Raw genomic sequence first — 55,643 nt, forward strand, 5'->3', positions numbered from 1 at the left:
CGCTTTGCATGGGATGGGAGTAAGCGCTCAAGCGCTAACTCCCATCGACCGCTTTGCATGGGATGGGAGTAAGCGCTCAAGCGCTAACTCCCATCGACCGCTTTGCATGGGATGGGAGTAAGCGCTGAAGCGCTAACTCCCATCGACCGCTTTGCATGGGATGGGAGTAAGCGCTGAAGCGCTAACTCCCATCGACACAGGAGACTAATCGATGAGTTTGAAGCCGCTATTCCGTTCGCTTTCCGTTGCCGCCGTGCTGGGCGCGGGCATTATGGCCACCAGCCAGACGGCCCAGGCCGCCACCGAAATCCAGTTCTGGCACGCAATGGAAGCCGCTCTGGGCGAACGTCTGAACGATATCGCCAACGCGTTCAATGCGTCGCAATCCGACTACAAGATCGTGCCGGTGTTCAAGGGCACTTACGACCAGACGCTTGCCGCCGGCATCGCCGCTTACCGCAGCGGCAACGCGCCAGCCGTCCTGCAAGTCTACGAAGTCGGCACCGCGACCATGATGCAGGCGAAGAAGGCTGTCATTCCCGTATCGGAAGTGTTCAAGCAAGCCGGCGTGCCGCTCGACGAAAAAGCGTTCGTGCCGACAATCGCCAGCTATTACAGCGACGCCAGAAGCGGCCAGTTGATCTCGATGCCGTTCAACAGCTCGACGCCGGTTCTCTACTACAACAAGGACGCGTTCAAGAAAGCCGGCCTCGATCCGAACCAGCCGCCGAAGACATGGGCCGAATTGCAGGTCGACGCGCAGAAGCTCAAAGCCTCCGGCATGGCGTGCGGTTATTCATCGGGCTGGCAAAGCTGGATCCAGTTGGAGAACTACAGCGCGTGGCATGGTGCGCCGTTTGCGTCGAAGAACAACGGATTTGACGGCGCCGACGCGCAACTCGAATTCAACAAGCCGCTGCAGGTCGCGCACATCCAGTTCCTGCAGAACATGCAGAAGGAAGGCTCGTTCACCTACGTTGGCCGCAAGGACGAACCCGTCTCGAAGTTCTACAGCGGCGATTGCGGGATCATCACGAACTCGTCGGGCTCGCTTGCCACAATCAAGAAGTACGCGAAGTTCAACTTCGGCACCGGCATGATGCCTTACGACGCAAACGTGAAGGGCGCGCCGCAGAACGCGATAATCGGCGGTGCGAGCTTGTGGGTGTTGGCGGGCAAAGACCCGGCTGTCTACAAGGGCGTGGCGAAATTCCTGTCGTATCTGTCGTCGGCACCGGTTGCCGCCAAGTGGCATCAGGACACGGGCTACCTGCCGGTCACGACCGCCGCTTATCAGTTGACGCAACAACAGGGCTTCTACGAGAAGAACCCAGGCAGCGACACGGCCATCAAGCAGATGCTCAACAAGCCGCCCCTGCCGTACACGAAGGGTCTGCGTTTGGGCAACATGCCGCAGATCCGCACGATCATCGACGAAGAACTCGAACAGGTGTGGGGTGAGAAGAAAACGCCGCAACAGGCGCTCGACTCGGCGGTTTCGCGTGGCGACGAGTTGCTGCGGCGCTTCGAAAAAGCCGGCAGCTAATCGCGGTATCGGTCTGCGCAGCTCGTGCAGACCATGCGGTTCATGCAGCAATAGCGGTGAACAACCGCAACCCGGCGCAATAAAAGCATAAAGCCAGTCGGCAGGGTTTCGACGCAATCGCGTCGAAACCCGCTTGCAGCAACCCTTGGGAATCTTCGATGGAAAAGCGCTCCCGCTTCGGCACCAGTCTGCTGCCCTACCTGCTCGTCGCGCCGCAACTGGCGATCACCGCGCTGTTTTTTCTGTGGCCCGCGGGCGAAGCGCTGTGGCAATCCACACAAAGCCAGGACGCCTTCGGCACGTCGAGCGAATTTGTCGGGCTCGCCAACTTCCGCCAACTCTTCGCCGATCCGCTCTACCTGTCATCGTTCAACACGACGCTGATTTTCTGTGCGCTCGTCACCGTTTCCGGCCTCGTCATTTCGCTGCTGCTGGCCGTCTGCGCCGACCGCGTCACGCGCGGCGCGAAGGCTTACCAGACGCTGCTGATCTGGCCGTATGCGGTCGCGCCGGCAATCGCGGCCGTGTTGTGGTCGTTTCTGTTCAACCCGAGTATCGGCCTCGTCACATTCGCGCTCGCAAAGTACGGCATCGTGTGGAATCACGCGCTCAATGCGGGACAGGCGATGTTTCTCGTCGTGCTAGCCTCGGTGTGGAAGCAGGTCAGCTACAACTTCCTCTTCTTCTATGCGGGCTTGCAGGCGATTCCGCGCTCGCTGATCGAAGCCGCGGCCATCGACGGCGCCGGTCCCGTGCGACGCTTCTTCGGCATCGCACTGCCGCTGTTGTCGCCGACCAGCTTCTTCCTGCTGGTCATCAACATCACCTACGCATTCTTCGACACGTTCCCCGTGATCGACGCAGCGACCGGCGGCGGTCCCGCGCAATCGACGCGCACGCTGATCTACAAGATTTTCGCGGAAGGCTTCCAGGGACTCGACATCGGCAGTTCCGGCGCGCAGTCGGTGGTTCTGATGGTGATCGTCGTCGCGTTGACGGTCGTGCAATTCCGCTTTATCGAACGCAGGGTTCAATACTCATGATCGAAAACCGCCGCGGTTTCGACCTCTTCTGCCACGCGGTGCTGATACTCGGCGTCGCGTTGGTGGTGTTTCCGGTGTACGTCGCGTTCTGCGCGGCGACCATGAGCGAGCACGAGGTGTTCACCGTGCCGCTCTCACTGGTGCCCAGTTCACATCTCTTGGAAAACGTTGCGACGGTCTGGGCGCACGGCAGCGGGAACGCGGCGGCGCCCTTCGGCCGCATGCTGTTCAACAGCCTCGTCATGGCGCTTGCCATTGCTATCGGCAAGATCGCCGTGTCGATGATCTCCGCTTTCGCGATCGTATTTTTCCGCTTCCCGTTTCGCAATCTGTCGTTCTGGCTGATCTTCATCACGTTGATGCTGCCGGTCGAAGTCCGCATTTTTCCGACCGTGCAAGTCGTCTCGTCGATGCACCTCAGCAATACCTATAGCGGCTTGACGTTGCCGCTAATCGCCTCGGCCACTGCCACGTTTCTCTTCCGTCAGTTCTTCATGACCTTGCCCGATGAGTTGATGGAAGCCGCGCGCATCGACGGTGCGGGCGCCATGCGCTTCTTCTGGGACGTCGTGCTGCCGCTGTCCAAAACCAACATGGCGGCGCTGTTCGTGATCACGTTCATTTACGGCTGGAATCAATATTTGTGGCCGATTCTGATTACGAGCCAGCAATCGCTGACGACGGCCGTGGTCGGCATCAAGAGCATGATCGCGTCGGGCGACACCGCAACGGAATGGCATCTGGTCATGACGGCCACGCTGCTCGCCATGCTGCCGCCGCTCGCCGTCGTGCTGACCATGCAACGCTGGTTCGTGCGCGGACTCGTCGATGCGGAAAAATGAAAGCGCCCCGCCAGCGCATCAACGCATCAATGCACTGACGCCGCACAGGCACCAGATAAACGACACGAAACGAAGGGCTAAAACCGCATGGCTGCACTGACACTGCAAGGCGTTAAAAAAACCTACGACGGCAAACAGTTTGTGTTGCATGGCATCGACGTCGACGTGAACGACGGCGAGTTCGTCGTGATGGTCGGGCCGTCGGGTTGCGGCAAATCCACATTGCTGCGGATGGTCGCCGGGCTCGAGCGGATCTCCGAAGGCACCATCTCGATCGCCGGCAAAGTGGTCAACGAGCTGGAGCCGAAAGACCGCAACATCGCGATGGTGTTTCAGAACTACGCGCTTTATCCGCATATGAGCGTGGCGGAAAACATGGGCTACGCGCTGAAGATCGCGGGAGTCGACCGGGCGCAGATCGCGCAGCGCGTGAACGCCGCCGCGCAGATTCTCGAACTCGAACCGCTGCTGCAGCGCAAGCCGCGCGAGCTGTCGGGCGGACAGCGTCAGCGCGTGGCAATGGGCCGCGCGATCGTGCGCGAACCCGCCGTGTTTCTGTTCGACGAACCGCTGTCCAATCTCGATGCGCGTCTGCGCGTGCAAATGCGGCTCGAAATCCAGCGGCTGCATGCTCGGCTAGCGACCACGAGCCTCTACGTGACGCACGATCAGATCGAAGCAATGACGCTGGCGCAACGTGTGATCGTGATGAATAAGGGTCACGCCGAACAGATCGGCGCACCAACCGAAGTCTACGAGCGGCCCGCGACCGTGTTCGTCGCCGGCTTCATCGGTTCGCCTGGCATGAATCTGCTGGAAGGCCGCGTGTCCGACGACGGTTCGACTTTCGACGTGGCGGGCAACGGTCCGCAACTGCCGCTCGCCGGCGTCGCGTCGATTGGCCGCGAAGTCGCCAAAGGACGCGAGTGGACGCTCGGCATTCGTCCCGAGCACATGAGTCCGGGGCAGGCCGATGCGCCGCATACAACGCTCACCGTCGATTCATGCGAGTTGCTCGGCGCGGATAATCTCGCGCACGGACGTTGGGGTAAGCATGACGTGACAGTGCGATTGCCGCACGCGCACCGGCCGGCGGCCGGCGAAGCGCTGCAGGTCGCCCTGCCCGCCCGGCACTTGCATTTCTTCGATCCGGCAAGCGGGCGGCGGGTGAACTGACAGACGCGGCCACAACAACAATCCATAAAAATGATTCATTGCACTGGCTTGAAAGCCGCTCGCTGCGGCGTTGCAGTCGTGGCGGCGCTGCTGGTCGGCATGTCGCCGGCTTTCGCGTATGTCGCGCCGGGTACGACGCCCGGAGAAGCCGACCTCAGCAATCACAACACCTACACCAATCGCGACGGCAACACGGTCCATGCGCCGGCCAAGTCGCTGTCAGGCAAGGCGCCTGAAGGCGCGACGGCGCGCTGCCGCGACGGCAGCTACAGTTTCAGCCGGCATCACAGCGGCACATGCTCGCGACACGGCGGCGTGGCCAGCTGGTTATAGACCGCCTACAGCCTCGCAGCAACCCGCAACCGCGCGTGCCTCACCGCCGCCGCGCGCTCATGCCGAAGTACAATGCCATCTGCACACGGCCCGCGCGCGGCCGTCGGTGAGCAGAACACTGCGCGGGACACCGCGCTGGACACCGCGCCGGCCAACGCCGGGCGCTCCGCCCGGCCATGACGTCGCCGTAACACGCCGTGGCACCGGTTACCTTTCCACCCGCGACTGCCCGCCCCCTTGCGGCCGGCGTCGCCAACGTCTCGCAAGCAAATGGCCCAATACGTCTTCACCATGAATCGGGTCGGCAAGATCGTGCCGCCCAAGCGTCAAATCCTGAAAGACATCTCGCTGTCCTTTTTTCCCGGCGCGAAGATCGGCCTGCTCGGCCTGAACGGCTCGGGCAAGTCGACGCTGATCCGCATCATGGCCGGTGTGGACAAGGACATCGAAGGCGAAGCCACGCCAATGCCGAACCTGAACATCGGCTATCTGCCGCAGGAACCTCAGCTCGACCCGAACAAGACGGTGCGCGAAACCGTTGAGGAAGGTCTGGGCGATGTGTTCAACGCGCAGAAGAAGCTCGATGAAATCTACGCGGCCTACGCGGAGCCCGACGCCGACTTCGACGCGCTCGCTGCCGAGCAGGCCAAGTACGAAGCGATTCTCGCGACAACCGACGGCGGCAGCGCCGAACAGCAGATCGAAATCGCCGCCGACGCGCTGCGCCTGCCGGCGTGGGACGCGAAAATCGAGCACCTGTCGGGCGGCGAAAAGCGCCGCGTCGCACTGTGCAAGCTGCTGCTCGAAAAGCCCGACATGCTGTTGCTGGATGAGCCGACCAACCACCTCGACGCCGAATCGGTCGACTGGCTCGAACAGTTCCTCACGCGTTTTCCCGGCACCGTCGTCGCGGTCACGCACGATCGCTACTTCCTGGATAACGCGGCCGAGTGGATTCTCGAACTCGACCGCGGCCACGGTATTCCGTGGAAGGGCAACTACAGCAGTTGGCTCGATCAGAAAGAAGAACGCCTGAAGCAGGAAGAGTCGTCGGAATCGGCGCGTCAGAAGGCGATCAAGAAGGAACTGGAGTGGGTGCGGCAAAACCCGAAGGGCCGTCAGGCGAAGTCGAAAGCGCGTATCGCCCGTTTCGAGGAACTCAACAGCCAGGACTATCAGAAGCGCAACGAAACGCAGGAAATCTTCATTCCGGTTGGCGACCGCCTCGGCAATGAAGTGATCGAATTCAAGAACGTCAGCAAGTCGTATGGCGACCGTTTGTTGCTCGATAACGTCAGCTTCAAGATTCCGGCGGGCGCGATCGTGGGCATCATCGGTCCGAACGGCGCGGGTAAGTCCACGCTGTTCCGCATGCTCACCGGCCGCGAAGAACCCGATTCGGGCGAGATCGTGAAGGGCCCGACCGTGAAGCTCGCTTACGTCGATCAAAGCCGTGACGCACTGGACCCTTCGAAGACCGTGTTCGAAGAAATCTCCGGCGGCGCGGACGTGCTGACGGTCGGCAAGTATGAAACACCGTCGCGCGCGTACATCGGCCGTTTCAACTTCAAGGGCGGCGATCAGCAGAAGATCGTCGGCAATCTGTCGGGCGGCGAGCGCGGCCGTTTGCATCTTGCGAAGACGCTGATCGCGGGCGGCAACGTGTTGCTGCTCGACGAACCGTCGAACGACCTGGACGTGGAAACGTTGCGCGCGCTCGAAGACGCATTGCTGGAATTCGCCGGCTCGGTGATGGTGATCTCGCACGATCGCTGGTTCCTCGACCGCATCGCCACGCACATTCTCGCGTTCGAAGGCGATTCGCAAGTTACGTTCTTCGACGGCAATTACCAGGAGTACGAAGCGGACAAGCGTGCGCGCCTTGGCGAAGAAGCAGCGCGTCCGAAACGTCTGCGTTACAAGCCGATTACGCGCTAAGACTCGCCGCGTAAAAGTAGCTGCGGCCTGCCCGTCGGGAGACGGGCGGGTCGCTTCTTGCAGGTCGCTTCTTGCAGGTCGCTTCTTGCAGGTCGCCTAATGCAGGTCGCCTCCAACGGCTTGCGTCGGCAGCACGCCACTTCCCCTGACTGCAAACATCGGCTCTATAGCAGCCGCACACGCCACATGTCGGCGACGTGCCGACAGGGCACAGCCATTGCTTACCTGGCCGTGCTATATGTCGTTTCGCGCCACGCGTCCACGACGCGCGCATCCGTTACAGCCACGCCGCGCACACGGCACCGAGGAGCACAGCATGGCAATGTCGAGGGGCAAACGCTGGATCGTTGCCGTGGGCAGCGTGCTGGTCGTGCTCGTCGTCATTGCGCTCGGTGTGCTGCAGTACGCGCAGCGTGAAGTGAAAGAACGCGTGGTGGCGGCGCTCGGTCCACTGGGCAGCGCGCAAAGCATCGACGTCGGCCTGACCTCCGTTCATCTCACCAACGTGCTGTTGAAGGCGCCGCCAGGCTGGCCGGCCGGCGATCCATTGAGAGCCGACGAAATCACTATCACGCCGGATATTCGCGACCTGCTCGCGCGGCGCATGCATGTCCGCAGCGTCGTCGTGCGCGGTTTCGATATGGCGGTGCTGCGTACTCAAACTGGTACGATCCGCCTGCTTCCGAATTTGCGACAGTCGGTCACGACCGCGAACGACGACGCAAGCAGTACCGCCGCGGGCGCAACGCCGCGCGAAAAACAGGTCGATCACATCAGCCTGGAGCAAGGGGGGTTCCACTTCTACGACATGACCGTCGGTCCGCCCGCCTACAAGGTGACGGTAAGCAACGCAAACGCGACGGTCGACAACATTCATCTGCCGGCCCTCACCGAGCCGACCAACGTCAGTGTCAGCGGCTCGATCAAAGGACCGTCGCACACGGGCACGGTCACATTCGGCGGATGGATCAAGATCGCCAGCAAGGACTCGCAAACGACGAGCACGCTGCGCGGCGTCGACGTCGTGATGCTCGATCCTTATCTCGTCAAGAAAGCCGGGGCCGAGGCGCGAGTGACGGGCGGCACGGTCGATCTGAGCGTCGAGTCGTCGGTGCGCAACTATCAGTTGCATGCGCCGGGCACGATCACGGTTCACCAGTTGCAACTCGCGGACACCGGCAGTCCGCTCGACACTTTCATGTCGATTCCGACGAAGGCCGCCGTCGCCGCACTGAAGGCTCGCAACGGCGACATCACGCTCCACTTCGTGCTGGACGGTAACTTACGCGATCCGAAATTCTCAGTGCAGGAAGGATTGACGACTCGCATCGCCGCCGGATTCGCGAAAGCGCTGGGTGTCAGTGTGGAAGGCGTGGCAAAAGGCGCGGGAGAAACCGTGAAGGGCTTGGGTAATGCTTTGAAGAATTTGCTCGGGCAGTAGACTTCGCGCAACAAGGAGCGCGTTACTGTAAGCGCGAGGGTGAGACTGGCACCCACGCGCTCACGGCGGCAAAGACGGGCTACACATGTCGCGCCCTGCGTGACGCGCGAGCGACACTCGCCTGGTCAAACCGGCAAACCCAGTTCCCGCAGCTTCGCTTCTGTTTGCGCGGCGTTCGTGTGATGCACGCCATGCCAGCCGAGTACGGTGGCGGCTGCGGCGTTCTTCGGGTTGTCGTCGATAAACACTAGTTCGCCCGGCTCGACGCCTGGTAGTTGCGCGTCGATCCGCTCGCGCATTGCCGCAAAAATCGCCGGATCGGGTTTCACCAGCCCTACGCGACCGGAGACGACAATGTCCCGAAAGCGCCGCAGCACCGGGTAGTGCTCCCACGCATACGGAAACGTCTCAGCCGACCAGTTCGTCAGACCGAAAAGCGGGACTTCCGCGGCTTCGAGCTTTTCCATGATCGCCACGCCGTCTTCCAGCACGCCGGCCACCATCTCGTGCCAGCGCTCATAGAACGCGCGGATCAGCGCTTCGTGATCGGGAAAGCGGGCGACGAGTTCTGCCGTCGCCTCGACGATCGGCTGGCCGCCGTCCTGACGAATCACCCAATCCATCGAGCAGACGTGGGTCAGGAACCAGCGTCGCTCGGCTTCGTCGGGAATCAGTTGCCTGTAAAGATACTCGGGACTCCAGTCGATCAGCACGCCGCCGAAATCGAACACGACTGCCTTGATGGCCATGCGCTCTCCGTTAGCTATGCCGTTGCGGATGTAGTTGCAGTTGCGGCGCTCACACCGGCTGGGTGCGCAGCTCGAGCCATGCCTTGGCGTCGCCCGAAACATGCGGCGACAGACGCGCGCGCACCGTCTCGTGATAGTCGTTCAGCCACGCGCGCTCGTCGTCGCGCAGCAGCGACAGGTCGAGGCAACGCGTGTCGATCGGGCAAAGCGTTAGCGTCTCGAACTTCAGGAAGTCGCCGAATTCCGTCTCGCCGGCGGGTACGTTCAGCACCAGGTTCTCGATGCGCACGCCCCACTTGCCCGGCCGGTAGATGCCCGGCTCGACCGAGGTGATCATGCCTTCTTCCATTGCCGTCCACGATTCGGCAGGCGCGTAGTGCGAAATCACCTGCGGGCCTTCGTGCACGTTCAGGAAATAGCCGACGCCATGACCGGTGCCGTGGCCGTAATCGGCGCCGGCTTCCCAGATCGGCGCGCGAGCGATTGCGTCGAGCATCGGCGAACGGATGCCGCGCGGGAACCTGGCGCGCGACAATGCCATGGTGCCTTTCAGCACGATCGTGAAATCGCGCCGCTGTTCGTCGCTGACGATGCCGACCGGCACGACGCGTGTGATGTCCGTCGTGCCGCTCAAGTACTGTGCGCCTGAGTCGACCAGCAACAGGCCGTTGCCTTCGATCACGGCATGCGATTCGTTAGTGGCGCGATAGTGCGGCATTGCGCCGTTGGCGTTGAAGCCCGCAATGGTCGCAAAGCTCAGCGACACGAAGCCGGGACGACGCGCGCGCGCCGCCGTCAGACGTTCGTCGATAGTGAGTTCGGTGATCGTCTCGCGGCCCAGTGCGCCTTCGAACCACGCGAAGAATTCCGCGAGCGCGGCGCCGTCCTGCTCCATGGTCTCGCGCACGTGCCTGGCCTCTGCCTCGGTCTTGCGCGACTTGAAGAACGTGGACGGATTGACTGCCTCGACCACTTTCACCGTCGACGGCACCGATTGCAGCGAGCCGTATGTAATGCGGCGCGGGTCGATGAGCAGCGTCGTGCCGGCGGGCAGCGCAGAGAGCGCCTCCGCGGCTTTCGCATATGGCTCGACGCTGACGCCGTCGCGTGCAAGAGCCTCGGCGAGCGCCTGCGGCACCTTGCCGTCGGCAATGAACAGCGACGCGCGGTTTTCGCCGATCAGCGCGTGCGCCACGAAGACCGGGTTATAGCTGACGTCGGCGCCCCGCAGATTCAGCAGCCACGCGAGGTCGTCGAGCGTGGAAATGAAGTGCCATTGCGCGCCCTTCTCCGCCATTGCCCGACGGACCTGCGCCAGCTTTTCCGAACGCGCGACGCTTGCATGCGGCGCCGCGTGCTCGAACACGGCGGCAACCGGCAGCGTCGGACGCTGCGGCCAGATCGCGTCGAACAGATCGACGTCGGTGCGCAACTTTACGCCGCGCGCCGTGAGCGCCTGAGTCAGGGCCCGCGCGGCCGCTACGCCGAGCACCGCGCCGTCCACGCCGACCGCGCTACCGGGCGCAACATTCTGGGCGAGCCAATCGAAATGCGGCGCGGTTTGCTGGCCGCCGGTCATTTTCATAAGCTGAACGCCGGTGCCCGCGAGTTGCGCGTTGGCCTGCTCCCAATAGCGGCTGTCCGTCCAGACGCCTGCAAAGTCCGCAGTGACGACGAGCGTGCCCGCCGAGCCGGTGAACCCGGAAAGCCATTCCCGCCCCTGCCAACGCCCTGGCAAATATTCGGACAAGTGCGGATCCGCCGACGGCACGAGGTAAGCGGCGACGCCTTCGCGTGCCATCGCGCTGCGCAACGTGGCGAGCCGTTCGGGGATGGGAGAAGTATGGGGAAGTCGGGCATTCATGGAAGTCACCTGCAAATATTCATCGACGGGAAAGCGAGCCGACCGTCACGGCAACGGCGATCATGGCGATGGCCGTGCAAACAGGCCATTCGAGCGTCTCACCGTCATGGAAAAGGCCAATCACATTGCCGGCCATGCGCGCGACGCTCGCGCCCACTATTCCGGCAAGCACCGCCACCCACAAGCGGGCGCGGCTAGAGCGGTTCAAGCGGCGCAGCGGATGCAACCACCACCCCGCGATACCGATTGCTGCCCCCAACACGACGATTCCGGGCCAGCCCATTAGCGGCCGGTCTCGCGCAGTTTCGGATTTGTCTTATGGGCGCGAGGCTCGACGACAGCTAGCATTTTTGTCTCTTTCTCAAAAAAATCAGCACGGCGCTTTCCGCACAGCGGTTGAGTTTAGGGGTCGGGGTGACGTTAGGCAAGCTATAGGCCTTACGGAAAAGCCTGGTTCCCGGCCGTCGTCGAGCTCAACGCGCCCATGCGAATTGCCCTTATCGAGCCGGATACAAGTCACGCCAAACTGGTCACCCGGCTTGTTTTCGCCGGCGGCCACGTGTGTCAGCACTTCACTACCAGCGTCCCCTTCCTGGCACAGGCCGCAGATCAGTTCTTCGATTTGCTGATCACCGAAAACTGGGCCGGCGATCACTCAGCCGAAGACGTCATCGCGCACGCCCGCGCGATCCTGCCGAGCCTGCCGGTTATCGTGCTGATGACGGAGCCGCGCGAAAGCCAGATCGTCGCCGTGCTCCACGCGGGCGCCGACGACTGCGTGACCAAACCGGTTCGCGGCCCCGAGATGCTCGCGCGAGTAGACGCGCTACTGCGGCGCGCGGGACTGCGCCGGCCGCCCAATCGCCGGCACGACGTGATTCGCGGCTATGCGTTCGACACCGGAAACTTCGCCGTGACATTCCGTCATCGCACGGTCACGCTGACGCCGAAGGAATTCCGCTTCGCGCTGCTGCTGTTCTCCAATCTGTCGCGGCCCGTGTCGCGCGCGCACATCCTCGAAACCGTGTGGGCGCGCCGCCGCGACGTAAAGTCGCGCACCGTCGACACCCATGCGTCGCGCGTGAGGTCAAAGCTGGAACTGCGCCCGGAGTTGGGCTATTCGCTAACGCCGCTCTACGGCTATGGCTATCAACTGGACGCATTCCCGCCGGAAGGAGTCGCCGCGCCCGGCTGAGCGGGCGTCACAATGTAAGAATCGTGAAAACGCTATAATATCGAGCTAAACCATAGCTCCCCAGAATGCAGCTCCTAACGATCGGAATCAATCATCACACTGCGCCTGTCGCCTTGCGCGAACGCGTGGCGTTTCCGCTCGAACAGATCAAGCCCGCATTGGACACTTTCAAAAGCGTCTGGCTGGGAGCCACGGCCCGCACCGCGCCTGAAGCGGCGATTCTGTCCACCTGCAATCGCACCGAACTCTACTGCGCGACCGACGACCAGGCCGTGCGTGAAGCCGCGATCCAGTGGCTGTCCCGTTATCACAACCTGCCTATCGAGGAACTCGCGCCGCACGTCTACGCGTTGCCGCAGTCCGAAGCCGTGCGCCACGCGTTTCGGGTCGCCTCGGGCCTGGATTCCATGGTGTTGGGTGAGACGCAAATCGTCGGACAAATGAAGGACGCCGTTCGCACGGCATCTGAAGCCGGCGCGCTGGGCACGTATCTGAACCAGTTGTTTCAGCGCACGTTCGCCGTCGCGAAGGAAGTGCGGAGCACGACCGAGATCGGCGCGCAATCCGTTTCCATGGCCGCCGCCGCGGTCCGGCTGGCGCAACGCATTTTCGACAAGGTGTCGAACCAGCGCGTGCTCTTTATCGGCGCCGGCGAAATGATCGAGTTGTGCGCCACGCACTTTGCCGCACAGCAACCGCGCGAACTCGTGGTCGCCAACCGCACGGCTGAGCGCGGCACGCGACTCGCCGAGCGCTTCAACGGACGCGCCATTCCGTTGTCCGATCTGCCGACTCGCATGCACGAGTTCGATATCATCGTGTCGTGCACGGCTTCCACGTTGCCGATCATCGGTCTCGGCGCAGTGGAGCGCGCAGTGAAAGCGCGTCGCCATCGGCCAATTTTCATGGTCGATCTGGCTGTTCCGCGTGACATCGAACCGGAAGTCGGTCAGCTTGAAGACGTGTTCCTGTATACCGTCGACGACCTCGGCGCGATCGTTCGCGAAGGCAATGCGTCGCGGCAGGCCGCCGTGGCGCAGGCCGAAGCGATCATCGAAACGCGCGTGCAGAACTTCATGCAGTGGCTCGAAGCGCGCAGCATCGTGCCGGTGATCCGCCATATGCATACGCAAGCCGACGTACTGCGCCGGGCCGAAGTCGAACGTGCGCAGAAAATGCTCGCGCGGGGCGACGATCCTGCCGCTGTGCTCGAAGCGCTTTCGCAAGCGCTCACCAACAAACTGATCCACGGTCCGACCCACGCGCTCAACCGCGCGAGCGGCGAGAACCGCGACACGCTCATCGAATTGATGAGCGGGTTCTACAAACACTCCGGTTCCACGGAGCGTTAGCGGCGCGCGTGCCGCCTGTCCGCGCCACCCGCAAGTGGCCCGCGACGTGCTTCTGCCCTTGGGCATCCGCCCACTTCCTAGTTGTCGTCCTTGCCGGAGTCCGCTCCGATACCCGCCTGATGAAAACGAGCATGCAACGCAAGCTCGACCAGCTGACTACCCGGCTGGCCGAACTTAACGACCTGTTGAGCCGAGAGGACATCACAGCGAACCTCGACCAGTATCGCAAGCTCACGCGCGAACACGCCGAGCTCGGACCGGTTGTCGAGCAATACGCGCTCTGGCGCCAGGCCATGCACGACGCCGCCACCGCGCAAGATTTGCTCTCGGATGCTTCCATGCGCGAGTTCGCGGAAGAGGAAATTCGCGCGGCCCGCGAGCGGATGGAACAGCTCGGCGGCGAACTGCAGAAAATGCTGCTGCCGAAAGACCCGAACGACGACCGCAACATCTTCCTCGAAATTCGAGCGGGGACGGGCGGCGACGAGTCCGCGCTCTTCGCCGGCGATCTTTTGCGCATGTATCTGCGTTATGCCGAGCGCAATCGCTGGCAGGTCGAGATGATGTCGGCAAGCGAATCCGACCTGGGCGGCTATAAGGAAGTGATCGTGCGAATCGCTGGCGAAGCCGCCTATTCGAAGCTCAAGTTCGAGTCCGGCGGGCACCGCGTGCAGCGCGTGCCGGCTACGGAAACGCAGGGCCGCATTCACACCTCCGCGTGCACGGTTGCCGTGATGCCGGAAGCGGACGAAATCGGCGAGGTTGAAATCAATCCGGCCGATTTGCGGATCGACACGTTCCGCGCGTCCGGCGCCGGCGGCCAGCACATCAACAAGACGGACTCGGCCGTGCGCGTTACGCACTTGCCGACGGGGATCGTCGTCGAATGTCAGGACGACCGTTCGCAGCACAAGAACAAGGACCGCGCATTGAAAGTGCTGGCGGCTCGCATCAAGGACAAGCAGTCGCACGAGCAGCAGGCAAAGGAAGCCGCCACGCGTAAGAGCCTGATCGGCTCGGGCGATCGCTCCGAGCGGATTCGCACCTACAACTTCCCGCAAGGACGTCTGACAGACCATCGGATCAATCTGACGCTGTATCGCCTCGACGCGATTATGGACGGTGACCTGGATGAGTTAATCGGTGCACTTGTCAGCGAGCATCAGGCCGAGTTGCTCGCTTCGCTTGGCGATGCGGACTAAGCACCCATGACGTCGAACGCCCCAGCCGATCGCGACAATGCGGCCACGCCCGCCGCGCTGTTGCGCGCCTCGCCGCTGCCGTCGCTGGAAGCGCGGATTCTGCTCACGCATGTGCTCGGCTGGCGGCAAACGCAATTGATCACGCGCGCAGACGAAGCGCTCGATAGCGAATCTGTTCAGCGCTATCAGGCATTACAAACGCGTCGCGTAGCGGGCGAGCCGGTGGCGCAACTTGTCGGCGTCCGCGAATTTTTCGGGCTTGATTTCGAGGTCACGCCGCATGTGCTGATTCCCCGTCCCGAAACCGAATTGCTGGTCGAAACGGCACTCGTCGCGATGGAGAACCTCGTACGCCCGCACGTGCTCGATCTCGGCACCGGCACGGGCGCGATTGCGGTGGCGATCGCGTCGATGCGTCCGGACGCGCGAGTCAGCGCGCTCGACAATTCGGCGGAGGCACTTGCCGTCGCCTCGCGCAATGCCGCGCGCCTGCTCGATCCGAACCGGCCAGGCGGCGCTGTGACATTCACACGAAGCGACTGGTACGACTCGCTGGACGCGGCACTTCGGTTCGACGTCATAGTCAGCAATCCGCCGTATATCGCGAGCGGCGACCCGCATCTTTTGCAGGGCGATCTGCGCTACGAACCGCGCGGCGCGCTCACCGACGAAGCCGACGGCCTCAGCGCGATCCGGGCGATCGTCTCGGGCGCGCCTCGTCGTCTTGCCGCAAACGGCGTACTGTGGATGGAGCACGGCTACAATCAGGCTGAAGCCGTGCGCGCGCTTCTGGTCGCGCAAGGTTTCACGCAGGTCCAATCGGAGCGCGATCTTGCAGGCATCGAGCGGATCTCCGGCGGTCGGCTCGCTGACTGACAAAGCCTGGCGTCAGCCGCCACAGCCGTCGCAATAGCCGCGACGAGCGAGTGGACAAAGCGGCCGTCGGCTGGCGCAAGCGAAATCCGCTATCATTTCAGCCTATTCCCTACACATACCGGAACCGCAAGGTCAGTCATGGATACGCAACAACGCATCAAGCAAATCGTCGACGAAAACAACGTCGTGCTCTTCATGAAGGGCAGCGCCCAGTTCCCGATGTGCGGCTTTTCGGGCCGCGCAATCCAGATTCTGAAGGCATGCAACGTCAATGAATTCAAGACGGTCAACGTGCTCGAAGACGACGAAGTCCGTCAGGGCATCAAGCAGTTCTCGAATTGGCCGACCATTCCGCAGCTTTACGTGAAGGGCGAATTCGTCGGTGGCTCGGACATCATGATGGAAATGTACGAATCGGGCGAATTGCAGCAACTGTTTGCTGCAGCCTGACCGTCTGCTTCAAAGCCGATCCTGGAAGGCGCCGCGAGCCATGGAAACACGCGCTGCGGCGCCCCGCCGGCTGATTGTCGCGATCACCGGCGCGACGGGCGCCATTTACGGCGTTCGTCTGCTGCAGACGCTGCGCAAGCTCGGCGGCGTTGAAAGCCATCTGCTGATCTCCAGCGCCGGGTGGCTGAACATTCAACATGAGTTGAAGCTGGGCAAGCAAGATGTCCATCCGCTCGCCGATGTGGTCCATTCGGTGCGCGACGTCGGCGCGAGCATCGCGTCCGGCTCTTTCGCGACCGACGGCATGATCGTCGCGCCGTGTTCGATGAAAACGCTCGCGAGCGTCGCTCACGGTCTATCCGACAATCTGATTACCCGTGCTGCCGACGTCACCCTCAAAGAGCGCCGCCGGCTCGTGCTGCTGGTGCGCGAAACGCCGTTCAATCTCGCGCATTTGCGCAATATGACGGCGGTCACCGAAATGGGCGGTGTGATCTTTCCGCCCTTGCCTGCTTTTTACAACCAACCCGCCACCATCGACGAGATGGTCGATCACACTGTTTCCCGCGTGCTCGATCTGTTCGCGCTCGGGCCCGCCTTGTCGCCTGCGTGGGCGGGACTGCGCGGCGCTGACGAGTAAGTCGCGGTCGGCCTTCGCGTGCGGGCATGCGGCGGGCACCTTTTCACGATTCCAGACACGCGGGCCGCGAATGACGGCCCGCAGCGATTGCGGTCGATCATTGCCAACCGCTGGAAGACAATCAAATCCGGTTTGAGCCGTTTATCAAACAGCGGTGCGGCTCTATATTGGTAGTAACCGAACTTTCGAGCGCGCCTCCCGGCGCCCTGCTGCTATGAACCGCTTACCGTCGCTTTTTCTTTCCCACGGCGCGCCGACGTTGCCGATCGACCCATCGCTGCCGTCCGCCGAATTCGGCGTCCTCAGCTCGCAATTGGCGCGGCCTGAGGCCGTGTTGATGCTGTCTGCCCATTGGGGCACGGCGCAGCCGGTCGCAAGCACATCGACAGAACCTGAAACCATCCACGACTTTTACGGTTTTCCGCGCCAGCTGTATGAGATTCAGTATCCGGCGCCGGGCGCGCCCGATCTCGCGCGACGTGCCGCAGTTTTGCTCGGCGATAGCGGCATTCACGCCGACGTACAGCCGCACGGACTCGATCACGGCGCATGGGTGCCGATGTTGCTGATGTTCCCCGAAGCCGACGTGCCCGTCGCACAGTTGTCGATCCAGCCGCACCTGAACGCCGAACATCACTTTCGCGTCGGCCGCGCGCTGCGCTCACTCAGGCAGCAAGGCGTGATGGTGATCGGCTCCGGACAGATCACGCACAATCTGCGCGCCGCGGATTTCTCCGCGCGACCCGAAGATGCAGATCCGCGCGTCGCCGAGTTCACCGACTGGTTCGAAGCGAGGCTCGCCGCGCATGACATCGACGCGTTGCTCGACTACCGCCGTCAGGCGCCGCACGCCGTGTTGATGCACCCGACCGATGAGCACCTCCTGCCGGTGTTCGCAGCGCTAGGCGCGGCCGACGACGATTATTCGCTGACGGTTCAATCGCTCGGCACGTATCAGCGTTCGCTTGCCATGACGAACTACGTGTTTGGAACAGCCTGATCGGCGACATGGCCGCGTGCGCCGCAAGCGCAGACCAGGCAAACCGCTGCAAAACGAAAAACCCCGCCTGAGCAGAACTCAGGCGGGGTTTTTACGTCATGCAGGACCTTGAACGGCCCGGGCAGCGCCTTAATGCGCGCCGATTCCCTCGAGCACTTCGTCGTGCGTCTGACGCTCTTCCAGATACTCCGAGCGGTAGCCGCTGTGCACGCCCCAGTAATAGAACACGAGCGAGAATGCAATCACGACCAGCATGTCCCAGCCGTACGGCAAGATACCGTGACCGCCGAACTCCTTGCTGCCGATCAGCGACAGAATCGCCATTATCGGCAGATAGGCGACGAGCCACCATGCCGCCTTCAGATCGCGGCCCCAGCCGGCAAAACCGGACTTCGCCTGGAAGTAGAAGTACACGGGCAGCGCGACAACCATCAACAGGATGATCTCGCCCGTCAGCGGCCATTTGGCCCAATAGAGAATCAGCGATGCGCACACGAACGCGAACGGTGCGATCACCTGCATACCCGGGATATGCAGCGGGCGCTCGAGGTCGGTCGCCGCGCGGCGCAGTGCCATCAGGCTGATCGGGCCGGTCAGGTACGAAATCACGGTCGCAACGGAAATCACCGCCGCGAGCGAACTCCAGCCGCGGAAGAAAAACAGGAAGATGAACGAGACCAGCAGGTTGAACCACATCGCCGGCCGCGGCACGCCGTAGAACGGATGCACGTTGCCGAAAATCTTCGGCATGGTGTTGTTGCGCTCCATCGCGTAGATCATGCGGGTCGTGGTCGCCATGTAGGTCGTGCCGGTGCCGCTCGGGCTGACGAACGCGTCGACGTACAGCAGAATGGCCAGCCAGTTCAGATTCAGCGCGATCGCCAGTTCCGCGAACGGCGAAGCGAAGTTGAAGTGGCTCCAGCCCTTCATTACGTCGGCGGGGCTCACCGCGCCGATATACGCGACCTGCAGCAGCACGTAGATCACGAGCGCGAGCAAAATCGAGCCGATCACCGCAAACGGCACGCTCTTGGCCGGATTGCGCGCCTCACCGGCAAGGTTGATCGGGCTTTGGAAACCGTTGAACGCGAACACGATGCCGCTCGTCGTAACCGCGGTCAGCACAGCCGACCAGCCGTACGGCGCGAACGTGCTGGTTTCACCGAAGTTTTCCTTGTGAAAGCCGGTCAGCATCAGGCCGAGAATCGTCGCGCCCGGAATCAGGAACTTGAAGATCGTGATCGCCGAGTTGGCGCGCGCGAAGAGTTTCACGCCCCAGTAGTTCAGCAGGAAGTAAATGATCACGAGGGCCGCCGAGAGCAGCAGCCCGTTCGTAGTTAATGAGCCGTCGACAAATAGCGCGTGCGCCCACTCGTATGGCCACGTGCTCATGTATTGAATGGATGCCTCGGCTTCGATCGGAATCACCGAAACAATGGCGATCCAGTTCGCCCATGCGCTAATGAAACCAACCAGCGCGCCGTGCGAATACCGGGCGTAACGCACCATCCCGCCGGACTCCGGAAACATGGCGCCGAGTTCGGCGTAGGTCAGTGCAATAGCGAGAATTACGACAGCGCCGATAATCCACGCGCAGATCGATGCCGGGCCCGCGATTTTCGCGGCTTTCCAGGCGCCGAACAGCCAGCCGGAGCCGATGATCGAACCCAGGCCGGTCAGCATGAGTGCGAACGGCCCGATGTTCCGTTGTATAGAACTTTTCACGTCTTCTCCTGTTTCAGAACCATGTCGGCACCCTACGACCGGCGCTCGTGGCGCTGAAAACGGGTGACACGCATGTATGCGCGGCGGTTATCCATAGGTGCAACCGGCGCGGGCGCGTAGTTTAACGGTTGCACCCGGAGCCTGCAGTGAAACTCAGGGTTCTCCCTAGCAAAAAAGACGCCCGTCCAGCAAGGTTTGTAAGCAACTTTTCATTGCGCTATCGCGAATTTTTGTAAAGTTGCCGCCCGAGTGTTGACCTTCTCTCGAAATCGCCGTATAACGTTCGGGCAGGATTTCAAGCGGCGAGTGAATTGGTCTTTCGTAGTTCGCCCATCAACGGTACTCCGGTTGGTCCCATTACCCCCTTCCTTGATTTTCATGCACCCATTGGGCTTCGGCCTTATTTACCATCTTTAGGAACAAGTAATATGGAAACCGGTACCGTCAAGTGGTTCAATGACGCAAAGGGCTTCGGCTTTATCACGCCTGACGGCGGCGGCGAAGATCTGTTCGCGCATTTCTCGGAAATCCGCACGGAAGGCTTCAAGACGCTGCAAGAGAACCAAAAGGTCACGTTTGAAGTGAAGACGGGCCCGAAGGGCAAGCAAGCTGCGAACATCAAGCCGGTGTAACCGCTACGCTGCTTCCTTCTGGACGCAAAAAACCCCGCCAAGGCGGGGTTTTTTTATATCAGTCTCCATTGCAAGCGGTGATTATCTTCGCAGTATGCGAGCGGTGATTCCCGCTTATCCGAGCACGCGTTGCGCGTGAATACCGAGTCCCGTTGCGACACTCGCAAGACGATCGCCGAATACTGCTTCTGCATCCGGAAACGCCTGCGCCAATGCGCCGGACAGAAACGCGAGCCCCGTCGAGCCGCCCGTGAAGTAAATCGCGCTCACGTCGCGGATCGAAACACCGGCCGCCTGCACCGTGTCGCGCGCAGCCGCCACGATGCGGCGCGTTTCTTCCTGGCCCGCTTCGATAAGCTGAGCTTCGTCGAATGCGAGACGCAGATCGTCCTCCACTTCGTCGAGGTCGATCACGGTTTCGCCGCCCGCCGCGACGCCGATCTTCGCTTCTTCGGCGTGCGCCGCGAGCGCATGCCCAAGGCGCCGCTCCACCACGCGCATCAAACGGTCATGGTGCTTGACCTCGGTGAACAGGTGCCGCATGAGCCCCAGCTCGCTGACGCGCTTCGGCGCATACACGGTGTTGATCAGATGCCAGGTCGCCAGATCGAAATAGACGCGGTTTGGAATCTCGCGGCCTTCCGGATCGAGCGTCTGATAGCCGAGTTCGCGCAGAATGGTCGTTAATTCGACGCGGCGGTCGAAGTCGGTGCCCGCGACGTGCACGCCGTGGTGAGCAAGCACATCGTCCTTACGCTCCACCCGCTTCATCCGCTCGGGGCCGACGCGCACCAGCGAAAAGTCCGATGTACCGCCGCCGATGTCGGCCACCAGCACCAGCCCTTCTCGCGCGAGACGCGATTCGTAGTCGAATGCGGCGGCGATCGGCTCGAACTGAAAGTGAATGTCCCGCAAACCGACCGCGCGCGCCGCCGCTTCGAGCTGCTTTTGCGCCATCTGATCGGCGCGCGGATCGTCGTCGACGAAGAAAACCGGGCGACCCAGCACCGCGCGATCGATCGGCGCCCCGGCGCTTTTTTCCGCGGAGCGCTTCAGATGGTCGAGGAAAATCGCAATCACATCGGTGTACTTGATCGCGGAGCCGTCGCCGAGGTCAGTCGAGTTGTCGGCAAGCGGCGAGCCCAGAATGCTTTTCATCGAGCGCATCAGGCGGCCGTCGAAACCGTCGATGTACGCCGCAAGCGCCGCGCGCCCGAATTCGCGCGTGTCCTCGTCGGTATTGAAGAAAACGGACGTGGGCAGCGTCGTGTAGGCGCCTTCGACCGGCGCGAGCCTGAGCGCAGCGCCGTCGGGAACGGCTACGGCCGAGTTGGAAGTACCGAAGTCAATCGCGCAATAGTTCATGGCAGGAATCGCCGCTAACGGCTGGCGCGGACAGGAAGGGGGAGCGGCTTTGTATCACGAAAGCCGGATCATCATCAACTTGCCAATAGAAGCGCAAGCGGGCCGTTGCGGAATACAAATTGCTGCCTCCTGCTGCCTGAGTGCCGGATTCGGCGCTGACTCAACCTGATCTACCGGCAAAGTGTCGCCGCAAAATATCGCCATCAAGGAGACCCCCAGCAATGAGCGCGCCGCCTGTCGCCGATGCCGAGCGCAAAACAACAGCGACCATCGAAACCGATCTGCCGTCGCGGCTCGACCGACTGCCTTGGGGGCGTTTTCACACGCTGATCGTCCTGGCGCTAGGGGTGACATGGCTGCTCGACGGACTCGAAGTGACACTAGCCGGGGCGGTCGCGAGCGCGCTGAAGGCGAGCCCGGCGCTGCGCTTCACCAATGCGGACGTGGGCCTGGCCGGCAGCGCTTACATCGCCGGCGCCGTACTTGGCGCGCTCGGGTTTGGCTGGCTCACGGACCGGCTGGGCCGTCGAAAGTTGTTTTTCATCACGCTGGGGCTGTATCTCGCCGCGACCGCTGCGACCGCGGTTTCGTGGAATCTCGCCAGCTTTCTGCTGTTCCGCTTTTTGACGGGCGCGGGCATTGGCGGCGAATACACCGCGATCAATTCGACGATTCAGGAATTCACGCCGCCTCGCGTGCGCGGCTGGGTCGATCTTGCGATCAACGGCACCTTCTGGGTCGGCGCCGGGCTCGGCGCGGCGGGCTCGCTGATTCTGCTCGACCCTCACGTGGTTCCGGGCGACTGGGGCTGGCGTGCGTGCTTTTTCATCGGCGCAGCGCTCGCGCTGATCGTGCTGCCAATGCGTATCTGGGTGCCGGAAAGCCCGCGCTGGCTGCTCACCCACGGCAACGAGCGCGACGCGCACGCTATCGTCGACGGAATCGAAACGCGCTTTCGCAACGAAGGCCACACGCTTTCCACGCATGGCCTCGCGCGTCTGCGCCTGCGCGCGCGCGGACACACGCCGCTGCGCGAAGTGTTCCACACGTTGTTCAATGTGCACCGGCGGCGAGCGCTGGTCGGCCTGTCGCTGATGACCGCGCAGGCGTTTTTCTACAACGCGATCTTTTTCACCTATGCGCTGGTGCTGACGGATTTCTACGGCGTGCCGGGCGACCACATCGGCTGGTACTTGCTGCCTTTCGCGCTCGGGAATTTTCTCGGACCGTTGCTTCTAGGCCGGCTGTTCGACGTGATCGGGCGGCGCAAGATGATCGCGTCGACCTACGCGATTTCGGCGATTCTGCTGACAGTCAGCGGCTACCTTTTCGAGCAACACATGCTGACGGTCGTCACCCAGACGATCGCGTGGATGGTGATTTTCTTTTTCGCGTCCGCCGCGGCAAGTTCAGCCTATCTGACCGTCAGCGAATCGTTTCCGCTGGAGATCCGCGCGCTCGCGATCGCCGTGTTCTATGCGTTCGGCACGGCGCTCGGCGGGATTGCCGGGCCGGCCTTCTTCGGACGGCTGATCGACACGCATCAACGCAGCGAAGTGTTTTCGGGCTATCTGGTCGGGTCGGCGCTGATGCTCGCGGCGGCCGTGATCGCGGCGGTGTGGGGTGTGGACGCGGAGCGCAAATCCCTCGAACATGTGGCGGCGCCGCTTTCGAGCGTAACCGACGACGCGCCGTAGACACGTCGACGCAAAAACGCGCGGTCTGCGCCGCGCGTTCCTGTAAAACGGTTGCAGCTGACAGACTCGCTCAGAACGCCTTCTTCCAGCCGCCGCCGTAGGCGATTTCCGCCAACGGCAGACGCTGGCGCACCGATTTTTCGCGTTCGCGCAAAACAGGATCGAGCTTCTCGACATCGCCGAAATGGCCCAACGAAATGAAGGCGATCGGTTCGACGTCGTTCGGCAGGTCAAACGCCTTGCGGAATGCGTTCGGGTCGAAGCCGCTCATCTGATGCGCGGCGAGGCCGAGCGCGTGCGCCTGCAACACCAGAGCCATGGCGGCCGCGCCTGCGTCGTACTGAGCACAGCGGTTCACCTCGCCCTTGCTCGTGCGCGTGAGTGTGGTGACGGCGATCAGCACGGGCGCGGGCGCGTTCCAGGCCTGGTTGAACGGCACGAGGGTCGCGAACGCCTGCTTGAACGCGACTTCGTCGACGCTGCGATCGAACACAAGGAAACGCCACGGTTGAGCGTTATACGACGAAGGTGCCCAGCGTGCCGCTTCCAGCACAGCGTGCAGATTCTCGCGGCTCACCGGCTCGCTCGAATACGCGCGCGGGCTCCAGCGACCGGCAATCAGCTCGTGAATGGCAACTGCGGAAGGGGCGGGTTTGTGGGCCATGCGCTTCTCTCGGTAGAAATTCATGATCGCGGGCGGTTGCCCGAAGGTCACATAGCATAACCGGGGTTCGGCGCGCGCGCTGCATGAAGCGAGCGGATAGATTTTCCGTAGCGTGGAAAGGCGCGGGCGCTGCCGCGTCTTTCCGTGTAACCGGTCTAGGCCGCCTGCGGCTGCGGCGCCTTGGCGGGACGATTGATGCGCAACACGATGACGGCGGCCACGAGGCACAGACCGCCGGAAATCATCGACGCCACGGTGTACGTACCGAGGCTCGCGCGCAGCATGCCCGCGCCGAGCGCCGCGAACGCCGCGCCGAGTTGATGCCCGGCGACCACCCAGCCAAACACCACGGGAGCCGCTTCCTTGCCGTAAACGTCGGTCGCGAGACGCACCGTCGGCGGGACGGTCGCAATCCAGTCGAGCCCGTAAAACACAGCGAAGAGCGGCAAACCGAAAAAGTCGATGCCGAAAGCGTGCGGCAGATACATGAGCGACAAGCCGCGCAGTCCGTAGTACCAGAACAGCAGCACGCGGCTATTGAAGCGGTCGGAGAGCCAGCCGGAGAGCGTCGTGCCGAACAGATCGAAGATGCCCATCGCGGCAAGCAGCGACGCGCCCTGCACTTCCGACATGCCGTAATCGCCGCACATCGCAATCAGGTGCGTGCCGACGTAGCCGTTCGTGCTCGCCCCGCAAATGAAAAAGCTGAAGAACAGCAGCCAGAAATCGCGTGTTTTGCTCGCCATGGCGAGTGTGCCGAAGGCGATCGCAAGCGGATTCTGTTTTGTCGCCGACGCGGTCACCGGTGCGTCGTGTGGTTCGCCATAAGGGCGCAGCGCGACATCGGACGGCCGCTCCGGGAGCAGGAACGCAACCAGCGGCAGCACGATCGCCGCAACCGCCGCGACGACCCACACCACCTGGCGCCAGCCGTAGTGCTCGACGATGGCCGCGAGCATCGGCAGGAACACGAGTTGGCCGGTCGCGGAACTGGCGGTCAGAATCCCCATGACGAGTCCGCGATGCGTGGTGAACCAGCGTGTCACGACGGTCGCCGACAACGACAGCGCTGCCACGCCCGTCGAACCGCCAACCATCACGCCCCAGATGAGGATCATCTGCCAAGGGTGCGTCATAAGCGACGACAAAGCGACGCCCGCCGCCATGGTGCCGAGCGCAATGAGCAGCGTGGGGCGCACGCCGAAACGCTGCATCGCCGCCGCCGCAAACGGCCCCATTAGCCCGTATAGGGCGATGTTCACCGAGATTGCCAGCGAAATGGTGCCGCGGCTCCAGCCAAACTGATGCTCGAGCGGGACCATCATCACGCTCGGTGTTGCGCGCGTGCCCGCCGCCGCCAGAAGCACCAGAAACACCACGGCCACGGTCAACCAGCCGTAGTGAAAACGCCTGCCTATCAGTCTCGCTGCCCAGTTCATCGGCTCTCCTGTCGGCGTCGTCAGACTCGCCGCGCCGTTCGCATTATTACGGTTTCGGTAAGGGACTTGTGACAGATCAGTCACAATAGTGTTGCGATGTTAGTTACCGGTCGGTAACATGTCAAGGCGTCAATTGAATTCGGGAGCACCCATGTCTGACAGCGAAAGCTCCAAGCGAGGCTCTACAGCGGGAAATCCGGCTTCGTCCCGCTCGCGGCGAGCACGCGGTGGCCACACAACTGGGCCGGAGGCGCAACAGCATCTGCTACGCGCGGCGGATGAACTGTTTTACCGTGAAGGCGTGCGCTCGGTCGGCGTCGATGCGGTCGTCGAGCGCGCCGGCGTGAACAAGATGAGTCTGTACCGCCAGTTCTCGTCGAAAGACGATCTGGTGATGGCTTATCTGGAACGCAAAGACGCTCAGTTCTTCGGCTATGTCGAGACGAGCTTCGCGAAACACTCCGGAGAGCCCGCGAAGCAGCTGCAGCAATATTTCGACGATCTCGCCGCGCGGGCGTCGGCGGAAGGCTATCGCGGCTGTCCGTTCGTGAACGTCGCGGTGGAGTTCCCCGATACCGTGCATCCTGCACGGCAATTCGTGTTCCGGAACAAGGAGCGGTTGCTGGCACGCCTGACGGAGTTAGCAACCGCCGCCGGCGCCGACGATCCGGAGATGCTCGCCAGTTCCCTGGCTTTGCTGATCGAGGGCGTGTATGCGGCAAGTCAGACCTACCGTGCTGGATCGAGTCCGGTGCTCGCCGCGCCGAAAGCCGCCGCGCAGCTTATCGCCGCGGCGTGTGGCGGGAAAACGGGGCGTTAGTCGGCCGCAGGTTGGTTCGGCTGGTGTTTAGCTTGGTCTGGCCCGGCTTCGGCTGTTTCGGGGCTTCGTTGTGCCGTTTCGTTGTGCCGTTTTTTCGCCGCTTCATTCCGCAGCGTTGCCTGAGGCAGTCGCGCGCTTGCTTGGCGCACGCGCCGTTAAAATGGTTCTTTGCCGTCTTTCCCCTTTTCGCAGCCCGCCATGACGTTGTCCTCCGAATCGCACGACGCTGTCGTTGCCGCCACCCGTCACTGGCTGACGGAAGCCGTAATCGGGCTCAATCTGTGTCCGTTCGCAAAGGCCGTTCATGTGAAGGGACAAATCCGCTACGCGGTTAGCGCCGCGACCGATCTGGAAGGTGTGCTAGCCGACCTCGAAACTGAACTCAACGGTCTCGCCGCCAGCGACCCCGCCGCGGTGGATACCACGCTGTTGATCGTGCCTCAGGCGCTAGAAGATTTTCTGCAATATAACGACGCACTGTTTTTCGCAGAACGAATGCTGAAGCAGCTTCGCCTGACTGGCATTATCCAGATTGCCAGCTTTCACCCGTCTTATCAGTTTGAAGGCACCGAGCCCGACGATATCGAGAATTACACCAACCGCGCGCCCTATCCGATTTTTCATCTACTAAGAGAAGAGAGTATTGAACGCGCGGTTGAGGTATTTCCCGATCCGGAAGCTATTTATGAACGCAATCAGGAAACGCTTCGACGAATCGGGCTCGTCGGCTGGAATAAATTAATGAAAACGTGATTCAAGCAGGAACGAAAAATCGCTCTTTCAATTCCTCGATACCGAGCGTTTGCATGACCTCGTTGAGCCGCTCCGCCGGGCGCCGCCGCGGCAGGTCCTTGAATTGGGCGATGATCAGCTCGTTTTTCATCGAATGTTCCCATCCGACCAGTTCGGTTACGCTGACCTGATAACCGTGCGCTTCCAACTGAAGACAGCGCAGCACATTCGTAATCTGGCTGCCGAATTCCCGCGTATGTAATGGATGCCGCCAGATTTCCGTCAACGCATTGGCGAGCGATTTACTCTTGTTTTGACGTAAAACGCCCGCCACCTCAGCCTGGCAGCACGGCACGACCACGATATATTTTGCGTTCTTTTCGAGGGCGAAGCGAATCGCGTCGTCCGTTGCGGTATTGCAGGCATGCAGTGCCGTAACGATATCGATGCGCGACGGCAAACGGTCGGACGTAATAGATTCCGCTACCGATAAATTCACGAACGACATACCCTTGAAGCCGAGGCGCGCCGCCAGCTCCTCCGACCGCGCAACGAGCTCCTGGCGCGTTTCGATGCCGTAAATGTGCGACGCCCCACCTGCGGCATCCTGAAATTCCTTGAAGAACAGGTCATACAGGATAAAACCTAGATATGACTTGCCCGCGCCGTGATCGACAAGGGCGATTGCCCCCTGCTGGTCCTTCAGATCCTTGAGGAGCGGCTCGATGAACTGGAACAGATGGTAGACCTGCTTGAGCTTGCGGCGGCTGTCCTGGTTCATCTTGCCGTCGCGCGTCAGGATGTGAAGCTCCTTGAGCAATTCGATGGACTGGTTCGGTCGGATTTCGTGGGTTTTGCTGGACATCGTGGGGGACCGGCGTCAATTGCGACGCGAACGTGCGTCAGGTGACGGAAAAAGGAAGAAGTTGCTGCCAGTTTACCCAAACCGCGGCCCGCTCACCGAAGAGCCGCGAAAAACCTGCAGGAAGTGCAGCAATCTTGGAACACTTCCTGCTAACAAAGGCACGACGCGGGACATTTACGCACGGCGCAGAAACCGATTCGCGCCGCCCGAGTCCCAAGAACGTAAGCCGTGGTGCCTATAACAATAAGCTGTCGGTCGTGGTAACGGACACACGATCTTATGCAAGTGGGGAGGGCGGCCCAGTGACATGGGCCGAACGTTACGTCACCGGCAGCGCGCCGCGATCTCAACTGAACGTGCGCCCGGATAATAGAAGAGGCAGCAATGGATACGGTACCCAACGGAAACGTCGAACAGAAGTTCCAGGAAATGATGGCGAAGCTCACCGCCATGCCCGCCTGGTCGGAAAAGCAGCAGCTTGAACTCGAGATGGCCCGCGACATCTCCACCGAAATGCTTCGTCTTGCAGAAGTCATGCGGGACGGGAGCGTCGACATGGAAACGTGTTTGACATTGCTCAAATACGCGAAAGTGCTCGACTTCGTGATGACGACGCTGGCTTCACGGCGCGATATCAAACCGCAAACGTTGCGGGTCATCTTCAAGCTTGCGGGCCTCAAGGTAGACGAGGCTTATCCGAGCTGAGGTCCGGCGAGGAATCGCGGACATATCGAACCCACACGGCGACTCGCGCGAACGGCCATTTGCCGCTCGCCTCCCCTGCGAGTCACCGCGGTGGCTCCTTCTTCCAGAACACTCGATTCATGCGCGCGGCGCTTCCACCGGCGGCGTGCCTTCGTGGAAGAGCGACTTCAATTGCTGGCGCAGTTCGGGCGAGTCGTCGTGTTTGTGCACGCTGACGGCATGTTGCACGGCTGCGTTGAGCAGCTCGTCCTCGTTATCGGCCGACAGGGCGACCGTGCAGTTCGTTTCGCTCGGGAACTCGCGGCAGTCGATGTATTTGCGGGTCATGGCAGTCTCCTTGATCGATATGTATGACCATCCACGCTGGCACAAGGCTCAAACCGAAGCGCACCGCTCCCGATGCCACGGCACGCGGCGCCCGGACAGCGCGGTCGCTTGTACTGACGCGGGAATGACGCGGGGAATGATACGAACGCGCCCGATGGAAGGTGTCCAAAAATTATAGTTTGCGATGCTGAATAACAAAGTCGTGGAGCGGACAAGCCGTGGGACCAAGCGCGCCTGAATGTAGCGTTCTGACGCCCGGTTGGCGACAGGTGCGTTTGCTCCGCGCCGGATGCGGTGTGAAAATAGCGGGCTTCGTGGGGTGTTGAGGGTTGAGCGCTTTTGTTCGTGCTGCGGACGTTGGGCGTTTGGGCGTTTGGGCGTTTGGGCGTTTGGGCGTTTGGGCGTTTGGGCGTTTGGGCGTTTGGGCGTTTGGGCGCATGCGGCGCGTTCCGCCGCATCGGACACGTTTCTCCGCGCTCTCGCGCCTTCATTGTGCTCGACGCTCTGCTGAGCGTCCGGGATCGCAAGCGTTCCAGCGCCTCACACTGCCGCGGTAGTCGTTTTTCACACCCTTCGCGCCGTCCACGCATTAGTGCTGCCGGCGCGCCGCCTCTTTTGCTCATCTGCAGGCCCGCATGTCATCTTCGTTCGATTCCGCCCACGTCGCCGTCATCGGCGGCGGACCCGCTGGCCTGATGGCCGCCGAGGCGCTTTCCCTGCAAGGCGTACAGGTCGACGTCCATGACGCGATGCCTTCGGTGGGCCGCAAATTCCTGATGGCCGGCAAAGGCGGCATGAACATCACGCATTCGGAGCCGCTCGAGCCGTTTCTCGATCGCTACGGCACGCGCCGCGAATGGATTGCGCCGCTGCTGCAGACGTTCGGACCCGACGCGTTGCGCGCCTGGCTGCGAGAGCTTGGGGTCGAGACGTTCGTCGGCAGTTCGGGACGCGTCTTTCCGACCGACATGAAAGCGGCGCCCATGCTGCGCGCCTGGCTGCATCGATTGAGGGATGCGGGCGTGCGCTTCCACATGCGGCAAAAATGGATCGGCTGGCAGATCGGGGACGAGACCGACGCCGACGCGTCCGCGACGGCGCGCTCCGCGCATACCCTTGTGTTCGCCACGCCCGACGGCGAGCAGGCCGTGACCTACGACGCCGTCGTGTTGGCACTCGGTGGCGCAAGTTGGCCTCGCCTCGGATCGGATGCCGCCTGGGTTCCGTTGCTCACCTCCCGCGACGTGCCCGTGCGTCCACTGCAACCAGCGAACTGCGGCTTCGACGCGGACTGGAGCCCTTACCTGCGCGAGCGTTTCGCCGGTCAGCCGGTGAAGTCCATCGCCATTTCACTCACCGATGTAGACGGAAAAGTCCACAATCGACAAGGTGAAATACTTTTGACCGAAACGGGCCTCGAAGGAAGCCTGATCTATGCGCTCTCCGCCGCGATTCGCGAGCGAATTCGCGCTGACGGCGAACTCACCATCACCCTGGATCTGGCGCCCGGCTTGCCTTTGGAGCGCGTGATAGCAGAAGTCACGAGACCGCGCGGCTCGCGATCGATATCGAGCCATCTGCAGGGAAGAGTTGGGATTAGCGGTGTCAAACTGGCGTTACTGCACGAGATACTGCCGAAAGACGTGTTCGCGGATGCCCCACGTCTCGCGCACGCTATCAAGGCGCTCCCGGTGAAACTTCTGCGCGCCCGGCCGATTGCAGAAGCGATCAGCAGCGCCGGGGGCATTCCGTTCGAGGCGCTGGACCATCATCTGATGATCCAGCACTTGCCCGGTGTTTTCTGCGCCGGCGAAATGTTGGATTGGGAAGCGCCGACAGGCGGCTATCTGCTGACTGCATGCTTTGCGAGCGGTCTCGTCGCTGGCCGCGGTGCCGCGGCGTTCGTAGGGGCGCGCGGCGCGTCGCAGTAAAGTGGGCGCCGCGTCAGAACCCAAACTCGCTTCAGGAACGCGCCTTCAGCCGCCACAGCGACGTAACTTCGGCGACCCGCGCTGCATGCAACGGGTCCGTCTCGTCGGTCGATTTGGGATGCCTCGGACGAATATCCTCGCGCCCGATCACAGTTAAGCCGGCCTCGTCGATCGCGGCAAGCAACCACTCGCGCGTGCGCAAACCCAGATGCTCCGCGAAGTCGGACAAAATGAGCCAGCCTTCGCCGCCCGGCGACAAATGCTCGGCCAGGCCGTTGAGAAAGCCCAGCAGCATTCGGCTTTCCGGATCGTAGACCGCGTATTCGATCGGCGATGCAGGCCGCGCCGGCACCCACGGTGGGTTGCAAACAACCAGCGGCGCGCGTCCTTCAGGGAACAGGTCGGCTTGAACGACCTCGACCTGCTGTTCGTAGCCGAGGCGCGCAATGTTCTCCCGCGCGCAAGCAAGCGCGCGTGGGTCCTGGTCCGTGGCGAGGATCTTCTTCACGCCGCGCTTTGCCAGCAACGCCGACAGCACGCCCGTGCCGGTGCCGATATCGAACGCCTTGTTCAACGAAGGCAACGCAGTCCGCGCAACGAGATCCACGTATTCACCTCGCACCGGCGAAAACACGCCGTAATAAGGATGAATCCGATCGCCGAGCGCGGGAATCTCGACGCCCTTTTTGCGCCACTCGTGCGCGCCGATCAGTCCGAGCAGTTCGCGCAACGACACGACTGACGCCTCATCGGTCGGCGGTCCATAGGTTTCGATGCACGCCTGCTGCACATCGGGCGCGCGGCGCAGCGGAATCCCATATGACGCGTCAAGCGGTATCAGAATCATGCCGAGCGTGCGCGCGCGTTGTGACTGCGTCTGCCGGTGCAGGTTGAACGCCTCGAGCGGCGTTGCGCCCTGCTTGCGCGGCTTGCGTTCCAGACGTCGCGTCACCGCCTGCAACAGTTGCCGCGCGTTCTGGAAATCCCCGTTCCACAGAAGCGCCGTGCCTTCGCACGCAAGCCGGTAGGCGGAGTCGGCGGTGGTCCGGTCGTCGGCGACGATTACGCGTTTGGGCGGCGGCACCGCCGCTTCGGAGCGCCAACGCGCGGTGCGGGGGCCGTCGGCTTCGGGCCAGGTGATGCTTGCAGGGCTGGTCATGATGAGGTGGGTCGTGTTGCGGGAGCGACGCGGTAAAACGTGGCCTGGTTGGACGGCGCTAAGCGCCGGGGTGCGCGGGCGGCGTGCATGAAGCGCACAGCAGTGCCGGCCCGACCCGAATAGTAACCCCTGCCGCCTCGCCTCACGGCATCGTATTCGCCGCGTGATTCGTCACGAATGTAGACGATTTTGTCCACGATCGACAAGGTGAAAGAGATATGGCGATTTTGAGCATCAAAAGACGCTCACCGATCGGCGAAAAACGGCGATGGGTCGCGTGTGGGCCTCCTAGCGGCCGACCAGATGCCCAATGAGCGCCAAATAAAAAACGGGGTTTCTGACTGAACAGAAACCCCGTTTCGTACTACTGGTGCCGGCTGCAGGACTCGAACCCGCCACCTCATGATTACAAGGCTTTGCCGGTTACGCGATAAATCAACGGGTTAGGCGAAAAAGCATTCTACTAAGGTTGCTCAAAAAAGTCCGGGAAACGGTTGATGTCGCGTGGCGACCGCGATCTTTGTAGAATGCGCAGCGGTTTGTTCGGCGGACTAGAAGTCCGCGTGCCTGCTCCGCAATTACTCGCTGCTGACATCAGTCTTTGCCTGGGCGACGGGGTGTCAGTTTCGTTTGCGGAACGCCACTACCGTACGTCGAGGCTAGATGTCCTCTCGGGCGCGTACCTAGGCTTGTCAGCCGTCGCTTCGCCTGGAGCCAACGCAACTTGTCCCGGAAAGCGGACATGTCTGACGCAGGGATTGTCACGAAAGATACGCTCCAATACGTCATCGACTCGTTGGATGCGGTCACTCGGGTAGTCGCGGCCTATCGTTATCGTCCCGTTCGTCGTTGTCACTTCCAGAAAGGGGACGTTAGGGCACAGCTCAAGAATTGCTTCGAAGTCCGCCATCAGCCGATCAGATATACCGTCAAACGAGCGGCCAGTCATCATAAGTTGCCAAGGTCGTTGGCCGGGTGTGTTCATCATTGGCTCCAGTCTCTTCTGGATTGATTTCGCGCATGTTCGACAACGGGCGCCGCCACTGCCGCCGTTTTCGGCGTTTGTGGAGCAAACTCCCAAACGCGGCCTCCGCTGTTTGCCGAGCGGACGAGGGGTGCTACACAAACAGTAGGTGCTCTACTTCGCGTCTCGCCTTCTCTTTTCGCTTTCTTCCTTCGCGATTTCCTCCATGATCTCGCGCTCTCGTTCGCGCTGCTCGTCGATCAGCTTGTCCACGTAGCCGATTTCGCGCAGCCGCTCGAGCATTGCTTCGATATGGTATTTCCGGGCACTGAATACGCGTTCGGCAAGCTCCTGTTGTCGGGCTGGACCTAAGGCAGTCGTAACCTCGGACGCTGTGAGGCCTAAGCTGCATCTAATGTGGTCGTGAAACTGGTAGACGAACTCTGCCTTCGATATTGGCGAGCCGTCCGCACGTCCCTTTGTGAAATAGGCTGGAAGTGCTTTCGCAACAGTATCGAGCGCGGAAAGGCAAATGCGAAAGTATTCCGACGAGTACGACGTCTCGGACGGGAAGAACGTTCCGAAGCTTCCAGGGAAGGCGACGTTGACTTGGGGAGCCGTGTGACCCGCTTCATAGTCGGCAAGGCCTGTTGACAGCCAGAACGCATGTTCAGGAAATCGCTTGCAAAGTGATTCGAACATGTCAATCGATGCGCGAATCACGCCAGCCTGGAAGTGCCGCCATTTGACAGATTTAATGCCGGTCGCCTCTTCAAGCTGCTTCCAGTCGTTTTTGCCCTTGGTGAACCACTGCATCAGCACAAGCATTCGTGCTTCCACATCGTATTCGGCCGGGCTTTCAGTTTTTCGCTTGACACGCGGGCTATCTGTCATTATCTTACTCACAAGCGTAATAATTTTACGCTCAGAAGTTAAAAAGACATTTTGCCACTTTTTTGAGCGCCAGTGCTCTTCTTCTCGACTACCAAAGGTAACAAATGACTTCCAAACAGAAGCTGACAATCCTTTCAGTCAATACCCGCAGCGGCACGAGTCAGAAAACTGGCCGGCCGTACACCATTCGCGAAGCGCAGTGCATCCTGGAACAACAGACCGCAGAAGCCGGTTCGAACATTGTTGTCGGGGTGATCAATCTGCCGGAGGCGCTTGCCGACCGACAACCGGGGGAATATCTGGCCGAGTTTGCACTTGCGCAGGGAAATGGAGTCGACTCCGGCAAGCTGGTACCTCGCATCGTGTCGCTTGCTCCGTTCGGTCAACCGAAGGCGAAACCCATTGCTGGTGCAAACGCTGGTTAATTTCCAACAAGGCATGTAGCGATGGACCGCCTTTCCTCATACGCGGTAGATCCCGTGGCGTCGCAATTAGCACTACTCAATGTGATGCTGGCGATCTACCTAATCTGCAAGGGGATTTCGTACGTCACGTCCGTGATATTTCGACGAAACCCTCCAACGAAGTTGATTCGTTCGACGTTGGCCCGGTCGGACGGATCCTAATCAACGGGCCATTAGATAGACCTACGAGGGAAGCAACATGAAGAACCTGAAGAAGAAGTTGGCTGTTGTCGTTGCTGGCGTCGCTGCGTCGGCTGGTGCGTTCGCGCAAACGTCCGGCACGAGCGGTGTGGATGTGACGAGCACCGTTTCGTCGATTTCGGCTGTTTCGTCGTCGATCGTGTCGATCGGCGGCGCGGTGTTGGGCATCGTCGTTGTCGCATGGGGTTATCGCGTCGTGAAGGGCTTCCTCGGTCGTTGACCGGCGAGGTGGCAGCGATTGAAGGCGTCTGGGCAACCGGACGCCTTTTTTTTCGGTGGGGGCCATTTATGGCGGTGTCGGCGATTGTCTGTGGTCCGGACGGTGTGGACGGTGTCACCTATGCGCAAGTGAACGGACAGGAAGTGAGCTGCGGCACGGATTCGAGCGGCAACGCGCTGTATTTGCAGGTTTCAACGTTGAGTGGCGATCAGCCGATGCAAGGCGGTGAAGTGGTTGGTTTGCAGATTGGCGGTGCGGTGCTTGGCGTTCTGGCGATTGCGTGGTGCGTACGTGCACTGCGTGACTTCGTGAACTCTACGGGGGAGATCTAGCAATGACTTGGTACTACGAGGTAATCGGGATCATCGTCTCGACCTGCTTGGTTGCCGGTTACATCATTTTCGGTTAACGCCATGTGGAAAAAGTTCGTTTTGATGTTTGCGCTTGTGGGGATGCTGTCGCAGCAGGCGGTGAATGCGCAGGCGCTCCCCTTTACGTGGACAACGCCATTTTTTACGGGGGCAGTCAATCGGGCGATTGGCGCAGGCATCATGGCGAATCTTGCACGTCGCGGCATTACTGTCGCGGCGAATGATGCTGTTTTTGCCGACACAATGGCCTTCGTGGGCAAGGCTGCGAATGATGCGAATTACGCGGCGACCGGTGCGAGTCTGGTGGCGTCGGTGTTCGGCGCTCCCGTGTGGTTGTCGGCGTTGATTGGGGTCGGCGCACTCGCGGCTGTAGGTGCCGTGGCTTGGGGCGCATACCAGTTTTCGCAGTCTGGAACGGGGTCGTCGGCGCAGCTGTCGTTGCAGAACCCGAACGCGACTCCGCTTCCGCCGCCGGTGGCTTCCGGCAGTTGGACGAAATACACATCCCCAATGTGCAACCCGCAATTGACGAACACGTGTGGCAATTATCCGGCGCTGCCGAGCAACGTACCGTTTTGGACGCAGGGTGCTCCGGGTACGCCCACGCCGACGGTGATTGGTTGTGTCTCGGGGCTGGATTGTGCGAATCAGATGGCTGCGGCATATGCAGCGTTCGATGGCACGGTTGTGACCAATTTGCAGGTGTCAGTGACGCCTATGTACTCGGGATGTCAGGAGTCGTCGCTTGGGGCTTGCGCGTATAAGGTTCTGGAGACATGGACGCCGTGTGCGACATGCGATCCGACCGTGACGGGCAGGGAGGTTGACGTCTGGCCGGGCAACAACCAGAACTACGCTTCGCCTGGGCAGACGACCGGCACGCTGACCTCGTTGCAGCCGACTGCCGACATGATGAATCAACCATTTCCGCAGCAGGCGACGGCGGCGCTGGCCGATCAGCTCTGGAAGAACGCCGCGGCCCAGCCAGGTTATGACGGGTATCCGTATGACGCGACCAACCCGGTTTCACAAGCCGATATCGCTACGTCTCCGGTGTCGCCCACGTGGAACGACGTGCTCGATAGTGCGCCGCGTCCTGCCGGTTCGACGTCTGTTCCGATCGATGTGAATCCGATTCCGGGCACGCCTTATCAACCGGGAACAGGGGTGACCAATCCGTCTAGTAGTACGGCCGGCGCGACGCCACCGAACACGACTGATCCTTGTGTGATCGAGCCGAATGCGTCGGCGTGTGCGCCTCTGGGGGCGGCTCCGTCTGCACCGCCTATTCCGACCAGTTCAACGAACGTGTCTATGTCGCCGTGGAGTGTTGGGGCGCTCGATGGGGTATGTCCTGCGCCGAAGGCGGTGATGGTGCTGGGTCAGGAATATTCGTTGTCGTTTGATCCGCTTTGCGCGTTGGTACAGACGCTCAGACCGCTTGTTCTTGCGTTGTGTGCGCTGGCAGCGGCTTTCATCGTGGCTATGGGGGTGACTACATGAAGATATTTGTGGTGTGTGCGGCGATGGTTGTCATGTCATTTTTCGCGCACGCGGTGAGTTCGATGATGGATCAGGTCGAGCAGACGAACGGTGCCGCTGATGCTGTTCTGGCGAGGTATGCGCGATGACGTGGGCGACATGGCTACTGTCGCTGGTGCAGCCGCTTATCGTCAATGCGCTTATTGCCTTGGGCGTGGGCGTGCTTACGGTCGGCGGGATCGATCTCGCAGTGAATCAAGCGATGTCGTGGTTGCAATCATCGGTCGGCGGCTTGCCTGCCGATCTTGCGAGCCTGTTGGCGATGGGTGGCATTTTCCAGGGTTTCGGCTATATCGGTGGGGCAATCAGTGCTCGCGTCGCGATGGCCGGTGCATCGAGCATGAAGAAGTTTTTTATCAAGTAGGACGGCGCAATGGCTATCACGCTTATTACGGGAGTGCCGGGAAGTGGTAAGACGCTGTGGGCCGTCTGGTCTCTGCTGAAAGAGATCAAGGCTGGGCGGAGGATCGTTGCCAATGGCATTCGTGATCTGGCGATCGATCACGTGCTGTGGGATGACGACATGGTGCGCGAGTGGCACAAGCACTGTCAGCCGAATGACGTGATCGTGATTGACGAGGTGCAGCGGATTTGGCCGCCTGTGTCTGCGTCAGTGAAGGCAACCGAGGACATTGAGAAGTTGCACGTGCATCGGCATTTCGGCGTGGACATTGTGGTTGTTACGCAGCATCCAAACCGGATGAACAAGACGATTCGCGATTTGGTCGGCCGGCATGTGCACGTGCGGCGATTGTTTGGTGGGCGTCGCGCGATGCTTTACGAGTGGGATCACGCGCATAACCCGAATAGCGGGTTGCGCGATGCGGTCAAGCACGTGTGGTCGTATCCGAAGAAGGTGTTTGAACTGTACACAAGTGCGGAGCTGCACACCAAGCCCAAGGCGGTGGTTCCGAAGGCGCTTTTTATCCTGCCGATCGCGGTGATCGTGGCGGCTGTGCTGGCTTGGAAGGGCTTCAAGAGCGTCTCCGGTGGTTTCGGTGCGCACGATGGGACGAAGCCCGCTGGCGTGGTTGTGGGGGCTCCCGGTTCATCCGGTGGGGCAGATGCGCCACAGGGTAAGCCGTCGGAGCGGTGGCGCGTTGCGGGTCAGTACGCGATTGATGGTCGCGGTTATGTGCTGCTGTCCAATACGCGGGGGCATTTTCGGCGTGAGTCAGCTGACGACTTCAAGGGCGAGACGCTAGGTGTGACGGGCATGGTAGATGGCGAGCGAGTGGCCGCGTGGACGGGTGCAGCGGTGGCTGCTGGGGACGATAAGGCGATCGGGGGGCACAAGTGAACCGGGTGATTTGGGCCATGTGCGGGTTGTTGTTGTCGTGGTCGGTGTTCGCGTCCGAGTCGGCGCCGCCGATACCGACGTTGCCTTTGCCGTCGGGCGCGTTGGGCGTGTCTGTGTCGGCGGTTTCAGACGCGGCGCCGTCTGTGCCGTTGCGTCCGTTGCCGCGCGTGAAAGGTGGAGCGTTCGATCTGCGGTTCGTGAACGTCGGCCAGCTGGTTGACCTGCTGTATGGCGATGCGATGCACGTGCCGCACGTGATCAGTTCGGAGGTATTGCAGGATACGCGGCTCGTGTCGTTCCAGTACGACGGCAACGCGGGCGACCTGCACGCGTTTGTGAAGGTGTTCCTCGATTCGCAGGGTTTCAGGGTCGTGACTCGGGACGGTGTGGACTTCGTGTCGAAGGCTCTGCCGGAAGAACAGAAGAAAGCCGAACATGAAACGTATGTGTATCACCCGCGCTATCGCACGGCGGACTATCTTGCCCAGGTGGTGCAGCCACTGTTTTCGGGGCGTATGACCGCTTCGTCGATGCCGTCCGCGGGATTGGTGCCGACGGATCTGATTGCGGCTCCTGCGGGCGCTTCTGGCGTCTCGGCTGCGATGCCTACGCCGTTGCCTCCGCGTTCGGGCGTGTCGGTGGCTGACGATCTGGTGTTTAGCGGGAGTCCCTCGGAGATTCGGGACGTGAAGCAGCTGTTGCCCGAGCTGGACCGGGCCGCTGGTGAGGTCGTGGTGCGCGGATGGGTGTATGAGGTCAATACGTCGAACGATCAGAATTCGGCCTTCTCGATTGCGGCCAAGGTGCTCAACGGTATCGGTGGCCAAGTGTCGGCGTCGAATGGGCCGACGGATCAAGACGCAACAGCGCTGCGGTTTTCGAGTAATTACCTGAATTTCGCAATTTCGGCATTGAATGCTGACACGCGTTTCAAGCAGGTCAGCGATCCACATGCGCGGGTGCTTTCGGGTTCCAGTGTGCGGCTTAATGTTGGGTCGCAGGTGCCGACGCTAGGCAGCATTAGCTATCAGGGCGTGAGCGGGACGCCGGTCCAGTCGGTTCAGTATCAGGATGCGGGCCTGATCTTCGATGTGCAGCCGACCGTGATGGCCGATTCGATACAGGTGCAGCTGCAAGAGCAGATGTCGAGCTTTGTTACGACAACGACGGGCGTGAACAACTCGCCCACAAAAAATACGCGGCAGATGCAAACGACCGTGAGCGTAAAAGACGGTGAGGTGATCGTGCTGGGCGGCTTGCAACAGGACACCGACAGCAAAACGACAAACAGCCTCGGGTGGTTGCCGAAGTTCCTTGACGGTCACAGTTCGTCGCACGGGCGCACCGAGGTTCTTTTGGTGCTGCAGGTCGAACGAGTTAGTCCGCCGAAGACGTAAGCGGTTGCGCTGTGGTCGAGGCTCGCGCGAGCGACCCGAAGGGCTTGGCCTTGACGCCGGCTACACCGACCTACGCTCGCGCATGGGTTGAGTCGACCGTAGGACGGCGCAACCCATGCCGAAACAATGCGGTGTAGCGGCGCGGATGAGATGAAGTGTGTAAAGCAGGATGCGTTGCGGTGCGCGCCGGGTAGGTCGCAGCGTAGCGCGAACAGCCCGGCGCGCGCAGCGCGCCTAGATTTATATCAGGGACACTTAACGTACGAGGGTAGCAAATGACCGATAGGTTGAGGTCAAAGTTGCTCAAAAGACGCAGCAACCGGTGGCGACCAAAGTTAATCACCGCAGCAGCGGCTAAAAGCAACTTCGACAAATTGATGACGCAGGTGAAGATCGGGCGCAGGTTCATCGTTAGCCGGCGCGGTAAGCCTGTGGTGACTTTAGGCCCGGTGACGTTTTCGGTCCGGGTGAAGCGGCTCAGGAATCGAGGCGCTGGTCGCAGACGGTGAGAGTTGCAGTCGTATGTCTTGTATCGCAGGCCAATAAAAAAGCCTCGACCGCGGCAACGGTTCGAGGCTCGTACAACAGCATTACAAGGACTATTTGCAATGCACGATGACAGTATAGGAAATTTCTCGGCCTTCCGCCGGGAATGGATAGTTCGTGGTCGGAATTTCGGCGATGGTCAGGTCGAAGTGACAGCTACACGATTCGATCGATATATGCGGGCGCAAGGGTTGAGTTTGATGCCCCGTGCTAAGCGCGGTGAATCGGAAAACGCCGAGCAGAATCTAATGGATGCAGCGAAGCGTGCGAAGCAGCAAGTGCGACTGCGATGCAAGGCGATTGGTGCTGACCGGATGATCACGTTGACCTATCGAGAAAACATGGTTGACAAGGCTAGGCTGAAGAAGGATTTCGACGCGTTGCGGCGGCGACTCGGAAAGGTTCAAGACTTTCATTATGTTGCAGTCGCTGAACGTCAGAAACGCGGTGCATGGCACTTGCACATTGCAGTCAAGGGTCGCCAAAACTACCGGGTGCTCCGTTCGATCTGGCGTGGGATTGTTGGACAGGACAACGGAAATATCGATGTACGGAATCCGTTCAGAGAAAAGGGACTTCGCCACAAGCTGGCGTCGTACATCGGCAAGTACATAACCAAGGACTTCGCTGAACATTCGCTTAACGAGAAGCGATATTGGACCAGCCGTGGAATTTCAGTCCCGGAACTGCACTCCATTGCGCACCTGCTGTCGGATGATCCGGCAGAAGCCCTGACAACAGCTTTCCACGCAGCGATTAAAGTCGGCTCGTCTCTCGATCGATGCCAGACGTATTGGAATCAAGACCTTGGCTGTTTTTGGCTATCAACCCGCGAGATTTGACAATGAGTGAGACTTTTCTTTCGACTAACGAATTAGTAGTCCTCACCGGACGGAAGTTGAAATCAAAACAGGTCGAGGCCTTGCGTCGCATGGGCCTTCCTTTTTTTGTTAACGCTTGTGGGCGCCCTATCGTTACGCGCGCTGCTGTTGAAGGGCGTAAGGTTGATCAGGCCAGGTCCGGCTGGAGTCCTCTTGTCGTGGGAGCTTAGGACTATGGGTAGGAAGCCGACCAAGAACTTGCATCTGCCGCCGAGGATGCGGCTAAAACGCACGACGCGTGGGAACGTCTACTACTACTATGACACGGGCGGCAAACCTCGCATATGGAAAGCGCTCGGTGGTGATTTCGTTGAGGCTCTTCGTCAGTATGCCGACCTTGAGCAAGGCAATCGCAGCACACTCGCGACGATCACGTTTCGCCATGTGGCTCAACGTTATCTAGTGGAAATTCTCCCGAGCAAGGCTCCGGCGACGCAACAAAGCAACATCATCCAGATAGAACGCTTGTATCAGTTCTTTGACAATCCCCCTGCGCCCTTGGATGAAATCAAGCCGATCCATATTAGGAAATACCTGGATTGGCGGAAGTCCGTGCCGGTAGCGGCCAATCGCGAAATCGCCCTTTTCTCGCACATTTTCAATAAGGCGAGGGAGTGGGGAGCGACTGATCGTCCAAACCCTTGCGCAGGAATTCGCAAACACCGAGAAACAGGGCGGGATGTTTACATCGATGATCGCCTCTATCGAGCCCTTTGGGATAAAGCAGACGTACCGCTACGCGAGGCGATGGATCTCGCGTATTTGACCGGCCAAAGACCATCCGATGTGCTGAAGATGGACGAGCGTCACATCCGCGATGGAGTCGTCGAGATCAGGCAGAACAAGACAGGGGCTCAGCTGCGCATCGAAATTGTCGGAGAACTTGCAACGCTCCTTGCTCGAATAGCTGCCCGTAAAGCCCAGCTCAAGGTGAGGGCGACTCGTCTAATCGTCGATGAAGAGGGAAGGCCGCTCGGGCGTTCCGGGCTCCGATTTCGCTTCAATCATGCCCGTGAGGCCGCTGGCATCGCAAAAGACGCTTTTCAGTTTCGGGATCTCCGAGCGAAGGCAGGCACCGACAAAGAGTCACTCAGCAGCATTCGTGAAGCACAAGCGTTACTGGGACATGGGAGCGTAGCGATGACGGAACACTACGTCCGCAAGAGAGGGGCAAAGGTAACCCCCACAAAATAATTTCCGAACTTCGCAGAGCGGTCGATGTAAGGTAAGGCACAATTACCGAAACCTTACATTGACAACAGACGTTCTTACTCGGGTGGCTTATACGCGAGCCAGCGACGCAGCGCCGCGTTGTCATCAATGCCCAGCGAGCGGTTTAGCTCGGCATAGTGAGAATCACGGCTCTTGGTGAGCTGCTGATACGTCTTCCAATAAGCCTCCGATTCTCCGACTAGGCGCTCAGTGTTCGCCAACTTGACGTCATATAAGGGCACTTCGATTTCCGAAATGACGTCCCACTGAATTCGCCCTCGGTTCATCCCCGTGTTTGCCGAAAGGATATCGGCCAGTATCTCTTTTGTTCTTATCAAATTTACATAATAGATAGCTTCTTCGTGGGATGAAGTTCTAAGTATGGTGTATTCGTTGGAGACGTATTTACCGGCATGATACGGAGGCACAATCGCAATTGCGCCACGGCCGATGCCCATGTTCGAGCAAAGTATGTCCCACGGCTTCGTCTCGTACAACGTACGATAAGAGCATTCTTCGCCAGCAATCACATCGCCTTCGCTTACTTCCCCGTCGTAGCTGACTCGCAAAAACTGATAGCTTTCCCCTTCTTCGACGGAAGTTGCTCGGTTCTTTACAAGCTTCAATGCCGAACCCAGCGTTCCAATCTTAAAACCTTTGGCGGACCATGTAAGGTGGCGATCGGCGTTCAGTCGTTTATTCACACAGAATTTAACGTCCAAACGGTCGTCAATATCGCCGGCAGGGATTACGTAATCGCCGTGCCGTCCCTTCTTGAATGCATTAAATTGCTTAATGATTTCAGCAGCCTCCTTGCGCTTTTCGGCCTCTAAATCCAAGACTGACAAGCCGATTCGCTTAGCCACTTTCGCATCCAAACCTAGGTATACCGAGCTTGCCATAAAAATGTCAGGCTGCTCTTCCTCTTCATGGCGTTTTCTGATAATCAAGATGGACGTCTTGACGCGTGCAGCGGAACGCCTAAAGGCATCGCCAGGAAGCGATATAACGCCGATAATAATGAAATTAGCTCGGATATAGTCGCGAACGAACTGGTACGATTGACCCGAAAGTATCGACTCATCGATTACTGCGAATATATGACCGTTATCAGATACCAGATCGCGGTAACGTTCAATGAACATCACACTGCTCAGAAGGCTTCGCATAACTTTGCCAGCCTGACGATCCAAGCGTACGTCATACTGGTTCAAGACTTCTTGCTGATACTGATCGTCACTGCTGTATTTGAGCGAGAACGGGGGATTCGAAAGAATCACGTCGAACTTGGTATCTTCCTTTAGCAAGATTCTGCGCAGTTCGTCAAGCTCAAGCGAATGCTCAATACTGTTTCGGCCTACTTGGCCGATCGTCTTGTCGAGTGCATCGGCCCAATAGATGTTGCTCCCACCATCACCGTGGAGATACATATTCATCCGGGCAATGCGATAAATCGACGGGCTAGCACCGGCGTCGATTCCGTACACGCTTTTGCGCTGAATTCGGTCCAATAGCGCGCGCTTCTCGGCGGTGCTCAAGCCTACCAAGTTGCTGGCTTTTTTCAGCATATCGTTGAGCGCAGCGATTAAGAAACCGCCAGACCCGCAGCAGGCGTCTAGCACCTTGTCTACGGCCGCTTTTTGGACGTTAACGTCCGCCAACTGCACCATCAGATTGACGATATCTCGCGGCGTGAAAAACTGGCCAAGCTCGCGCCCGCGTGCCGTAGCGTCAAGGAAGGCCTCGAACATGCGACCATGTACGTCCTCTTCCATTCCAAAGAGGTCGACGTTTTCCAGTTCCTTGACAACCCATTGGATTGTTTCGGCACTCAGGTTGATTTGTTCGCCGTCATCGAAAAAGCGCTTCTTCTTTCCTTCGCGAATATCTTTTTCAAGCGACTCGATCAAATTCGCCAGGAGCGGATTATTTATCGGGCTTTCACTTTCAGTTTGAGTCGAAATCCAGTAGGACGAGAATTTTACGTCTTTGTACTGCGGCACCGGATCATGGCCGTAAGTCTCATGGATTGTTCTATCGCATCTAATCTTAACAAAGATTATTTTTATGAGCTCACCGAAGGCGGCGCTTGGGCTCATCTTTTCCTTACTCCATATGTATTGATGGATTTTTTGGAAAAGATTTACGAGCTCGTCCAGCGATCGTTTTTCTAAAACAAAATCTGATTGTTCGATTTCAGCACGAACAGCCTTGCTTTGCTTCGCAAGACTTTTCTTTTCGAAAGTTTTTGCAAATTTCGTGAACGACGCATTATTAGCAATCAGATCATCCAGCAGGAAAGTGCAAATCGCTTCTTTTTTATCCCACTGATACAAAGAAGTCTTAAGTCCGTTCGTGAGGACAAAATACATGACCGGGTTGTAGTCATACAGCTTGTTCAACTCCAAGCAGTAGGAGGAACACTGATGCTCCCAGTCGGCGATGTCCTCGCTAGGCGCTTTCGCGTCGATCACAGCGATGGGCATCCCGCCGACACTCACAATGTAGTCCGGCTTATAGAGAACCGCGACTCGGCCTTTGCCAACTGTGAACTCGCTGATTGACGTCTTGAGTTTGATATCGTCGTGTTCGAATCCGAGCTCGTGCAGCAAAGGCTCGACGAAGCGCGCCTCGACCGCTGCTTCGTTTGTCAGGGCCTTTACCTTTAAGTCCTTCAGTGGCATCTCGTTTGTATCCTGCGAGTTAGATTCGGTCGCGTAGCGAACCCGCTACGAGGGCGGTGCAGTTGCCGACAGAGGTGAGACGACGTGAACTTTGTAGAACAGTCAGCCGTTTGTAGAACAAAAAAAAACGGGTCCCATCTCTGGAACCCGCATGGGTACTGGTGCCGGCTGCAGGACTCGAACCCGCCACCTCATGATTACAAGTCAAGCGCTCTACCTGATGAGCTAAGCCGGCATGAGGCCGTGATTCTACTTCATTTTACGATCTTGAGGCGAGCCCTACCGCCACCTTTTGAACCGTCGTCGTCGGGCTGGTCGCCCTCCGGCGTCTGGTCAGTTGCGGACGGACTTTCGACCGCACGAGGCGCACTGGGCGCAACCGGCGCGGCGGCCGGCTCGACTGTTTCGGCGTCGGCGCCCGAATCCTGCGCTTCGCCTCCGGTCGACTCGACCGGAAAAGCCATGCCCTGCCCGTTTTCGCGCGCGTATATCGCGAGAATATTGGCCACCGGCACTTCGATCTTGTGCGACTTGCCGGAGAACCGCGCGCTGAATTCGACCCACTCGTTGCCCATTTGCAGCTGGCTCGTAGCCTCGAAGCTGATGTTCAACACAATCTCGTTGTCGCGCACGAATTGCCGCGGCACACGCGTCTGATTGTCGACGCGCACTGCGATATGCGGCGTGTAGCCGTTATCCGTGCACCATTCGTACAGCGCTCGCAGCAGATACGGCTTGGTGGAAATCTCTTGCATCAGCAGTCCTCTTACCGGGCGCGGAACTGCGCGCGAGACGCCGCGCGCAGCCCGCAACCCAAAGCCAAACTCAACGACGCATCACCTTTTCCGACGGCGTCAGCGCCTCGATATAAGCCGGACGGCTGAAAATGCGCTCGGCGTACTTCATCAGCGGTGCCGCATTTTTCGACAGTTCGATGCCGTAGTGATCGAGACGCCACAGGAGCGGCGCGATCGCGACGTCGAGCATTGAGAACTCTTCGCCGAGCATGTACTTGTTCTTCAGGAAGATCGGCGCGAGTTGCGTCAGGCGGTCGCGGATGGCGAGGCGCGCTTTCTCGTGATTCTTCTCCGCGGCCTTGCCCTTTTCGTTCTCGAGCGTGCCGACGTGGACGAACAGTTCCTTCTCGAAGTTCAGCAGGAACAGACGGGCACGCGCGCGTTGAACCGGGTCGGCCGGCATCAGTTGCGGATGCGGAAAGCGCTCGTCGATGTACTCGTTGATGATGTTCGATTCGTACAGAATCAGGTCCCGTTCGACGAGAATCGGCACCTGACCATACGGATTCATCACGGCGATGTCTTCCGGCTTGTTAAACAGGTCGACGTCGCGGATCTCGAAGTCCATGCCCTTTTCGAACAACACCAGCCGGCAACGCTGGGAGAACGGGCAAGTTGTGCCGGAATACAGAACCATCATGATTTACGTTTCCTCAAAAAGCTGAAGGGCCAGCGCGCGGAAAAACCGTTCAACAGGTTTTTCCTGGCGCCGGCCCCACGCCGTGTAGCGGCGTGATTATTTGATATGTTTCCAGTACGCGGCGTTCAGTCGCCAGGCGAAAAAGCTCAGAATACCGAGGAACATCAGCACCCACACGCCAAGCTGTTTGCGGGTTTTCTGAGTCGGCTCGGACATCCAGGACAGATACGACACAAGGTCGGCCACAGCAGAATCATAATCTACCGGCGACATCGTCCCCGGAGTGACCTGCTGGAAGCCCACAAATTTGTGCACCGTTTCGCCCGTTTTTTCGTCGACTTCTTCACCGAACTTCGCGGTACGTTGCCCCTGAAGCTGCCACAACACGTGAGGCATGCTCACGTTTTCATACACCAGATTATTCCAGCCAGTCGGCCGCGTATTGTCGCGATAAAAGCTGCGCAGATACGTGTAGAGCCAGTCCTTGCCGCGCGCCCGCGCTTCCACCGACAAATCCGGCGGACTTGCGCCGAACCACGCCTTGGCGTCGTCCGGGCGCATTGCCACGGTCATCGTGTTGCCGACCTTGTCGGTAGTAAACAGCAGGTTCGACTGAATCTCGGCTGGTGCAATGCCGAGATCGGTCAACCGGTTGTAGCGCACCAGATTCGCGCTGTGGCAATTCAGGCAGTAGTTTACAAACAATTGCGCGCCGTGCTGCAAAGAAGCGAAATTGTCCGCGTTATCCGGCGCGCGGTCGAGATGAACATTCTCGTCCGCACACGCCGGGCCGCTCAGCACCGCGAGCAGTGTCGCGCCGATCAGCGCGCACGTCGAAAGCAGTTTCTTCATCTTCGTGTTCTCCTCGCTCGCCATTAGTGGGACTTGAACCGCACCCGCTCGGGCGGCTGCTTGAAAGTGCCAAGCCTCGTCCAGAACGGCATGCCGAGGAAAAACGCGAAGTAGATCAGCGCGCACACCTGCGCAATCAACGTGGCGGCCGGCGACGGCGGTTTAGTGCCGAGGAAGCCCAACGTCAGGAAAGCGAGCACGAAGATCCCGTAAAACACCTTGTGGAAGAACGGCCGGTACCGAATCGACTTGACCGGCGAGCGGTCCAGCCACGGGAGGAAAAAGAGCGAAATCACCGCGCCGCCCATCACCACCACGCCCCAGAACTTCGATTCGGTGAATGCCATTGCCAGAATCACGAGTACCGCGAGCACCGGCAAACCCAGTTTCCACTTGCCGCGGGCGCGCACCAGCGCGAGCAGGCCGAGCAACGCGATCACGACCATCAGCACGATCTTGAACGGATCGGTCGTGGCGCGCAGCATCGCGTAAAAGGCCGTGAAATACCACACCGGCGCGATTTCTTGAGGTGTTTGCAGCGGATTCGCGGGGACGAAGTTGTTGGCTTCCAGGAAGTACCCGCCCATTTCCGGCGCGAAGAAAATAATCGCCGCAAAAATCATCAGGAAGATCGACACGCCGAAGAAATCGTGCACCGAGTAGTACGGATGGAAGGGGATGCCGTCGAGCGGAATGCCGTCCGGGTCTTTCTTCGCCTTGATCTCGATGCCGTCCGGGTTGTTGGACCCGACTTCATGCAGCGCGACCAGGTGCGCGACGACGAGCCCGAGCAACACCAGCGGTATCGCGATCACGTGGAACGCGAAGAAGCGGTTCAGCGTGACGTCCGACACCACGTAGTCGCCGCGAATCCACAGCGACAGGTCCGGCCCGATGAACGGAATCGCCGAGAACAGGTTGACGATGACCTGCGCGCCCCAGAACGACATCTGGCCCCACGGCAGCAGGTAGCCGAAGAACGCTTCGGCCATCAGGCACAGGAAGATCGCGCAGCCGAAAATCCACACGAGTTCGCGCGGCTTGCGGTACGAACCGTACATGAGGCCGCGGAACATATGCAAATACACGACGACGAAGAACATCGACGCGCCCGTGGAGTGCATGTAGCGGATCAGCCAGCCCCACGGCACTTCGCGCATGATGTACTCGACCGATGCGAACGCGAGCGTCGCGTCGGGCTTGTAGTTCATGGTGAGGAAAATGCCGGTGACGATCTGATTGACCAGCACCAGCAGCGCGAGCGAGCCGAAGAAGTACCAGAAGTTGAAATTCTTCGGTGCGTAGTATTCGGAGACGTGCTTTTTCCAGGTGGACGTTAAGGGGAAGCGCCGGTCGATCCAACCGACCAGCCCGGTCGTCTCTACTTCATGTTCGATCGCCATTACGCTTCTCCTTTCTCGTCCTTGCCGATCACGAGCCCGTTGGCTCCCGTGAACATGTAAGGCGGGATGTCGAGGTTCTGCGGCGCAGGTTTGTTCTTGAAGACGCGGCCGGCCATGTCATAGGTCGAACCGTGGCACGGGCACAGGAAGCCGCCTGGCCAGTCGTCAGGAAGATTGGGCTGCGCGCCCTCCATGAAGCGCGGCGTCGGCGTGCAGCCCAGATGGGTGCACACGGCAACGGCGACAAATATGTTCTTACGGTCGGTGCGTGCACGGAATTCGTTGTTGCAGTACTCCGGCAATGGCATCGAAAAGACGTTCTTGCTGTGGGGATCGGCTACTTCGTTATCGGCTTTCTGGACATCGGCAAGCATCTTGTCGGTGCGGTTGATGATCCACACCGGCTTGCCGCGCCATGCAACGGTCATCATGTCGCCGGGCTTCAGATTGCTGATGTCCACTTCGACCGGGGCACCTGCTGCCTTGGCCTTTTCAGATGGTGCAAACGAACTAACAAAGGGTACGACAGTGGCAACGCCTCCTATGCCACCTGCTACGGTCGTCGCTATCAGCCAGGTACGGCGGCTGCCGTCGACGCGTTCATCTTCCTTGTCTCGCATCACACGCCCCACTTCTGAGTTGGATTTTTCCTTCACGTCGCTTCTACCGCCGCTAGTTTGCTCGAATGGAGTCGCCATTTACAAGGGCCGATTGCCAAAAACCGTGCGAAGCCCTTGATAGGTAAGGGTTTCTCCGTACGGATCGCAAACTTTTTCGCACCTCCTTTTAAGTGTCCCCTCCGTTATTCGTGCCTTTTGCTTAGCTAATGCCTATTTGCTAATTCAAACGAATCAAACCGGATTAGGGATATCGATAAAGAGGTGTTCGATATCGAACTGCTCGGACAAGTGCTTGCCCACCGCCTGCACCCCGAAGCGCTCTGTCGCATGATGCCCGGCCGCGAGAAACGCGACGCCGCTTTCCGCCGACGTGTGCATGACCGACTCCGACACCTCGCCGGTCAGATAAACGTCGGCGCCGGCGTTGATCGCCGCGTCGAACATGCCTTGCGCAGCGCCCGTGCACCACGCGACGCGGCGCAGACTGCGATCCGGGTCGCCGAACACGAGCGGCGTGCGGCCAAGCGTCTGTTCGATCTCGGCAGTGAAGTGCGCGAGCGTGATCGGCATTGCGAAAGTGGCGAGCCAGCCGAGGTCGTTCTCGCCGAAGCGCGCGTCGCTGATCCAGCCCATCTTCGCGCCTATCTGCGCGTTGTTGCCGAATTCGGGATGGTCGTCGAGCGGCAAGTGATAAGCGAACATGTTCAGGTCGTTCGCGAGCAGCAGTTTCAGGCGCGCGTATTTGCGGCCGGTGATCTGCGGCGCCTCGTTGCGCCAGAAATAGCCGTGATGGACGAGCACGGCGTCCGCGCCCCAGTCCAGCGCGGCCTCGAGAAACGCCACCGAGGCGGTCACGCCCGTTGCGAGCTTGTTGATCTTGCGACGCCCTTCGACTTGCAGGCCATTGGGGCAATAGTCCTTGAAGCGCGCGGTTTCAAGGAGATTGTTCAAGTACAATTCAAGTTCGATCCGATCCATATAAACCTCTAGTCTTCAGATGCTTAGACGCTTTTGGCTGTTCTTTGCCCAAGCGGTGACTGTGCTGTTGGCGCTGATGTTCATCATCGCGACCCTCAAACCGCAGTGGCTCCAGCGTCAAGGGCAATTCGGCAAGCAACTTGCCGAACCGATCGTCGCCTTGCGGGAAGTGGCGCCTGGCATGGGTAGCGGGCCCGCAACTACGTCTTATGCAGACGCCGCTCAAAAGGCCATGCCTGCGGTCGTCAATGTCTTTTCCAGCAAAGATGGCTCGCTCCCGCCCGATCCGCGCGCGAAAGACCCGCTGTTCCGCTACTTCTTCGGCGACAAGAACAATCGCAAGCAGCGCGAGCAACCGGCCGCGAACCTCGGCTCCGGCGTGATAGTGAGTTCGGAAGGTTACATTCTAACGAACCAGCACGTGGTCGACGGCGCCGATCAGATCGAAATCGCGTTGGCCGACGGCCGCACCACGAACGCCAAGGTGATCGGCATCGATCCTGAAACGGATCTGGCCGTGCTGAAGGTCAACATGACCAACCTGCCCACCATCACACTGGGTCGCATGGAACAGACCCGCGTTGGCGACGTCGTGCTCGCGATCGGTAATCCGTTCGGCGTCGGGCAGACGGTCACCATGGGCATTGTCAGCGCGCTCGGTCGCAACCATCTCGGCATCAATACGTTCGAAAACTTCATTCAGACCGACGCGGCGATCAATCCCGGCAACTCGGGCGGCGCACTGGTCGACGTGAACGGCAATCTGCTCGGCATCAACACCGCGATCTATTCGCGCTCCGGCGGTTCGCTCGGCATTGGCTTCGCGATTCCGGTGTCTACGGCCCGCAGCGTGCTGGAAAGCATCATTACCACGGGTTCGGTTACGCGCGGCTGGATCGGCGTCGAACCGCAAGATGTCACACCGGAGATTGCCGAGTCGTTCGGCCTTGAGCAGAAGTCGGGCGCGATCGTCGCGGGCGTATTGAAGAACGGTCCGGCCGACCGCGCCGGTATCAAGCCAGGCGACATTCTGATGAGCGTAAACGGTCAGGAAATCACCGACACGACCCGCCTGCTGAATGTGATCGCGCAGATCAAGCCGGGCACGGCCGCGAAGGTGCACCTGGTGCGCAAGAACCGCGAGCTGGATCTGGACGTGACCATCGGCAAGCGCCCGCCGCCGCCGAAACAACCCGTCGAAGACAGCGATCAGCAGGACGACGACGGCGGTTGAGTCTGCCGGTGCCAAAGTCCATTCGGGCTTGAGGCAGAACGCGGAACACAAAAAAGGGCAGCCCATGACGGACTGCCCTTTTGTTTTAGCCGCGCTGCGCGATTGCTGCCGCGGTATTACCGCAAGATCGACACCGAGTCACCGCAAGCCTGTCACCGATCGGCCGAGCCACGGCAACACCGTAGCGGGTTCACTTCAAGCCGGCGGCGTCGCATCTTCGACAACTGCGGGTTGCTTGCCGACGATCAACCGCGCGGCGATGATCCCCGCCTCGTACAGCACGATCAGCGGAATGGCGAGAATAAGCTGGGAGAACACGTCTGGCGGCGTAACCACCGCCGAAATCACGAACGCGCCGACGATCACGTACGGCCGGATCTCCTTGAGCTTCTTCAGCGTCACTACGTTCATGCGCACCAGCAGCACGACGACGATCGGCACTTCGAACGTCACGCCAAACGCGATGAACATGGTGAGCACGAAGCTCAGGTAGTTGTCGATATCGGTCGTCATCTCCGCGCCCAATGGCGCGTTGTAATGGGCCATTACGCGGAAGATGGTCGGGAACACCACGAAGTACGCGAACGCCATGCCGCACAGAAAGAGCGTATAGCTGCTGCCGACCAGCGGCCCGACCAGCTTCTTTTCATGCTGATAAAGACCCGGCGCGACAAACGCCCAGATCTGATAAAGCACGATGGGCAGCGCGATCACGAAAGCCACCAGCATGGTCACTTTCATCGGCACGAAGAAGGAGCCGGTGACGTCGGTGACAATCATCTTGCCGTCTTTGGGCAGGTTCTGCATCAGCGGGCGCGCCAGCAGCCGGAAGATATCCGGCGCCCAGTACACCAGGCCGACAAACACCACGATGACGGCAAGGCCCGCGCGGATAATGCGGTCGCGCAATTCAACGAGGTGAGAAATGAAGGTCTCTTCAGCGCCTTCGTCCTGACTTTTCTGGGGGTCGCTCACACCGGCCCTCTGTTAGAGATTGTCGTTCTGGTCATCAGAAAAACCGCGTCGGACGACGCATGCTGGCAGGCTTGTGCCGCGCGACGCGCGCCGCGCCCGACTGCACGCGCGTGCGGCGCGTGGTTGCGCGCTTGTACCAGGTTGGCATTGCGGTTTGCTTGACGCGCCAGTTCTTGCGCTTGGCTGCCCCGGCTGGCGTGCTGCCTTGCCACGGAGTATTGACGGCGTCTTCGACCGCACCGCCGGCAATGCTCGGCGACACCGACGTGCCGCTGTTCCACGCGTCGTTCAGTTCCGTCTCGTGCTTGCGCAGGTTCTCCTGCACGGAGGTCTGGACATTGCTGGCCGCCGTCTCGAACTCGGTTTTCATGCGACGCAATTCGTCGAGTTCGATTTCCCGCGTGACTTCCGACTTGACGTCGTTGATATACCGCTGAGCGCGACCGAACAGCGCGCCGGCCGTGCGGGCGACGCGCGGCAAGCGCTCAGGGCCGAGCACGACTAGCGCGACGACGCCAATCAGCGCCATCTTGGTTAGACCGAGGTCCAGCATGGAGGGAAATGTCCGTCAGTAACGCGGTTGGCCCGCGGCTTAGCGGTAATCGCCCGAACGCGGGGCCTTTTCCTTTGCTTCCACATCGACGGCGCCGTTGCGCGGCAGTTCGCGCTGTTGCGTCTCAGCCGGCGTTTCGCCTTCCTTCATGCCTTCCTTGAAGCCTTTCACAGCGCCACCCAGATCGCCGCCGATATTGCGCAACTTCTTCGTGCCGAACACGAGTGCCACGATCAGCAACACGATCAACCAATGCCAAATACTCAACGAACCCATGACTACTCTCCTTAACCCCGACGCCGCACGTGATGCGGCAAAAATCGTCTGCCTTGCGGCGTGAATCGAAGCAGATGCGCTTCTTCTACGTTACAGCGGCACAGTGCACATTGTGGCCATGCGATCGCGTCGCCGAAATTACAACGCAGCAAAAACAACGCCGACCCGACGGGCCGCTCGCCCGATCTTCGCGATCAGCCCATGCGCTGCCACGGACGCGGCCCCGCCAGGATGTGCGCATGCAGGTGATAAACCTCTTGCCCACCGCCCCGCCCCGTGTTGATGACCGTGCGGAAGCCCGTTTCACCACCTGTGTATGCCACGCCCAACTGATCGGCAAGACGCGCCGTCAAAACAAGCATTCTACCAAGCAGCGGCGCATCGCTCTCGGTGCAGTCACTGAGGGTGGCAATGTGCTTGCGCGGGATCACCAGCACATGGGTCTCGGCCGCCGGACGGATGTCGCGGAAGGCGACGAACTCGTCGTCTTCGTGGACTTTGGTCGACGGAATCTCGCCGGCGGCGATCTTGCAAAAGAGACAGTTCGGGTCGTGGCTCATCGTATTCCTAACGCGGCAATGCCAAGCATGACTGGACGCGGTCCGTCGCGGCTCCGCGATCGCCCTTAACGTCGGACGAATTCAGAACCACGAACGCGGATTCGCGAGTGGCTTGTTATCGTACAGATACAGCCACCCTTTGATAATACGGTACAACATCCAGATGCTGACCGCCCACAGCACCGCAACACCGACCACCACGAACAGCAGCAGCCCGCCTATCGCATAACCCAGCAGGCCGATCCAGAACGTGCGGATTTGCCACTCGAAGTGCGCCTCATACGGCGTGCCCGCGGCGTCGCTGCGCTTCACATAGTTGATGATGATCGCGACGAGGATGGTCAGCCCGCCCGTCAGCCAATGCACTGCATACAGCGCGTACAGCACATGCGTCAGCGTGCGCAGGCTGCGTTCCCGCTCCGGCTCGATCGCGTGGCGATACGCCGGCCGCGGATAACTCTCATGCGACTGTTCCATGCTTGCGTCCTCCCGAGGATGCGTTTGCGATGCGTTCAGTGCAATGTGGGCTCCGGCGCGCGCCACTTCAAGACAGTACGGGAAAACATCGGCGAAGAACGCCGCTCAGTCCCCGTTCTGTTCGCGCTCGCGGCTCTTGCGCAGCGCCTTTTCTTCGATGCCGGACGTGCCTTCGCGACGCTCCAGTTCCGCGAGCACGTCCGCTGGGCTCAGATCGTAGTGCGAGAGCATCACGAGGCAGTGAAACCACAAGTCCGCGACCTCGCCGACAAGCGCCTTCGTCGCGCCGCCGTGGCGCGTGTCCTTGGCTGCCAGTACGACTTCGGTGGCCTCTTCGCCGATCTTCTTGAGCACCGCGTCGTCGCCTTTGTGGAACAGGCGCGAGACGTACGACACGTCGGGATCGCCGCCCTTGCGGCTGTCGATGATCGCCGCGAGGCGCATCAGCGTGTCGGTCGTGGACGGCGTAACTTGCGTGGTCTGCGTCATTTGTAGATGTGTTCGGGGTCTTTCAGCACGGGATCGACGGCGATCCAGTCGCCATCCTCGGCCGTGCCTTCGAATTTCTGGAAAAAGCACGAGTGACGGCCGGTGTGGCACGCAATGCCGGACACCTGCTCCACTTTCAGCAGCACGACGTCTTCGTCGCAATCGAGCCGCACTTCATGCACATGCTGCACGTGGCCGGACTCTTCGCCTTTGAACCACAAGCGCTGGCGCGAGCGCGAGAAGTACACCGCGCGGCCCAGTTCGATGGTCTTCGCCAACGCCTCGCGGTTCATCCACGCGAACATGAGCACGTCGTTTGTCGACGCTTCTTGCGCGATGACCGGCACGAGGCCGTTCGCGTCCCATTTGACCTTGTCGAGCCAATTGACTGCCGTTGGGTTCACCACGTCACAACCTCACCGAAATGCCTTGTTCGGCCATGAAGCGCTTAGCCTCGCCTACCGTGTGCTCGCCATAGTGGAAGATGCTCGCGGCAAGCACGGCGTCCGCGTGGCCGCTCGTGATGCCGTCGGCGAGATGCTGCAGATTGCCGACGCCGCCCGACGCGATCACCGGAACCGGCACCGCGTCGGACACCGCGCGCGTGAGCGCGAGGTCGAAGCCGCTCTTCGTGCCGTCGCGGTCCATGCTGGTCAGCAGGATTTCGCCCGCGCCGAGTTCGGCCATCTTGCGCGCCCACTCGACCGCTTCGAGGCCGGTAGCCTTGCGTCCGCCGTGCGTAAACACTTCCCAGCGCGGCGTCTCGCCGTCCGCGGAAACGCGCTTGGCGTCAATCGCGACGACGATGCACTGCGAGCCGTATTTGTCGGTGGCGTCTTTCACGAGCTGCGGATTCGCGACCGCCGACGAGTTCATGCTGATCTTGTCCGCGCCCGCGTTCAGCAGACGCCGCACGTCTTCGACGGCGCGCACGCCGCCGCCGACCGTCAGCGGAATAAAGACCTGCGAGGCGACCGCTTCGATGATCGGCAGGATCAGGTCGCGCTGATCCGAGGTAGCGGTGATATCGAGGAAAGTGAGTTCGTCCGCGCCCTGATCGTCGTAACGCCGCGCGATTTCGACCGGGTCGCCCGCGTCGCGCAATTCGACGAAGTTGACGCCCTTGACCACGCGGCCAGCGGTGACGTCGAGACAGGGAATGATGCGTTTAGCTAGAGCCATGATCTTGCAATTCTGCCAATACCGCTGATGAGGCCGCTCACTTCGGAGTGAAGCGAGCGGCATGGCCCGGCGCGGAAGGCCGCGCCACGCCGGATGTGTTTCGCGCAACCGAGCCTCGAACCGCTACGGGAGCGCGCCGCCGGAACGCGCCGCCACTTGCGCTCGGGTGCCTGAAAGGAATCCGGGCGCGAACGCGTCAAACCTGCCCGTCGCGTCGCGACGA

The 55,643-nt window shown here is 60.4% G+C and carries 57 protein-coding genes and 1 tRNA gene; 31 read left to right on the plus strand and 27 right to left on the minus strand.

The features are described from left to right. Positions 1-211: 211 nt before the first annotated feature. The 7 genes from ugpB to SB753_RS27770 all read left to right on the plus strand — a co-directional run bounded on the left by ugpB (position 212) and on the right by SB753_RS27770 (position 8,319). Positions 212-1,546 (plus strand): sn-glycerol-3-phosphate ABC transporter substrate-binding protein UgpB, encoded by a 1,335-nt coding sequence (gene ugpB, locus SB753_RS27740; protein ID WP_288829113.1) that lies wholly within the window; start codon positions 212-214, stop codon positions 1,544-1,546. 158 nt (positions 1,547-1,704) lie between these two features. After that, the gene (ugpA, locus tag SB753_RS27745) at positions 1,705-2,589 is read left to right on the plus strand and encodes a sn-glycerol-3-phosphate ABC transporter permease UgpA (RefSeq protein ID WP_027779432.1); all 885 of its coding nucleotides are present in this window, start codon (positions 1,705-1,707) and stop codon (positions 2,587-2,589) included. Next, positions 2,586-3,431, plus strand: coding sequence for a sn-glycerol-3-phosphate ABC transporter permease UgpE (ugpE, locus tag SB753_RS27750; RefSeq protein ID WP_410802917.1), 846 nt, complete (start codon positions 2,586-2,588; stop codon positions 3,429-3,431). The genes ugpA and ugpE overlap by 4 nt, the downstream gene beginning before the upstream one ends. 87 nt (positions 3,432-3,518) lie before the next feature. Further along, positions 3,519-4,607, plus strand: coding sequence for a sn-glycerol-3-phosphate import ATP-binding protein UgpC (locus tag SB753_RS27755; RefSeq protein WP_087751749.1), 1,089 nt, complete (start codon positions 3,519-3,521; stop codon positions 4,605-4,607). A gap of 33 nt (positions 4,608-4,640) precedes the next feature. Further along, the gene (locus SB753_RS27760) at positions 4,641-4,940 is read left to right on the plus strand and encodes a DUF3761 domain-containing protein (RefSeq protein ID WP_410803019.1); all 300 of its coding nucleotides are present in this window, start codon (positions 4,641-4,643) and stop codon (positions 4,938-4,940) included. Between the two features lie 270 nt (positions 4,941-5,210). Next, positions 5,211-6,878 (plus strand): energy-dependent translational throttle protein EttA, encoded by a 1,668-nt coding sequence (gene ettA, locus SB753_RS27765; RefSeq protein WP_020070684.1) that lies wholly within the window; start codon positions 5,211-5,213, stop codon positions 6,876-6,878. 316 nt (positions 6,879-7,194) lie between these two features. Continuing rightward, the gene (locus SB753_RS27770) at positions 7,195-8,319 is read left to right on the plus strand and encodes a DUF748 domain-containing protein (RefSeq protein ID WP_410802919.1); all 1,125 of its coding nucleotides are present in this window, start codon (positions 7,195-7,197) and stop codon (positions 8,317-8,319) included. 125 nt (positions 8,320-8,444) lie between these two features. Here SB753_RS27770 and SB753_RS27775 read toward each other — a convergent pair whose 3' ends face one another. Genes SB753_RS27775 through SB753_RS27785 form a run of 3 tightly spaced genes read right to left on the minus strand, consistent with a single transcriptional unit; the run spans position 8,445 to position 11,215 of the window. Further along, positions 8,445-9,068 (minus strand): HAD family hydrolase, encoded by a 624-nt coding sequence (locus SB753_RS27775; RefSeq protein WP_410802921.1) that lies wholly within the window; start codon positions 9,066-9,068, stop codon positions 8,445-8,447. 49 nt (positions 9,069-9,117) lie between these two features. Next, on the minus strand, positions 9,118-10,932 hold the full coding sequence (locus SB753_RS27780; RefSeq protein WP_204523722.1) for a M24B family metallopeptidase: 1,815 nt from the start codon (positions 10,930-10,932) through the stop codon (positions 9,118-9,120). Positions 10,933-10,951: 19 nt separating this feature from the next. After that, complete coding sequence (locus tag SB753_RS27785) at positions 10,952-11,215, minus strand: hypothetical protein (protein WP_020070680.1); 264 nt, start codon at positions 11,213-11,215, stop codon at positions 10,952-10,954. Between the two features lie 201 nt (positions 11,216-11,416). Here SB753_RS27785 and SB753_RS27790 point away from each other — a divergent pair, with 201 nt between their 5' ends. The 7 genes from SB753_RS27790 (at position 11,417) to SB753_RS27820 (ending at position 17,647) form a co-directional block, all read left to right on the plus strand. After that, positions 11,417-12,127, plus strand: a complete 711-nt coding sequence (locus SB753_RS27790; protein ID WP_020070679.1) for a response regulator transcription factor — start codon at positions 11,417-11,419, stop codon at positions 12,125-12,127. A 65-nt stretch (positions 12,128-12,192) separates the two neighbouring features. Continuing rightward, positions 12,193-13,479 carry a glutamyl-tRNA reductase gene (gene hemA / locus SB753_RS27795; RefSeq protein WP_088176509.1) on the plus strand — a complete coding sequence of 429 codons (1,287 nt, stop codon included), beginning with the start codon at positions 12,193-12,195 and terminating at the stop codon, positions 13,477-13,479. Between the two features lie 119 nt (positions 13,480-13,598). Beyond that, positions 13,599-14,681, plus strand: coding sequence for a peptide chain release factor 1 (gene prfA, locus SB753_RS27800; RefSeq protein WP_410802923.1), 1,083 nt, complete (start codon positions 13,599-13,601; stop codon positions 14,679-14,681). 6 nt (positions 14,682-14,687) lie between these two features. Continuing rightward, a complete protein-coding gene (gene prmC / locus SB753_RS27805; RefSeq protein WP_410802925.1) occupies positions 14,688-15,557 on the plus strand; it encodes a peptide chain release factor N(5)-glutamine methyltransferase in 870 nt (289 codons plus the stop codon). A 138-nt stretch (positions 15,558-15,695) separates the two neighbouring features. Beyond that, positions 15,696-16,007: a Grx4 family monothiol glutaredoxin gene (gene grxD, locus SB753_RS27810; RefSeq protein ID WP_006052757.1), complete on the plus strand. Its 312-nt coding sequence runs from the start codon at positions 15,696-15,698 to the stop codon at positions 16,005-16,007. A gap of 40 nt (positions 16,008-16,047) precedes the next feature. Beyond that, positions 16,048-16,647 carry a UbiX family flavin prenyltransferase gene (locus SB753_RS27815; protein WP_410802927.1) on the plus strand — a complete coding sequence of 200 codons (600 nt, stop codon included), beginning with the start codon at positions 16,048-16,050 and terminating at the stop codon, positions 16,645-16,647. 214 nt (positions 16,648-16,861) lie between these two features. Beyond that, positions 16,862-17,647, plus strand: a complete 786-nt coding sequence (locus SB753_RS27820; protein ID WP_410802932.1) for a DODA-type extradiol aromatic ring-opening family dioxygenase — start codon at positions 16,862-16,864, stop codon at positions 17,645-17,647. Between the two features lie 129 nt (positions 17,648-17,776). On the opposite strand, the gene SB753_RS27825 is transcribed toward SB753_RS27820, so the two are convergent. Further along, positions 17,777-19,372 (minus strand): APC family permease, encoded by a 1,596-nt coding sequence (locus SB753_RS27825; protein WP_410802934.1) that lies wholly within the window; start codon positions 19,370-19,372, stop codon positions 17,777-17,779. 428 nt (positions 19,373-19,800) lie between these two features. On the opposite strand from SB753_RS27825, the gene SB753_RS27830 reads away from it, so the two are divergent. Next, complete coding sequence (locus SB753_RS27830; RefSeq protein ID WP_007180251.1) at positions 19,801-20,004, plus strand: cold-shock protein; 204 nt, start codon at positions 19,801-19,803, stop codon at positions 20,002-20,004. Between the two features lie 114 nt (positions 20,005-20,118). Here the strand turns inward: SB753_RS27830 and SB753_RS27835 are convergent, their stop codons facing one another. Beyond that, a complete protein-coding gene (locus SB753_RS27835; protein ID WP_410802936.1) occupies positions 20,119-21,369 on the minus strand; it encodes an Hsp70 family protein in 1,251 nt (416 codons plus the stop codon). Between the two features lie 221 nt (positions 21,370-21,590). On the opposite strand from SB753_RS27835, the gene SB753_RS27840 reads away from it, so the two are divergent. Further along, positions 21,591-23,066 carry an MFS transporter gene (locus SB753_RS27840; RefSeq protein WP_408193437.1) on the plus strand — a complete coding sequence of 492 codons (1,476 nt, stop codon included), beginning with the start codon at positions 21,591-21,593 and terminating at the stop codon, positions 23,064-23,066. Between the two features lie 70 nt (positions 23,067-23,136). Here SB753_RS27840 and SB753_RS27845 read toward each other — a convergent pair whose 3' ends face one another. Both SB753_RS27845 and SB753_RS27850 read right to left on the minus strand, forming a co-directional pair. Next, positions 23,137-23,730, minus strand: a complete 594-nt coding sequence (locus SB753_RS27845) for a nitroreductase family protein (RefSeq protein ID WP_020070670.1) — start codon at positions 23,728-23,730, stop codon at positions 23,137-23,139. Positions 23,731-23,885: 155 nt separating this feature from the next. Next, positions 23,886-25,169: an MFS transporter gene (locus SB753_RS27850; protein ID WP_410802938.1), complete on the minus strand. Its 1,284-nt coding sequence runs from the start codon at positions 25,167-25,169 to the stop codon at positions 23,886-23,888. A 151-nt stretch (positions 25,170-25,320) separates the two neighbouring features. Here SB753_RS27850 and SB753_RS27855 point away from each other — a divergent pair, with 151 nt between their 5' ends. Further along, positions 25,321-25,989: a TetR/AcrR family transcriptional regulator gene (locus SB753_RS27855; protein ID WP_410802940.1), complete on the plus strand. Its 669-nt coding sequence runs from the start codon at positions 25,321-25,323 to the stop codon at positions 25,987-25,989. Between the two features lie 198 nt (positions 25,990-26,187). Continuing rightward, a complete protein-coding gene (locus tag SB753_RS27860) occupies positions 26,188-26,742 on the plus strand; it encodes a DUF1415 domain-containing protein (protein ID WP_410802942.1) in 555 nt (184 codons plus the stop codon). A 1-nt stretch (position 26,743) separates the two neighbouring features. On the opposite strand, the gene SB753_RS27865 is transcribed toward SB753_RS27860, so the two are convergent. Then, positions 26,744-27,586 carry a class I SAM-dependent methyltransferase gene (locus tag SB753_RS27865; RefSeq protein WP_410802944.1) on the minus strand — a complete coding sequence of 281 codons (843 nt, stop codon included), beginning with the start codon at positions 27,584-27,586 and terminating at the stop codon, positions 26,744-26,746. 384 nt (positions 27,587-27,970) lie between these two features. Here SB753_RS27865 and SB753_RS27870 point away from each other — a divergent pair, with 384 nt between their 5' ends. Continuing rightward, positions 27,971-28,291, plus strand: a complete 321-nt coding sequence (locus tag SB753_RS27870; protein ID WP_013589753.1) for a hypothetical protein — start codon at positions 27,971-27,973, stop codon at positions 28,289-28,291. 117 nt (positions 28,292-28,408) lie between these two features. Here SB753_RS27870 and SB753_RS27875 read toward each other — a convergent pair whose 3' ends face one another. Continuing rightward, positions 28,409-28,618: a DUF1059 domain-containing protein gene (locus tag SB753_RS27875; protein ID WP_020070665.1), complete on the minus strand. Its 210-nt coding sequence runs from the start codon at positions 28,616-28,618 to the stop codon at positions 28,409-28,411. A 635-nt stretch (positions 28,619-29,253) separates the two neighbouring features. Here SB753_RS27875 and SB753_RS27880 point away from each other — a divergent pair. Continuing rightward, a complete protein-coding gene (locus SB753_RS27880; RefSeq protein ID WP_410802946.1) occupies positions 29,254-30,549 on the plus strand; it encodes a TIGR03862 family flavoprotein in 1,296 nt (431 codons plus the stop codon). 31 nt (positions 30,550-30,580) lie between these two features. On the opposite strand, the gene SB753_RS27885 is transcribed toward SB753_RS27880, so the two are convergent. Both SB753_RS27885 and SB753_RS27890 read right to left on the minus strand, forming a co-directional pair. Then, positions 30,581-31,708 (minus strand): methyltransferase, encoded by a 1,128-nt coding sequence (locus SB753_RS27885; protein WP_410802948.1) that lies wholly within the window; start codon positions 31,706-31,708, stop codon positions 30,581-30,583. Positions 31,709-32,846: 1,138 nt separating this feature from the next. Beyond that, complete coding sequence (locus tag SB753_RS27890) at positions 32,847-33,695, minus strand: hypothetical protein (RefSeq protein WP_410802950.1); 849 nt, start codon at positions 33,693-33,695, stop codon at positions 32,847-32,849. Between SB753_RS27890 and SB753_RS27895 the strand changes: the two genes are divergently transcribed. The 10 genes from SB753_RS27895 (at position 33,671) to SB753_RS27940 (ending at position 41,682) form a co-directional block, all read left to right on the plus strand. Further along, positions 33,671-33,991: a cellulose synthase gene (locus SB753_RS27895; protein ID WP_408193425.1), complete on the plus strand. Its 321-nt coding sequence runs from the start codon at positions 33,671-33,673 to the stop codon at positions 33,989-33,991. The two genes, SB753_RS27890 and SB753_RS27895, sit on opposite strands and share 25 nt — an antisense overlap. A 238-nt stretch (positions 33,992-34,229) precedes the next feature. Further along, complete coding sequence (locus SB753_RS27900; protein WP_408193423.1) at positions 34,230-34,451, plus strand: major capsid protein; 222 nt, start codon at positions 34,230-34,232, stop codon at positions 34,449-34,451. Continuing rightward, positions 34,448-34,783, plus strand: a complete 336-nt coding sequence (locus tag SB753_RS27905) for a hypothetical protein (RefSeq protein WP_408193421.1) — start codon at positions 34,448-34,450, stop codon at positions 34,781-34,783. The genes SB753_RS27900 and SB753_RS27905 overlap by 4 nt, the downstream gene beginning before the upstream one ends. A 219-nt stretch (positions 34,784-35,002) precedes the next feature. Then, positions 35,003-36,325 (plus strand): virulence factor TspB C-terminal domain-related protein, encoded by a 1,323-nt coding sequence (locus SB753_RS27910; RefSeq protein ID WP_410802953.1) that lies wholly within the window; start codon positions 35,003-35,005, stop codon positions 36,323-36,325. 124 nt (positions 36,326-36,449) lie between these two features. Beyond that, entirely contained in the window at positions 36,450-36,728 is a 279-nt protein-coding gene (locus tag SB753_RS27915) for a DUF2523 domain-containing protein (protein WP_410802955.1), read from the plus strand. Between the two features lie 9 nt (positions 36,729-36,737). Continuing rightward, a complete protein-coding gene (locus tag SB753_RS27920; RefSeq protein WP_408193415.1) occupies positions 36,738-37,664 on the plus strand; it encodes a zonular occludens toxin domain-containing protein in 927 nt (308 codons plus the stop codon). Then, positions 37,661-39,061 carry a type II secretion system protein GspD gene (locus tag SB753_RS27925; protein ID WP_410802957.1) on the plus strand — a complete coding sequence of 467 codons (1,401 nt, stop codon included), beginning with the start codon at positions 37,661-37,663 and terminating at the stop codon, positions 39,059-39,061. Before SB753_RS27920 ends, SB753_RS27925 begins: the two co-directional genes overlap by 4 nt. A 608-nt stretch (positions 39,062-39,669) precedes the next feature. Further along, positions 39,670-40,449 (plus strand): hypothetical protein, encoded by a 780-nt coding sequence (locus SB753_RS27930; RefSeq protein ID WP_408193412.1) that lies wholly within the window; start codon positions 39,670-39,672, stop codon positions 40,447-40,449. A 2-nt stretch (positions 40,450-40,451) separates the two neighbouring features. Beyond that, entirely contained in the window at positions 40,452-40,658 is a 207-nt protein-coding gene (locus SB753_RS27935; protein ID WP_410802959.1) for a DUF4224 domain-containing protein, read from the plus strand. Between the two features lie 4 nt (positions 40,659-40,662). Continuing rightward, on the plus strand, positions 40,663-41,682 hold the full coding sequence (locus SB753_RS27940) for a tyrosine-type recombinase/integrase (RefSeq protein WP_410802961.1): 1,020 nt from the start codon (positions 40,663-40,665) through the stop codon (positions 41,680-41,682). A 74-nt stretch (positions 41,683-41,756) separates the two neighbouring features. Here SB753_RS27940 and SB753_RS27945 read toward each other — a convergent pair whose 3' ends face one another. From SB753_RS27945 to SB753_RS27980, 8 genes are all read right to left on the minus strand, one after another. Beyond that, positions 41,757-44,384: an N-6 DNA methylase gene (locus SB753_RS27945; RefSeq protein WP_410802963.1), complete on the minus strand. Its 2,628-nt coding sequence runs from the start codon at positions 44,382-44,384 to the stop codon at positions 41,757-41,759. Positions 44,385-44,543: 159 nt separating this feature from the next. Next, positions 44,544-44,619: transfer RNA gene (locus tag SB753_RS27950), tRNA-Thr, on the minus strand. A gap of 19 nt (positions 44,620-44,638) precedes the next feature. After that, complete coding sequence (locus SB753_RS27955) at positions 44,639-45,139, minus strand: ClpXP protease specificity-enhancing factor (protein WP_410802965.1); 501 nt, start codon at positions 45,137-45,139, stop codon at positions 44,639-44,641. A 70-nt stretch (positions 45,140-45,209) separates the two neighbouring features. Beyond that, on the minus strand, positions 45,210-45,821 hold the full coding sequence (locus SB753_RS27960) for a glutathione S-transferase N-terminal domain-containing protein (RefSeq protein ID WP_006052302.1): 612 nt from the start codon (positions 45,819-45,821) through the stop codon (positions 45,210-45,212). A gap of 96 nt (positions 45,822-45,917) precedes the next feature. Continuing rightward, complete coding sequence (locus tag SB753_RS27965; RefSeq protein WP_288829162.1) at positions 45,918-46,673, minus strand: cytochrome c1; 756 nt, start codon at positions 46,671-46,673, stop codon at positions 45,918-45,920. Positions 46,674-46,696: 23 nt separating this feature from the next. Beyond that, positions 46,697-48,076, minus strand: coding sequence for a cytochrome b (locus SB753_RS27970; protein WP_020070660.1), 1,380 nt, complete (start codon positions 48,074-48,076; stop codon positions 46,697-46,699). Then, on the minus strand, positions 48,076-48,696 hold the full coding sequence (gene petA, locus SB753_RS27975) for a ubiquinol-cytochrome c reductase iron-sulfur subunit (RefSeq protein ID WP_020070659.1): 621 nt from the start codon (positions 48,694-48,696) through the stop codon (positions 48,076-48,078). Before petA ends, SB753_RS27970 begins: the two co-directional genes overlap by 1 nt. Positions 48,697-48,927: 231 nt before the next feature. Continuing rightward, positions 48,928-49,674, minus strand: coding sequence for a Nif3-like dinuclear metal center hexameric protein (locus SB753_RS27980; protein WP_088176497.1), 747 nt, complete (start codon positions 49,672-49,674; stop codon positions 48,928-48,930). A gap of 19 nt (positions 49,675-49,693) precedes the next feature. Here SB753_RS27980 and SB753_RS27985 point away from each other — a divergent pair, with 19 nt between their 5' ends. After that, positions 49,694-50,908 (plus strand): Do family serine endopeptidase, encoded by a 1,215-nt coding sequence (locus SB753_RS27985; RefSeq protein ID WP_020070657.1) that lies wholly within the window; start codon positions 49,694-49,696, stop codon positions 50,906-50,908. Positions 50,909-51,103: 195 nt separating this feature from the next. Here SB753_RS27985 and tatC read toward each other — a convergent pair whose 3' ends face one another. The 8 genes from tatC to hisF all read right to left on the minus strand — a co-directional run bounded on the left by tatC (position 51,104) and on the right by hisF (position 55,420). Continuing rightward, positions 51,104-51,883 carry a twin-arginine translocase subunit TatC gene (tatC, locus tag SB753_RS27990; RefSeq protein ID WP_027779461.1) on the minus strand — a complete coding sequence of 260 codons (780 nt, stop codon included), beginning with the start codon at positions 51,881-51,883 and terminating at the stop codon, positions 51,104-51,106. A 34-nt stretch (positions 51,884-51,917) separates the two neighbouring features. Beyond that, positions 51,918-52,436 carry a Sec-independent protein translocase protein TatB gene (gene tatB / locus SB753_RS27995; RefSeq protein ID WP_392395309.1) on the minus strand — a complete coding sequence of 173 codons (519 nt, stop codon included), beginning with the start codon at positions 52,434-52,436 and terminating at the stop codon, positions 51,918-51,920. A gap of 39 nt (positions 52,437-52,475) precedes the next feature. Then, the gene (gene tatA / locus SB753_RS28000; RefSeq protein ID WP_020070654.1) at positions 52,476-52,712 is read right to left on the minus strand and encodes a Sec-independent protein translocase subunit TatA; all 237 of its coding nucleotides are present in this window, start codon (positions 52,710-52,712) and stop codon (positions 52,476-52,478) included. 194 nt (positions 52,713-52,906) lie between these two features. Continuing rightward, positions 52,907-53,272, minus strand: coding sequence for a histidine triad nucleotide-binding protein (locus SB753_RS28005; protein WP_410802969.1), 366 nt, complete (start codon positions 53,270-53,272; stop codon positions 52,907-52,909). 81 nt (positions 53,273-53,353) lie between these two features. Further along, a complete protein-coding gene (locus SB753_RS28010) occupies positions 53,354-53,749 on the minus strand; it encodes a DUF4870 family protein (RefSeq protein WP_408201836.1) in 396 nt (131 codons plus the stop codon). Between the two features lie 105 nt (positions 53,750-53,854). Continuing rightward, positions 53,855-54,238, minus strand: a complete 384-nt coding sequence (locus SB753_RS28015) for a phosphoribosyl-ATP diphosphatase (protein ID WP_410802970.1) — start codon at positions 54,236-54,238, stop codon at positions 53,855-53,857. Further along, a complete protein-coding gene (gene hisI, locus SB753_RS28020) occupies positions 54,235-54,645 on the minus strand; it encodes a phosphoribosyl-AMP cyclohydrolase (RefSeq protein WP_020070650.1) in 411 nt (136 codons plus the stop codon). Before hisI ends, SB753_RS28015 begins: the two co-directional genes overlap by 4 nt. Position 54,646: 1 nt before the next feature. Next, positions 54,647-55,420, minus strand: coding sequence for an imidazole glycerol phosphate synthase subunit HisF (gene hisF, locus SB753_RS28025; RefSeq protein WP_020070649.1), 774 nt, complete (start codon positions 55,418-55,420; stop codon positions 54,647-54,649). Between the last annotated feature and the right edge of the window lie 223 nt (positions 55,421-55,643).

Origin of the sequence: Paraburkholderia sp. SIMBA_053 (assembly GCF_046534895.1) — a bacterium.
Lineage (GTDB): Bacteria > Pseudomonadota > Gammaproteobacteria > Burkholderiales > Burkholderiaceae > Paraburkholderia > Paraburkholderia caledonica.

Excerpts from the sequence above, each read along its gene's own strand:
- SB753_RS27955 (WP_410802965.1), bottom strand. The coding sequence starts at position 45,139 with ATGCAAGAGATTTCCACCAAGCCGTATCTGCTGCGAGCGCTGTACGAA.
- ugpE (WP_410802917.1), top strand. The coding sequence starts at position 2,586 with ATGATCGAAAACCGCCGCGGTTTCGACCTCTTCTGCCACGCGGTGCTG.
- SB753_RS27865 (WP_410802944.1), bottom strand. The coding sequence starts at position 27,586 with ATGTCCAGCAAAACCCACGAAATCCGACCGAACCAGTCCATCGAATTG.
- SB753_RS27900 (WP_408193423.1), top strand. The coding sequence starts at position 34,230 with ATGAAGAACCTGAAGAAGAAGTTGGCTGTTGTCGTTGCTGGCGTCGCT.
- SB753_RS27880 (WP_410802946.1), top strand. The coding sequence starts at position 29,254 with ATGTCATCTTCGTTCGATTCCGCCCACGTCGCCGTCATCGGCGGCGGA.
- SB753_RS27910 (WP_410802953.1), top strand. The coding sequence starts at position 35,003 with ATGGCGAATCTTGCACGTCGCGGCATTACTGTCGCGGCGAATGATGCT.
- SB753_RS27960 (WP_006052302.1), bottom strand. The coding sequence starts at position 45,821 with ATGATGGTTCTGTATTCCGGCACAACTTGCCCGTTCTCCCAGCGTTGC.
- tatB (WP_392395309.1), bottom strand. The coding sequence starts at position 52,436 with ATGCTGGACCTCGGTCTAACCAAGATGGCGCTGATTGGCGTCGTCGCG.
- SB753_RS27830 (WP_007180251.1), top strand. The coding sequence starts at position 19,801 with ATGGAAACCGGTACCGTCAAGTGGTTCAATGACGCAAAGGGCTTCGGC.
- SB753_RS27930 (WP_408193412.1), top strand. The coding sequence starts at position 39,670 with ATGCACGATGACAGTATAGGAAATTTCTCGGCCTTCCGCCGGGAATGG.
- SB753_RS27945 (WP_410802963.1), bottom strand. The coding sequence starts at position 44,384 with ATGCCACTGAAGGACTTAAAGGTAAAGGCCCTGACAAACGAAGCAGCG.
- SB753_RS27915 (WP_410802955.1), top strand. The coding sequence starts at position 36,450 with ATGACGTGGGCGACATGGCTACTGTCGCTGGTGCAGCCGCTTATCGTC.
- SB753_RS27940 (WP_410802961.1), top strand. The coding sequence starts at position 40,663 with ATGGGTAGGAAGCCGACCAAGAACTTGCATCTGCCGCCGAGGATGCGG.
- ugpB (WP_288829113.1), top strand. The coding sequence starts at position 212 with ATGAGTTTGAAGCCGCTATTCCGTTCGCTTTCCGTTGCCGCCGTGCTG.
- SB753_RS27970 (WP_020070660.1), bottom strand. The coding sequence starts at position 48,076 with ATGGCGATCGAACATGAAGTAGAGACGACCGGGCTGGTCGGTTGGATC.
- SB753_RS27785 (WP_020070680.1), bottom strand. The coding sequence starts at position 11,215 with ATGGGCTGGCCCGGAATCGTCGTGTTGGGGGCAGCAATCGGTATCGCG.
- SB753_RS28010 (WP_408201836.1), bottom strand. The coding sequence starts at position 53,749 with ATGGAACAGTCGCATGAGAGTTATCCGCGGCCGGCGTATCGCCACGCG.
- tatA (WP_020070654.1), bottom strand. The coding sequence starts at position 52,712 with ATGGGTTCGTTGAGTATTTGGCATTGGTTGATCGTGTTGCTGATCGTG.
- grxD (WP_006052757.1), top strand. The coding sequence starts at position 15,696 with ATGGATACGCAACAACGCATCAAGCAAATCGTCGACGAAAACAACGTC.
- SB753_RS27860 (WP_410802942.1), top strand. The coding sequence starts at position 26,188 with ATGACGTTGTCCTCCGAATCGCACGACGCTGTCGTTGCCGCCACCCGT.
- SB753_RS28005 (WP_410802969.1), bottom strand. The coding sequence starts at position 53,272 with ATGAGCCACGACCCGAACTGTCTCTTTTGCAAGATCGCCGCCGGCGAG.
- SB753_RS27790 (WP_020070679.1), top strand. The coding sequence starts at position 11,417 with ATGCGAATTGCCCTTATCGAGCCGGATACAAGTCACGCCAAACTGGTC.
- prfA (WP_410802923.1), top strand. The coding sequence starts at position 13,599 with ATGAAAACGAGCATGCAACGCAAGCTCGACCAGCTGACTACCCGGCTG.
- SB753_RS27985 (WP_020070657.1), top strand. The coding sequence starts at position 49,694 with ATGCTTAGACGCTTTTGGCTGTTCTTTGCCCAAGCGGTGACTGTGCTG.
- SB753_RS27855 (WP_410802940.1), top strand. The coding sequence starts at position 25,321 with ATGTCTGACAGCGAAAGCTCCAAGCGAGGCTCTACAGCGGGAAATCCG.
- SB753_RS27920 (WP_408193415.1), top strand. The coding sequence starts at position 36,738 with ATGGCTATCACGCTTATTACGGGAGTGCCGGGAAGTGGTAAGACGCTG.
- SB753_RS27980 (WP_088176497.1), bottom strand. The coding sequence starts at position 49,674 with ATGGATCGGATCGAACTTGAATTGTACTTGAACAATCTCCTTGAAACC.
- ugpA (WP_027779432.1), top strand. The coding sequence starts at position 1,705 with ATGGAAAAGCGCTCCCGCTTCGGCACCAGTCTGCTGCCCTACCTGCTC.
- SB753_RS28015 (WP_410802970.1), bottom strand. The coding sequence starts at position 54,238 with ATGACGCAGACCACGCAAGTTACGCCGTCCACGACCGACACGCTGATG.
- ettA (WP_020070684.1), top strand. The coding sequence starts at position 5,211 with ATGGCCCAATACGTCTTCACCATGAATCGGGTCGGCAAGATCGTGCCG.
- SB753_RS27965 (WP_288829162.1), bottom strand. The coding sequence starts at position 46,673 with ATGAAGAAACTGCTTTCGACGTGCGCGCTGATCGGCGCGACACTGCTC.
- hisF (WP_020070649.1), bottom strand. The coding sequence starts at position 55,420 with ATGGCTCTAGCTAAACGCATCATTCCCTGTCTCGACGTCACCGCTGGC.
- SB753_RS27935 (WP_410802959.1), top strand. The coding sequence starts at position 40,452 with ATGAGTGAGACTTTTCTTTCGACTAACGAATTAGTAGTCCTCACCGGA.
- SB753_RS27815 (WP_410802927.1), top strand. The coding sequence starts at position 16,048 with ATGGAAACACGCGCTGCGGCGCCCCGCCGGCTGATTGTCGCGATCACC.
- SB753_RS27885 (WP_410802948.1), bottom strand. The coding sequence starts at position 31,708 with ATGACCAGCCCTGCAAGCATCACCTGGCCCGAAGCCGACGGCCCCCGC.
- SB753_RS27845 (WP_020070670.1), bottom strand. The coding sequence starts at position 23,730 with ATGGCCCACAAACCCGCCCCTTCCGCAGTTGCCATTCACGAGCTGATT.
- hemA (WP_088176509.1), top strand. The coding sequence starts at position 12,193 with ATGCAGCTCCTAACGATCGGAATCAATCATCACACTGCGCCTGTCGCC.
- SB753_RS27755 (WP_087751749.1), top strand. The coding sequence starts at position 3,519 with ATGGCTGCACTGACACTGCAAGGCGTTAAAAAAACCTACGACGGCAAA.
- prmC (WP_410802925.1), top strand. The coding sequence starts at position 14,688 with ATGACGTCGAACGCCCCAGCCGATCGCGACAATGCGGCCACGCCCGCC.
- SB753_RS27840 (WP_408193437.1), top strand. The coding sequence starts at position 21,591 with ATGAGCGCGCCGCCTGTCGCCGATGCCGAGCGCAAAACAACAGCGACC.
- petA (WP_020070659.1), bottom strand. The coding sequence starts at position 48,696 with ATGCGAGACAAGGAAGATGAACGCGTCGACGGCAGCCGCCGTACCTGG.
- SB753_RS27875 (WP_020070665.1), bottom strand. The coding sequence starts at position 28,618 with ATGACCCGCAAATACATCGACTGCCGCGAGTTCCCGAGCGAAACGAAC.
- SB753_RS27850 (WP_410802938.1), bottom strand. The coding sequence starts at position 25,169 with ATGAACTGGGCAGCGAGACTGATAGGCAGGCGTTTTCACTACGGCTGG.
- SB753_RS27780 (WP_204523722.1), bottom strand. The coding sequence starts at position 10,932 with ATGAATGCCCGACTTCCCCATACTTCTCCCATCCCCGAACGGCTCGCC.
- SB753_RS27835 (WP_410802936.1), bottom strand. The coding sequence starts at position 21,369 with ATGAACTATTGCGCGATTGACTTCGGTACTTCCAACTCGGCCGTAGCC.
- SB753_RS27895 (WP_408193425.1), top strand. The coding sequence starts at position 33,671 with ATGACTTCCAAACAGAAGCTGACAATCCTTTCAGTCAATACCCGCAGC.
- SB753_RS27820 (WP_410802932.1), top strand. The coding sequence starts at position 16,862 with ATGAACCGCTTACCGTCGCTTTTTCTTTCCCACGGCGCGCCGACGTTG.
- SB753_RS27870 (WP_013589753.1), top strand. The coding sequence starts at position 27,971 with ATGGATACGGTACCCAACGGAAACGTCGAACAGAAGTTCCAGGAAATG.
- SB753_RS27775 (WP_410802921.1), bottom strand. The coding sequence starts at position 9,068 with ATGGCCATCAAGGCAGTCGTGTTCGATTTCGGCGGCGTGCTGATCGAC.
- SB753_RS27770 (WP_410802919.1), top strand. The coding sequence starts at position 7,195 with ATGGCAATGTCGAGGGGCAAACGCTGGATCGTTGCCGTGGGCAGCGTG.